Source organism: Kosmotoga olearia TBF 19.5.1 (assembly GCF_000023325.1).
Taxonomy (GTDB): Bacteria; Thermotogota; Thermotogae; order Petrotogales; family Kosmotogaceae; genus Kosmotoga; species Kosmotoga olearia.
Map to the genome: position 1 here is coordinate 1,614,803 of NC_012785.1, position 57,671 is coordinate 1,672,473.

Here is a 57,671-nt window from a genome sequence, read left to right on the forward strand (position 1 = left end):
GGTAGAAAAAAGGTCTTTGAGAGAATACCAGGCTCTTGTGGGTGATGCGGTATGAGCTACGAAAACGTACACAGCCTGTTGAAAGAACTGAAACTGGAAGGAATCTCCAGGGTACTGGATTCTTCTCTTCAAAACTGGAGTAAAGGGGATAAAGACGTTCTCGAATTGATTGAAGAACTACTAATAGCCCAGAAGAAAGAAAACGAGAACAAGAAATACATAACGGCTCTCAGATACAGCGGATTACCTTTCCACAAAACCCTGGAAGAATTCGATTTCAGTTTCCAACCCAGTATAGACAGAAAACAGATAATGGAATTGAAGACCCTGAGATTCATGTACGAAAAAGAGAACGTGGTATTCCTTGGACCTCCTGGAGTAGGGAAAACACACCTGGCGGTAGGTCTTGGAATGGAAGCCCTAAGGGAAGGAAAGAAAATATACTTTGTTAACGCAATAACATTGGTGGATCGATTAAAGAAAGCTTTTATTGAAAGACATCTGGAAAAAACCATTAGATTCTACAAATCCCTTGACCTCCTAATAATAGACGAACTGGGATACCTGCCACTGGATACAGAAGGAGCGAAGCTATTCTTTGAACTAGTAAGCCAGAAATACGAACAAGGAAGCATAATCCTGACATCCAACAGAAGCTTTACCGAATGGGACAAGATATTCGAAGACGAAGTATTAGCAACAGCGGTATTAGATAGACTCTTACATCATTGTACAATTGTCAACATTCGTGGAAAAAGCTACAGACTGAAAGAAAAACAGAAAACGGGGCTTGTTGGTATACAGACGACGATTGATAGAAGTGACAAACTACGCAAATCTGATCGATGAAACTACGCAATTTTGTTCGATGTTTTTATGCTTTTTTGGTCGATGTTGACATATGGAAACCGCAAGTCGTGCACTGGAGATAAGCCTGAAGAGCGAACGTTGCACTGCTGAAACAATATTCCTCTCATACCGACGGTTGATCCAGGAAGAACCATCACCCTTTGAAACAGGGAACGAAGTACCGAGATTACGAGCGTACGCAACCGATTTTAAGGAATACGATGCCCTGGTGGGTGAAAGGAAATGAAAGAACTCATCGCTCAATACTGCAAAGAACTGAGATTGGGAAAAAGTATAGTGGAAAACTACCAAAAGATACAGGCAGAAACCAACGAGGAATTCCTGGTGAAACTACTGAAGCTGGAGATTGAAAACAGACGGGTATCACGTAAAAATCGTTATCTAAAACAGGCGAATTTCGAGGTAATGAAAACCTTTAAAGGCTACAGTTTTGAAAACGTACAGATACCCAAGAGTATAACGCTGGAAGAACTACAAGAAGGGAGGTTTCTGGAAAAGAAAGAGAACCTAATACTGTACGGTCCTGTAGGAACAGGAAAAACACACATGGCAACAGCCATAGGTATCGCAGCTTGTAACCGGGAAAAGAAAGTCAGATTTTACAGAACGGCCACACTGGTAAATGAACTTGTGGAAGCAAAAAGCAACGGAACATTGAAGAGGTTCTTGAAGACACTCAGAAAGACAGATTTGCTCATATGCGACGAATGGGGTTACATACCTTTAGACCGAGAAGGAGCGCAACTCTTGTTTCAAGTGATTGCGGAAAGATATGAGAGGAACAGCGTAATAATCACAACGAACCTTGAGTTCAGCAAATGGAATGGGATATTCTACGATGAGAAACTCACCAGTGCCATAATAGACAGATTGATTCACCATTGCCATTTGTTGGTGTTTACAGGCAAGAGTTACCGATTGGAACATTCGAGTATTAAGACTTAATTTTTTTACCCCGGGTGCTGGTTTTTTATTTTTCCAAACGCTGGATTTTTATATTGCCAAAAACACTCATATGTACTTTTCTTCCATATTCCCAGCCTTTTGTCGTCTTTGTCCAACTGGATTGGGGGTCTTTGTATTTCCCTGTCCTTCTTCGTCTTTGTGCTGTATGGGCTTTACAAGTCTTGGTCACGAAAGGAATCCACCACCAACTCAATCCTTTCAAGTCCTTCTATATCCAAAAAGAGGTTTACAACATCTTTGTTTATCCTGTGAAGAGGCAATTCTCTTACTCTCCTGGATATAGTCTGGAATGGTGGTATGTTTTTCAAGTCCAAGAGTTCCATGTATTTGGGATTCTTTTCTAAAAAGTTCTTTGCCCCACGATATGAGACATCGCATAGCTTCAATAAAATGGAAAGTTTCAAGATGCTCTTGTCAGAATAAGCCTTTCTTCTACCTCTGCCTTGTTTGTTAACGAAGTTAGAAGGCAAAAGCTTGTCTAACTGCTCAATAATCTTTACAATATCGCTTTTTGTGAGTTCTTGTGGTACCATTTATTTGGGCCTCCTTTCTTGTTTTGGGCTATTTCAATGGTACCACCATTGGAACTTGGGAGGCCCGCTTTTTTTCGTGACACCCTATTTTTGAATGATATTGTTAGTGTGTAGCTATATTAGATCAATCTGGATTTCTTTTGTTCTACTGTACTGAGTATTTTACGTTTACTGAGCATAATTTTCTTTATTTGGTCTTCTTTATCACTTTTTCTTTGGTTTCCTTTTCTGACTGTAAAAAGTGAGGTCCACAAGGGACCTCACCAGATCATTATTAGTCTTTACTGTTGGAAGGTGGTGCTCTTCTCCTATCTTACATCTCCTTATATCAGTAACCCAGAGATCTCGGGTCAAGCGCATCTCTCAGGGCGTCACCAAGCAGGTTGAACGCCATAACAACGATAAAGATGAAGATACCGGGTACGAGAAGCCACGGCGCTTCCGTCATAACCTTTATATTCTGAGCCTGACTCAGCATCAATCCCCAGCTGGCAGAAGGTTCCATGATCCCGAGCCCAAGGAAGCTGAGTCCAGCCTCACCGAGTATGTATCCGGGTATAGACAGGGTTGCAGATACGATGATGTAGGTTGCGGTATTCGGAATGATGTGTTTCCAGATGATCCGGCTTGATGGATATCCCATTGCGATTGCTGCCTGAACGAATTCCCTTTCTTTTAACGAAAGTACCATACCACGTATGACCCTGGACATACCGGGCCAACCAAGGAAACTGAGGATGACAACGATGAGCAGATAGGTTATGTGTGAGGGGAGATTGGTCGGCAGTATGGCTCTAAGGGATATCAACAGGTAGAATCCAGGGATTGACATCAATATTTCCGTCATTCTCATGAGACTTTCATCAACCCATCCACCGTAGTATCCTGCAACTCCACCTATGAACAAACCGAGCGTGAAGGTTATCATGATAGCCAAGAGACCGATAGACATGGAGATTCTCGAGCCGAATAGAATTCTCGAGAATACGTCTCGTCCGAATTTATCTCCACCGAAGAAATAGATTCTCGCCGGGTCATCAACTCCTATTAAATGGATATCCATGGGGATGAGCCAGAGGAGTTTGTATTCCCAGGAGCGAACGAAAAACTTTAGTGGGAATTTCCTCATTTCGAAGTCCACTACTTTTGGGGTGACTACCACATCGAAAAGCTCAGGATCTATGTCCAGTTCGGCGAGAAATTCCTTTGCCAGTTCAAAATCCCCGCCTTCGACATCTATTATTTCATTAACCAGACTTATGGCTTCTGTTACCACGTCTCTTACTTCATCCTTTTTTACAGCATAGATCCTGTGAAGCCTTTTCTCAGTGACAACCTTTACGGGATCACCGATATTTCTGAGGGTTCTATATTTGTTTGGAGCCAGGGCGTTGAGAACATCTTCGCTGGTGTTTTCCTGGAACAAAGGTTCTTTCAGCATACCGATTTCCGATAGTTTGACTATTTCCAGGGTCTTATAGTCTGGATTCCCTAATATTGCTTTCTTACCTTTGGCGTCTTCAGCATATCTAATGGTCTCCACCACAAGATATATAGATCTAACGTCATCATTTCCAATTGTGAAGACCTTCTTTTCACCTGTTGATTCATCAATCGCAGTAATACTTTGCAGAGATGACCCCTCTGCAAAGGTTGTTTTGTACGTCACTGGATCCCTTTCGAGAACGTAGGGATAAACATAGGGGCGGGTGAATTTCCCATCTTCATCCTTCCAGTGGATGTTGGAAGGGGGAGAATAGGACAAGCCCTGCCATTGTTCATACGGGTCGTGCGGAGAAAGGAAATCTGCGAATATGGCAACCAGGTACATGATTATGAGAACCCAAAGTGAGATCATACCAAGCTTATGGCGCCTTAGGACTCTCCAGGCGAGTTGCCAGCGGTTCATGTATTCAACTTCGAACAAATCATCTTTTTTTACATCTTCTGTTTTTATAACTGCTTTTTGTTTTTTCAAGGCCACATCACTCCTGACTATCTCAATCTGAATCTGATTCTTGGATCTACCCAGGCAAGGAGAAGGTCTGCAACCAGGTTACCAGCTATCAGCAACAGCGAACTGAGTAATAGAGAAGCCATGACCATGAAAAGGTCCTGAGCAGTCAAGGCTTCTATAACTAACCTACCCATTCCAGGCCAGCCAAAAACGGTTTCTGTAAGGACAGCACCACCAAGCAACCCTGCGAGTGCGTATCCAAACATAGTGACTATCGGGTTTATAGCGTTTCTAACCGCATGTTTGTAGATGACATTATCCTCAGGCATACCCTTGGCTCTGGCGAAGAGAACGTAGTCCTGCCGCAGCTGGTCGAGAAGCTGTCCCCTCATCTGTCTCATTAATCCAGCAAGTCCAGAGGTTCCAAGGGTTACAACCGGACCGATAACGTGCCATAGATAATCGAGAATCTTTTGCCACCATGTGAACTGGTCGTAATTATTGGATATGATCCCACCGATCGGGAACCAACCGGTCTTTGCGGACATGTACAACCATAGAAGAGCGAAGAAGAAATTAGGGATCGAAATACCAATGAACGCCAGGAATGAAAAGAGCTGATCATTGAAGGAATATTGATGGAGCGCTGAATAAATCCCAAGAGGAATGGCAATTCCCCATATAAATATCATCGTCGAGATACTTAAGAGGAGTGTTGCGCCCAATCTTCTCCAGATGATACTAAAAACGGGAACATGATACACGAATGAATAACCGAAATTGCCTTTTAAAACCTGTCCTAACCATTTGAAGTATTGAACGATGATTGGTTTATCAAAACCAAACTGTTTTTCAAGAAGTTTTACCTGCTCCGCACTTATAGAAGGATTGAGCCTGTAGTTATCGAGAAAGTCACCAGGCGCTAAAGAGATTATTATGAACGAAAGGATGGAAACACCTAACAAAACCGGTACAGCGAGTATAAGTCTTCTAAGTATATATCTGAGCACCTTCTTCCCTCCTTAAACCAGTAAAGACAATGAAAGCGGGAGGGATGACCCTCCCGCAAACACGAGGTCACCCCCGTGGATTATTCCCCTTCTTTCCAGATACCGTAAACCTTCCAGAGCATGCCAGCTGCTGGGTTGGGTTCAGGATTGGCGAGATGTATGTTGCCCTTAAGAGCGTAGAGGTAGTTCTGTGCAACGGTGTAAACCAGTGGCATATGCTCTGCACAGATCATCTGGAATTCGGCAAAGAGGTTGTATCTTTCCTGTTCGTCAACCGCGGATGTCTGGATCCTGAAGATTTCGTCGATTCTCTTTTCCCAGTCGGGGCTCCACCATATCTCTTCCGGAACTGTGTCGGGTCTGAGTTCAGGTGAGTAGTTCCAGAAGTGCAGACCACCGTCGAGTCTCCAGACGTTCCATCCGGATCCTGGATCGACAGAGCCGGTGAGACCAATGATGATAGCTTCATAGTCGGGTGTGAGGAGTTTCTGAACGAGTGTGTTGAACTGTATCGGGGTGAAGTTGATCTTCATACCGAGTTTCTTGGCGCTGTCAACGAGGATGTTACCGATGGCTTCACGGACGTTGTTACCGGCATTGGTCATGAGGTTGAATTCAACAACGTTGCCATCTTTGTCGACAAGTTCACCGTTTGCATTCCAGCTGAATCCACCCTTCTTGAGTTCGAGCCTTGCCCTGATGATGGAGTACTTGTAGGCGAACTTCTCGATTTCGGGATAGTAGAATCCGCTGGATGGGCTAACAGGTCCGTAAAGTGGTGAACCGAGACCATTGTAGAGGGTTTCGATCAGAGTGCCTCTGTCGAGCATGTAAACAAAGGCTTTTCTGAAGTGTTCATTTCTGAACCATTCTCTCTTAACAGGATCTTTGGTAACCCAGTTGAAGGCGATGAACTGGGAACCGAGTGCGGGTCCACCAACACCGACAACCCAGCCTTTTTCCTCGGCCTGTTCCTTGATTCTGGGGAAGTTTTCAGCTGTTGGACCGTAAAGGTCGATTTCGCCAGCCTCGAACTTCAACAGCTCGGTGTTGAGGTCGGGAACTATGAGATAAACAACCTTGTCAAGGTAAGGCAGTCTTACGCCATTTTTGTCGAATCTGTAGTAGTTGGGGTTCCTTTCGAGGACGACCCTTACACCTTCGGTGTACTCAACGGGCAGGAATGGCCCCATACCGACGATCTTATCGATATCGGCAACGGTCCAGGCTTCGGAGAATTTACCGTTCTCGACGGCTTCTTCGAGAACGTGTTTGGGAAGAATGCCGGTGTAACCGACCCATTTGAATCCCCAGACGTTCGGGACGCTCCATGTAAAGGAAATCGTGTAGTCATCAACGATTTCAACCACAGGGAGCTGGTCATTGGCGTCCATGGCTCCACCAGGTCCATTGGCAGTCATGCCCTCGACGAGAGCGACCTTTGTGAAGGTCCAGTAAACGTCTTCGATGGTGAAAGGTTCACCATCTGACCATACGATTCCCTTCCTGATCTGGAAGAAAACCGTCTTACCGTCGTCGGAGAACCACCATTTGGTCGCGAGAGCCGGTACGGTGGGCATCCCTTTGTTATCAGAGTTGAACAGAGAATCGCTGAAATAGTCAATGATGTCTGAGGAGCTTGTTTCCTGAGACCAGAATGGATTCAGAGTCTTGGGACCGGAAGTTGTAGAAAGATAGAGAGTGCCCCCGGGTTTCCCGTTAAAGTCCTCAATAGCGTACTCTGGCTCGACGGCGACAATCATTGCGGCAACAAGGAACACCGCCAAGAGTACAAACAGTTTCTTCATGCTTTTTCCCCTCCTTCTTTAGAAGATGTGGAATAGAGATGACACGCAACATAATGGTTATCTGAAACCTTGAATAGTGGTGGGTATTCTTTTGAACAGATTTCCATCTTATATTTACATCTTGGGTGGAAGAAACAGCCGCTTGGCCTATTAATGGGACTCGGTACCTGTCCACCTATCAGTTCTTTCCTGTTCCTTTTTTTCCTTGGATCCGGAATCGGAGCAGCTGCTAGCAAAGCTTTCGTATATGGGTGCAAAGGATTGTCGAATACCTCTTCACTACCACCCTTTTCCACGATTTTTCCCAGATACATGACAGCAACTTCGTCGCTTATGAACCTGACCAGAGCCAGGTCATGGGAAATGAATACATAACCTGCGTTCAGTTTTTCCTGAAGTTCTTTTAATAGTTTAACAATCTGGGCCTGGACGGAAACATCCAGAGCTGATGTTGGTTCATCAAGAACTATCAATTCTGGATTGACACTGACAGCCCTCGCAATGGCGATTCTTTGCCTTTGCCCACCACTGAACTGGTGCGGATATCTATCGATATGATAAGGTTTCAAACCAACCTGGGTGAGAAGGTTTTTAACTATCTCAATAGCTTCGTCGATATTTTGAGCTATTCCATGGAACAAAAGCGGTTCCGAGAGCATTTGTCCCACGGTCATTCTTGGGTTCAAGGAGGACATTGGATCCTGGAAAACGATCTGGGCTTTTCTTCTTATCTCGAGAAGTTTTTCTTTGCGATTAGCCGAAAGGATTTTAAGAACCTCTTTTGGATTTTCATTGGCTTTTTTATAGACGTCGTATATATGTTTTTCATGGGGTTGCAGATTCTTTCCACCATTGGAGAATTCTGGTCTTGAAAGGTATTTTTCTTTCAAATACTCCATGGCTTTTCTGGGTTTCATGAAATAGAAGGTGGTATCCTCACCATCGATGATAATTTCCCCGTCAGTCAGGTCGTGAAGCCTGAGGATAGTTTTTCCTATGGTTGTCTTACCGCAACCGGATTCACCAACAAGACCAATGGTTTTTCCTCTGTCAAGATCAAACGAGACATCATCTACCGCTTTAACATAACCAACCACCCTGTCAATGAGAAAACCCTGTTTTATGGGGAAGTATTTTTTTAAGTTCCTCACTTCTAACAATTTCATTTAATTTCCTCCTTGACAACAGATACTTTATTAACAACAGGATTGAAACATCTAACAAAATGACCGCTTTCCACTTCCTCCAAAGGTGGCAGTTCTTTCCTGCATTTTTCTGTAGCGCGTTCACAACGCGGCAGGAATGGACAAAGTTTAGGAGGATTCATCATTACAGGTGGCTGGCCGGGTATTGGTGCCAATTCTTCCTGTTTTATATCGAGTCTGGGAATACAATGCAAGAGAGCGTGCGTGTACGGGCTCATGGGTTTTTCGAATATCGTTTCTGAAGGTGCAATTTCCATCTGGTAACTTCCGTACATGACGGAAACCTTTGTGGCAATCTCCGCAATTACCGCAAGGTCGTGGGTAATAAATATCATACCACTTTTGTATTGCTGTTGAAGATTTTTCATCAACTCGAGTATCTGTGTCTGAACGGTAACATCCAGAGCAGTTGTTGGCTCATCGGCAATAAGTATTTCTGGATTACAGGATAACGCGATAGCGATGACGACTCTCTGCCTCTGTCCGCCGGAAAGCTGGAAGGGATAATCATCGATCCTTTCTTCAGGTTTAGGAATACCCACCTGTTCCAAAAGACGGATCGCTCTTTCCCTTGCTTCTTCTTCGGAAACCCCTTCATGATGAACGATGGTTTCTATCATCTGGTCACCAATGGTGTACATCGGATCCAGTGAAGTCATAGGGTCCTGGAAGATCATACCGATATGCTTTCCGCGAATCCTGGAAAAATCCTCTTTTTTTAGTTTGGCTAAGTCCATGTATTCGGGATTCCCGTCCTTTGAAAATTCATCAGTGTAGAATAAGATTTCGCCTCCGGCAATGTACCCCGGCTTATCGATAAGACCAGCGATACTCTTTACAGTAACACTCTTACCGGAACCGGTTTCTCCGACGATTCCAAGGACTTCATTGCGGTACAGGTCGAAAGAAACATCTTGAACAGCTTTAACTGTCCCTTCGGCCATGTCAAAGTATGTCCTCAGATTCTTGACTGAGAGTATTGGTTTGTCACCCAATGGGATCACCTCATTACAGATTTTGGTTTGAAAAGAATTCCCCCGGAACAATTTACAGTATAATTATTACATAGAAAGGCATCAAATATCAAGTGGTGGGGGCGAGATGAGTGAAACAAAGGATTCTGATGACGTTTGATAAAAAGGATTTTTCTTTGTTATGCTTCGAAAAAGGGACATTGTATGTCGATGGTGAAGGTGGACAACTGGGGGATAGGGGGAAAATAGATGGTAATAAAATCCTTCAGGTTAAGAGAGTAGATGGATATCCTTGTGCCGTGATAGAGAAGAAAAATAATTACAGTACTGGTGAATTTGTTGAATTAGAATTGGATTTAGAGAGAAGGGTCGATATTGCTCAACAGCATACCGCACAACACCTGTTATCTGCAGTTGCACTTCGTGAACTTGATGCTGAAACAGTTGGGTTTCAAATGGGCGAAGAGTTTTCCACAATAGATCTCACCATCGGTTTGCTGGAGGATAAGATGAAACGTTTACTCGAAGATGTTTCTAACGATTGCATTTTGAAACTTCTTCCAGTGACGGTAAAAGAGGTAGATCCTTCGGAGATCTTTCGATACAACCTTAGAAAATCTGTGAGTGATAAGATACTGGAAAAGGCTGAAAAAATCAGGCTGGTGAAGATTGAGGGAATTGACGTAAGTCCATGTGGCGGATTTCATGTGAAGAATACAGGCGAGGTCGGGTTGCTTAAAATCCTTAAGGTAGAAAAGGTAAAAGGAAATCTTACGAGAGTATATTTTGTTGCCGGAAAGAGGGCTATCAGGGTTTTTCAAAATGAACATTCAATTCTAGGATCTCTTGGAAAACTTCTGACTTGTGGTTATCATGAACTGGTATCACGGACTCAATCAATTCTTGAAGATCTGAAAATTATGAACAACAGGATAAAAGGATATGTAGAGAGGATCGCTAAAGAAACAGCTAATAATTTATCAGAGAATAGTTCAGAACTTTTACTTTATGAAGACGATGAAGAGATACTTTCAATGATTCCACGTTTTCTCGATAAAGAGTGTTATATTTTCTTTGGTAAAGCAGGTGAAAAGATTATCTTAGCCTCAAAGGGTTACGACCTTACAATTCTTGTCAAAGAGTTAAAAAGCCGGTTTGATATAAAAGGCGGAGCTGGTAAAACCAGAGGGCAGTTTGTCTATTCGAAAGAGCTTGATGAGCTTATTGAATTTACCCTTCACTGGATGAAAGGAGAGAAATCATGAATCCGAAGATACCACCACATAGCAACGAAGCAGAGGAGGCAGTTATAGGTAGCATACTCATAGACCCTGATGTCATTCCAGATGTTATGGAGATCCTCAGGAGCAATGATTTTTATTCCATCAAACATCGCACCGTGTTTGCCGCAATAGAGGATCTCTTTGATCATGGAAATCCTGTGGATGTCGTCTCTATCATTGAAAAATTAAGGAGTCAGGGTTCTCTAGAAGATATTGGTGGAGAGGTTGAAATTATGAAGCTTGCCGATATCGTACCCACCGCAGCGAACGTTGTATATTATGCAAAGATAGTGAAGGAAAAGGCGTTGATGCGCGCCTTGATAAATGCTGGAAGTAAGATTGTAGAGGAAGCGTATCAAGCGGAGGATGTGGATCAGCTACTTGATGATGCTGAAAAGCGAATATTCAGGATAACGGAAAGTCATACATCCCGGACCTATGAAAACCTTGGAAAGGTTATGCATTCGGTTTTTGAGGATCTGGAAAAACTTAAAAATACAGCGGGAACGATAGAAGCTGGAGGCTTGATAACGGGGATTCCTACGGGATTCAGACAGCTTGACAAAATGACAACAGGTTTTCATCAATCTGATTTGATAATTATTGCGGCGAGGCCTTCGATGGGAAAAACCGCTTTTGCGTTGAATATCACGAAAAATATGGCGTTGAAGCACGACATTCCCGTGGCTTTCTTCTGTCTTGAAATGACAAAGGAGCAGCTCGCCCAGAGGCTCCTGTGTTCGGAAGCCAGCGTCGATCTTCACAAGGTGAGGACGGGTTTTCTCAGCAAGCAGGAGTGGGAGCTCCTTACGAATGCTGCGTCGCGTTTGTATAAATCAAAGATAGTGGTAGATGATGAACCATCCCTCGATCCCAGAACTCTAAGGGCCAAGGCAAGGAGAATTAAATCGGAATACGGCGTACAGGTTATCTTTATAGATTATCTTCAGCTTATGCACCTGAAGGGCCGTTCTGAAAACAGGCAACAGGAAATTTCAGAAATCTCCCGTTCTTTAAAGCTTCTGGCAAGAGAGCTCAATGTGGCGGTTGTTGCATTGTCGCAGCTTTCCCGTGCTGTCGAGCAGCGTGAAAATAAGAGACCGCGATTGAGCGATCTTCGAGAATCGGGGGCCATCGAGCAGGATGCAGATATGGTTATGTTTCTCTATCGTGATGACTATTACAAGAGCAAATCTGAGGTTCAGGATCAACCGCATGAGTCGGAGGTTATAATAGGAAAACAGAGAAATGGTCCTATAGGTACGGTGAAGCTGATATTCAATCCGAAAGTCGCGACATTTTTCGATGAAGTACCGAGTGAGTTTGTTGAGTGAGACGAGAGTCGCTACGCGGCTGAAGTGCTGGGCTACGCCCAGGAGGCTCACGACGTTGACGCTTGCGAGGCTGAGGCTTGCGGACGCTGATAAAAAAACGAGATTCGAGATCCGGGATCCGAGAACCGGTAGCCGCTGTGCGGCGGAAGTGCTGAGCTGCGCTCAGGAGGCTTGCAGACGCTGTGTTCGGCTTCGCCGGGGCTATGTGTGACTTTGTCACGGCCATGCGCAACTACGTTGCGGCCATAAAAATTGAGATCAGGTAACCGAGATCCGAGAGGAAGTGCGGTTCGCTAACGCGAACGAAGTGAATGTGGCTACGCCACAGAAGTGAGGTTGACTGTGTCAACGAAGCGAATGCATTTTGGTACTGATGATTTCCCGGATCTCGGGTTTTATTCAGCGTATGCAAGCCTCAATCTCGTGAGCGTCAGCCTCAGCAAGCGTCAGGAGCGAAGCTCCGCGCATTAATCAGTGAAACTCATTTCCAGCATCATTTGCGTCGGCAAATCCAAGCGTCAATGGTATTAGCCGTTCTCGGATCTCGGATCTCGAATTTCGACTCTCGGTTCTCGTCATTTAGAGAGGAGGTTACACAATGATTCACGCAAAGGATCTTACCAAGCGTTTTGGTGATCTTGTCGCTGTTGATCATGTTTCGCTGGATATTCCGGCCGGGCAGATATATGGTTTTCTTGGCCCTAATGGGGCTGGTAAAACGACAACGATAAAAATGTTAACAGGTATTTTGAGACCAACCGAGGGAAAGATTCGGATTCTAGGAATGGATATGGATAAAGATGAACTTGAAATAAAGAGACAGATAGGGGTTGTACCAGATGAACCGAAGATGTACGATAACCTTAAAGGATTCGAATTTGCGAGATTCATAATGGAGATATATCGTGTCCCAAAAGAAGAGACGGAAAGAAGATTTTACGAAATTTGCAAGGCCTTCAGCATCGACTACCTTGACAAATTTATAAGCGATTATTCTCATGGAATGAAACAAAAGCTCATGATGGCGGTAACTTTGATGAGACAACCCCGGGTCATCTTTCTCGATGAACCGACTGTGGGACTCGATGCCAGAAGTGCGAAGATTCTGAAACTGTGGCTCAAGAAGATGGCACAGACGGGTGCAACGATATTCTTGACCACTCACGTTCTTGAGGTTGCGGAAAAAATGTGTGACAGGATTGGAATAATAGACAAAGGCAGGTTGATAGCGCAAGGTACTCTGGAAGAGTTGAGAGAACTCTCCGGCGATAAAAAGTCAAGTCTGGAAGACCTTTTCCTGGAACTCACCGGTGGTAACGAATTCAAAGATATAATCGATCAGCTCGGAGAGTGATATGAAATGAACGATCTCTTGTTGCTTTTGAAATACAGGTTTCGAAACACCGGTTTCAGTAAGAATCGTGGAAAAAGGTCCGGAAAATTATGGGGCATCTGGTTCAACTTTATCATTCTTATAATGGCATTTGGTGTACCGCTTTTTCCTGTGGCACTGACAACTTTCGAAAAACTCTCAGCGTTTTCTGTTGCCTCTGGATTTAATATGGCCGATGTCTATTTTTCAGTTCTTTCTCTCGTGATGCTTACGATGGCAGCGATGAATTTTATTCCTTACCTATTGTACAGCTTTTACGATTGGGAAGAACTGCATTTTCTAATGGGATTACCGATCAGGCGCAGCACCATATTCTTTTATAAATGTACGGAAGCCTTCATAGGCACTTTTATGTCATTTGCCATTTATCTTCCAATTGCTGCAGCCTATGGATATTCCCGGAGAACAGCTGGTCTTGTTCTCGCAATTCCGGCTGCATTTCTGGGATTTGCCTTTGTGTTAGGGATTTCTCTCTTTATTTCGGCTCTGCTTACTTCAAGGATATCCAGAGCCATGGCAAAACGTATGAACGGGATCGTGATTCTTCTCAACGCGGGTGTTTTTCTTTTATTGTTGAATCTTCTCTCGGGAGAGGCTTTGAACGGAGAAACACTGTATAAGATGATAAATCTTGGACTCAATAGATTCCTTCCTTCAACATGGCTTATGAAAGCCACCAAAGGCGGGTTATTGGAATGGGTTTTCCTGTTTCTTTTTACTTTATGGTTATTCAGAATAGCAACGAGGATCTCTTCAGCGAATTTTTATGAACCATCGCATTCTAAGGTCAACAGCCAAAGAGCAGCTAAAGCACGAAAAATAGGGTTGTTGAAAAAAGAATGGCTCATTATGATGCGCAGTGAACACGCCGCTTTTTTTCTTCTATATCCGGTTGCTTTTTCTGCTATTATGCTGGTAACAACAAAGAACTTTTTGAGTGCCACTCTTTTCATGGTTATGATAGCTGCCTTTTATTCTTCACAGATGGTGATAATAAGCCTATCTTCCGAATTTCAAGCCTGGCCTTTGCCTTTTATACTGCCGGTGAACTTCAAAAAGGTCGTTAGAAGCAAGATATTCATCGTTTCCGGGATGTTCAGCGTACTTTACTCCATTATCGTTATTTTCTCGATTTTCTATATACAGCTTTCTATATTATTACTGTTCACGATTGTGGCTGCGATGACGACCTTTTACATCTCTTCCGCTCTTGGTGCAACGCTTTATATGACCTCGGGAGCATATCGATCCGGTGCACATAAAAGAAGGCTTGGCTTTTCTGCCACGCTTCTTCTTGAAATCTTAACCTTTGTTACCGGGGCTGGTAATATCATAGTTCTGGCGTTGTATATGCAATCACGCACAGACGCCATGATGAAAGAAACACTTTTGAGGTTTTTGAAAAGCGAGCTTTTGCTGAATACGCTTGGAGTTTCAATTCCTTTGGTTGTTTCTGTTATTGGTATAATTTGGGTTACAAGGTGTATTAATAAAGAATTGGATAAGCTTAAAGAAGGGAAGTGAGTAAAATGCAGGTTTCGCTTGAACAGTTACTTTCTGCTTTGATAGCAAAGGTCGATGCCCTTGAAGCAAGTGTGGATGATTTAAGGGTTCGAACAAATATCACGCTCAGGCTTCTTAAAAATCTCGGAAAAGAAGAAATAGATAGAGATACCGTGAAGAAGGCTGTGGAAGAGGAATTCAGAGTTTCAAAAGAAGCGGGGCTTATAGAAGATTCTGCAGATGTGGTGAAAATGATAGAGTCTTTTGCGGATGATATCTACAAATGGCTTACCGGTGACGTTAGAGAACTCAGAGAGAAGATGGATGAGTACAAAAGGAAACTTGAGGAAGCACTCATGTCCCAAAGCAAGGTAATCGATGTTGCTCCCGCTGACTTCGTCAAAAAGCTTAAGCCAAAAGGACCGAAAGATCCTGATGGTGGAGGGAAAATACTCTTTTAGAGAAATGAGGGGGCTTGGAAGGCCCCTTTTTTTGTTGATTAATCTTCCACGCTTTTTTTGAGTATTTCGTATCTATTGACGAAGTCTTTCATCCTCGAGTAGATCTGTTCATATTTCTGACGATTAGGATTATTTTCTGGAATTTTCTCAATCCTTTCTTTGCGGAAGTTTTTAAGCTGTTCTCGGTTCCATTGGTATGCTTCTTCATAAAGTGAGAGTATCTTTCTTTTTAGTCTTAACGCTTCGTTTCCTTTCATTTCCTGAGATAGTATAAGTAAAAGATCGAACGTGTTATCAGGAATACTCCAACGAGTTTCCTTCATATATCTACAAACGTAGAGTTCTTTTTCTACAATTTTGAGGATCTTATCTAAAGAGTCTTTGGGTCCATAGAGTAGAACTAGTTCTCTCGCATAATCACTGTAAATGTATTCCCAGTTATTAAAATATCTCCATGCACCGGGAATAAGTGAGATAGTCCTATCATAGATGTATTCAAATTCATCACGTAATTTCAAAGGAAGGTTTTTGATCCTCTCGATCAGTTCGTAAAGCTTTTTCCTGTCTTCTTTATTCAGGTAAGGTATCAGTTTTTTCAGTTCGGCGGTGACATCTTTTGCCTGAGTGAAAGCGTCAAAATATGTTCTGGCGGTATTTCGCATCACCTGGGCATCAGGTCCAAGCTGCATTGATAGTATGTAGTAATCGATAGCGTCCCACTTTGCCTGGAAAGAATACAAAATGCTGAAATTGATCTCGTTAAGTAATCGGGATAGATCAGCCCGGGTTAAAGCTTTGTTAAAGAGAATCGGGAATTCTTCGAGGAAAAGATGTCTCTGGGATCTTTTAAGCAAAGGTTGAACAATTTCTCTTGGTTTTTTGTATCCAGTCAAATATTCTGTATTCAAATCTTTGCCTGTAAAAGCGTCCTCTATCAGTTTTAGTTGAGCTTCGCGTGGTGAGTTCATCAATCTCAGTACGAAATCCTCTGTTCTATCTGAGGTTTTGAGGAAATCACCCATGAAGGCAGCTGATAGGTTGAATCCTCTGGAGAAGAACAGAGAGGAATCCAGGTTGGAGATCCCGCTATAATATCCTCTGATTGCTGCGTGTTGAGCCATCATCAAAGTGTCTGCGGCGGTTTTGAGCTTGTCTTTTATCCTATTTTGTTTGGTTGAGAATTCACTTTTGTGGCTTTCGGTAGCTATGAGATATAACAGGGTATCAGGAGCTTTGGGGTACGTTTCTTTGAGTGAATCGAGTTTTTGATTAATGTAGGTATCCGTTGCGAGATAGCTGAATTCCCCATCAAAGTTTTCGAGACTGTTTAAATCTCTTTTTATCTTTACAACTGAGTTCCTGAGATCAGGAATTTGGGCAGTGGCAGATATGTAGGTTTTATATCCTATGTAACCTCTGGTGAAGAAGGCTTCTGTGAGGTAGTTGCGTGACATCAGAACAGCCGCTATCAGGGAGATGACGATCATTAGCATTCCCGTCCATCTGTTGATAGAAATCTTTTTCAGTTGAAAACTGTTAGACCTAAATACCGGTGATAGCGCTGCTCCAGCAACCGTCACAGCCAGCAAAGCGTTCGGCATAAAGTGAGCCGGAAAGGATACCACGCTGTGCAAAACGATTACGCTGAAAGAACCAGCGAGTACGGAAAAGAGTAAGAGGAGGTCAAAATCCTTCAAACGAAAGATGATTCTGAAGTAATAAAGTACCAGTGAACCAAGTGCAAGTAGAACAAGAGAAAGGCCGATCAATCCGGTTTCTGCCAGTTGCTGAAAATATTCTCCGTGTGCCCTGATACTGTTTAATCCGGCGATGTACATATATCGGGGTTCTTCGTTGAGCACTCTTCCCATGTTCTCTGAAGAGAAATACTTGTAGCTCCCGAACCCCGTGCCCAGAATCTTTGAATTCTCCCATTGTTTTATGGCTGTTTTCCATAAAAATGTTCGAAAATCCGCAGCGCTTTTATTTGCGCTAGATGAGAGCCTTTCGGAGATACTAAAAGTGCCACGTGTAAATATCGAATCGGTCGAATAGCCATAAATAAGGAAAATAGTGATAACCAAAAGCACAACCAGTGAAAGGGGCCTTATCTTCGGCTTTACTTTTTTTTGCATTCCGGCGAGTACCCCTAGAAGAACCACCAGAAAGGCACCGATGAGCGAATAGTAAACACCCCTGGTTTGTCCGGCCAGCACAACGCTCAGAAATAATGCATAGGTGATGGTATAAAAAAGTACTCTCGCTCGTTCGTTTCTCCAGAGTCTTCGTGTTATTATCGCCAGATACAAGACGATTGGCAGCAGCATTCCCATAAGGTCAGTGGTGAAGTTGACGTTTCCAACCACTGAAGAGATATTCCCGCGCATCAGCGGTTGGCCCAATATGCCCCAGAAAATCGAGTTGCCGGTGTAAAAACCCAAAAGGGCATCAACAGCTATGATAACACCAAAAAGCACGAATATCTGAAGCAGCCACAAAATACCATTAACGGATTTTTCAGAGATATGTATTGAAAACAGGATAAGGACCAGGAGACTCAGTGAAAAACCCAGAGAGGTTGCAAAAGCTTCTGGAATGGTCCTTAAAAGCAAAAAACTCGATAGAATCCCATAAACAGCATACACGACCGCAAAAAAATGGGGAATAGATAAGGAAATACTTTGAGGTTGCTTAGAGAGCCGCATTCCTTTTGCGACGAAGAGGGCGGCTAAGAATACCGAGGCATAGAAAAACTTTGGAAGAGCCATATCCCAGGTTATGCCTTTAACAGCAAAAAGTGAAGATCCCGCGATGAAGAGCAAATAAAATAGCTTTTCCCCTTTTTTCATCAAATCACCCCCGACAGTTTAGGGTTATGAGATTTGCAGTGCCTACTTTGGGTCGCAGGGGGTGGCTGTAACGATGAAACGTCTCGTCCTGGGACCATCAAATTCGCAGAAGAAAACGCCCTGCCAGGTGCCAAGGAGCAGTTTTTTGGATTCAAAGGGTATAGAAAGAGAAGCCCCAACAAGGCTTGCTTTTATATGAGCATCAGAATTACCTTCCAGATGTTTGTAATTTCCTCGATAAGGAACGAGTTTTTTGAGGTAAGTAAGGATATCTCTTACCACCGACGGATCGGCGTGTTCATTTATTGTAACGCCAGCAGTAGTATGGGGTATGAAGACGAGAAGCACCCCGTTTGTTATATCTATTTCATGGAGGTATTCCTGGAGATATTGAGTAATCTCCACAAAACATTCCCTTTCAGGTGTTCTTATCGTATAAACTTTGCTCTTCACCATAGTCATCAATGGAAAACAACGTTGGTAATTATAACAACATACCCGTTGTGTTCTTCGAGCTGAACCTTTACATTCTCTTCTTTAACCTTGAATCTTTCGGCGACATAGATTTTTATTTGTTCTATCATATCTCTTTCGTTGTTTTTCAACAATTCGGCGGGAATGACCTCCTGTACGGGGACAGAATGACGCCTGCTGGCCACAATGGCTTGCAATCTATCTTTAGCTTCTTTTCTGCTTCCAAATTCCTTCTTTTTCTTTCTTCTGAACAGTCCAAAGAACATCCCTCTCAACCCCTTTTCAACTACGACCAAAGATTCGCTTTAACAGATCAAGAAATCCGAGACTCTGCTGACTGTGAAGATCCTTTTCTATGGAGATTAGTTCGCCTTTCATTCGTAGGGCGATGTTTTCAAAAACCTTTGCTATGCCTTCTCCCTGATTTCCGTTCAACACAACGGGAATTCCGCGGTTTGTAGCGACGATTACATCTTCGCTGTCTGGAATTATCCCGAGCAGATCAATGGCAAGGTTCTCCTGAATGTCCTCCTTGGTCAGCATATCTCCACGTTTCACCATCTGCACCTTGAAACGATTTATTACCAGCTTTATTCGGTCTTCCGTCATGCCAGCATTTTCAAGGAGACCGATTACTCTGTCTGCATCAGTAATGGCAGGGAGTTCAGGGGTGGTAACGATTATGGCATTTTCCGCCGGTGCTACGGCATTCCTGAAGCCACGCTCAATACCTGCTGGAGAGTCTATGATTATGTAATCAAACTTTCCGTAAAGCTCTCCAACTATCCTTTTCATATCTTCTGGAGACAACATTTCTTTTGTGGCTATCTGTGAAGCGGCAAGAAGGTACAAACTTTTCATTTGTTTGTGCCTGACGAGGGCTTCTGAGGCTTTAACTTTTCCGTTGACCACGTCAAGAATTGTATGCACAACTCTGTTTTCAAGCCCAAGGGTTATGTCCAGGTTCTTTAACCCTATGTCCGCGTCTATGAGGCACACCTTGTCCCCTTTTGCTGCTAACGCACAGCCTATATTGGCTGTGATGGTGGTCTTTCCGACCCCACCCTTTCCTGACGTAACGACATAAACTTTGGCCATGGGTACCTACCTCCAGAGAATAACTCTTTAATAGAATTATACATCATTTGTAGCAAGGTAAATCAAAATTCGCTAACACTGCTTACAATATAGCTTCTAAACTTTAGATAGTTTGATTCGTGCATACTTGTTAGAGCCGGATGATCGAAAGGTTGCCCGGCTGAAAACAGTAGTTTGCCAATCTTTTTTGAATCTTTGAATGCTTCCGTTATCTTTTCGAGCCATTCGGATTCGCGAATGAGCTGTGTACAAGAGGATGTTGCAAGGATTCCTCCATCTTTCAACGAACGAATAGCTCTCAGGTTGAGTTCTTTATAGGCTCTTAGCGCGTTGTGCTTTGCGGTTGCTGATTTCAACATCGCTGGCGGGTCGATGACTATCAACTCGAATTCCCCTATCTTCACATTTCTTATAAAATCAAAGGAATTTGCGTTTATCGTTCGAATTTTTTCTTTGAAGCTGTTTATCCTTGCTATCTCTTCAGCAACCGCTAATGCGCGTTCAGAATAATCAACGAGGATCGCTTCCCGTGCTCCACCTTTCAATAAATGGAATGCGAAGTTACCGGTGTATGAGAAAAGATCGAGAACCCTTCTGTCTGTGGAAAACTCTGACAGATTTTCAGCGTTGAATCTCTGATCGAGAAAAAACCCTGTTTTTTGTCCGTGTAGATCGGCAAGGAAGGTGATTTCATGTAGCTTAAAGGGTATTAAATTTGGCCCGTTTCCATAAAGCCATCCAGAATAGGGTTCTATTCCTTCTTTGGCAATGAAGCTGCCCTCAGATTTTTCGTAGATCCCTTTTGGATTAAAGAGTTCAATCAGGACGTTCACTATGGTTTCTTTGAATTTACTCATACCGAGGGTGGAGATCTGAACAACGAAAAAATCGGCGAATTTATCCACTATAAGCCCGGGCAATCCATCAGCTTCACTGTAAATCAATCTGAAAGCTCCCTTTTCTTTGAGCCAGCGGGTTCTGAGTGAATAAGCCCTTTGTATCTTGTCTTTGAAAAACTTTCTGTCTATGTTTACATTCTTCCTGGTCAAAAGCCTGACGCGTATCAGAGAATTCCTGTTGTAATAACCTTTACCCACAAATTGACCGGAGTAAGTGAATACTTTGACCAGAGAACCGTTTTCACATGAAGGCTCTTCTGCTATCTCGTTTTCGTATATCCAGGGATGGCCGAAGGCAATTCGTCTTTTTATTTCTTTTTTTAGTTTTACTCTGTATTCTGGCACTTTCTCACCTTTTTATAGAGGTTTCTATAAAACTCGACATCGAACTCACCCGGGGTTCTTGCATTGTGTGGAGCTCTGGCAGCTTTTTCCGCCCAGCTTTCCAGTTCATCGTCTGAGAGTTCTATCTTATATTCGTTTACCCCGAAAGAGTTCAAGAAAGCTTCGAGTTCGTTCAGCGACTCAAAGGGGTCAATGGCATTTTTGACTCTATCCGGATCTGATTCTTCGACTTTTCGAAGCACTTCTACCAGAAAAACGGCATTCGCTATGCCGTGTTTTATCCCTCTTTTACTGGATAAAGGGTATCCTGCGGCGTGAACCACTGTTGTCCCTGTGTGAGCTATTACTATTCCTGCAAGCATCGCGGCATATTGCAATAAAGACCTTACAGGGATATCTTCCGGGGTGATTGTTGCATTTTTCAGATTGTTTTTGATGAGTTCATTTGTGACCCTGGAATGGTTTTTAACGATAGGGTTAACGGCGTTGTTCAACAGTTCGCCTTCAATAGAATGGGACAGGGCATCTAGAGCGGTAGCTATGGTAGTTTCTTCGGTCATTGTTATCGTGTAGCGGGGGTCGAGGAAGGAATACATCGGGAAGGCATGAGGTGTGGCAAAGCCTTTCTTATTGCCTTCGTCGTCCGTTAGAACAGAATACTGGGTGACTTCACTTCCTGTACCAGAGGTTGTAGGGATTGCGACAACAGGCAGTGAGAAAAGATAACTCTCGCGATCGTAAAGATCTTCCACTTTAAGATCAGGATCGGTACCCATTATGGCCATAGCTTTCCCGGCATCTAATGGGCTTCCGCCACCAATGGCGATGACAAAATCACAATTTTCTTTTCTCAGAAGTTCGGTGCCCTTTCTCACCGTTTCAAAGGACGGGTTTTCTTCCACCCTATCAAAATGTATGTAAGGGATCTTCAATTCAGTCAAAACCTTTATAATGTCGTGCAACGCTCCTGATAACCTTGCAGAACGCCTTCCGGTAACTATGAGAGCTTTTGCTCCGCATTCCTGCACCACTTTTCCATGTTTCTCAACAACTGTTTCACCGAAAAAAACATGTGTTGGTAAATAATAATGCCACATCGAACTCACCTCCCCCGGTTCAATCCAGGATTTTATTTATGAGTTTTATTGATCTGTCAACGGTTTCATCTAATTTCTCTAGATAGGTAGCCCTTAACTTATCAAAATCATACCTCAAAGCGCCGTTTATTGCGAGGACGATACTCTCAAGACTGTTGTTAAAACTAAAACAATAATCATTTACCAGAGAACTCACAAAACGGTTGGTTTTTCTGTTCTTTTTCCAGACAAAGGGTGTTCCCTGCACTGTGGCCAGTATGGCTCCGTGGAGCCTTTCGGTCACAACGATTGAGGCTTTAGACAGTAGCTCCATAACCCCATCTATATTCTGAGGTGGCCTTATAATCTCCATTCCGTTGTTAACAGCATAATCTTCAAGTTCCATCTGCTTTTGCGAATCGTGGCTATTGTGAAATCCCACCGCACATAGCTTTCTGTACCCGAGATATTTTAGCGCTTCAACAACCTCTGAAGCAGAGGTTCCTGATTTCAAGACTGTGAATGCCAGTTCAGGATCTTTCTCGTGATTGGGAGTTATCAGTTTTTTCTTTAAAAGGTAGTAAGGCCCGTAATCGGTTCCCATCTGATAATTCTTTGAAAATCTTCTTGCGTAACGGTAAGAGACCTTATCGCGAATCACGCCATAGCTTCTCTCATTGCCTAAGATTTTTTTCAGGTGTTTTCTATTGCGCTGCTTGTGAATAGGGCCAAACCCCTGTGATAAAAACGCAAGCGAATTTTTTCTTTTTAAGGTACGCTTCGCAATGAAATGATAATAGAGAAAACTTCTGGTACTCGTTTCATCCTGAAAAAGATTACCCCCCCCAAATATAGTACAGCAGGAGCGGTGAAAATAACGTTCCAGGGTATAAGGGTTATACCTTGGAATCACCTTGATTTTCAATTCTTTCGGAAAGCTTTTTCTTAACTTTTCTATATTTTTCGGTGCCGGAATATAGATTTCATTTTTGACATTAGCCTCTTTCAGGATCATCAGGGTAGAAAGTAATAAAAGATCATCACCAAGGTTGTCATGACCGTAATAACCCATCAGAATTATCCCGCTTCGTTCTAAAGTATTCACGCTCAACCCTCCAAGAGTTAACGTCAATATTTTAACATAGAGAAAGAAGACCGTATGCTGTGCTAAAATTTATTTGACAGCAAAAAAAGGAGGAGATACGATGGATAGACAGGAGTTTATCAGCAAACTGGTAACCAGGAACGATACAAAAATAGTTTTGCTCGTTATGGATGGTGTTGGAGATTTACCTGTGAACGGTAGGACACCTCTTCAGGCTGCTCGTACACCAAATCTCGATGCGCTGGCGAAGAAATCTGAACTTGGACAGGCCGTTCCGGTAATTCCAGGTGTTACACCAGGGAGTGGACCGGGACATCTCGGACTTTTTGGATATGATCCGATAAAGTATCAGATTGGAAGGGGCATTCTTGAAGCACTTGGTTCTGACGTCGAAGTTGGTGAAAAGGATCTTGTGGCACGTGCTAACTTTGCTACCATCGATGGGGATACCGTTGTTGATAGAAGAGCGGGAAGGCCGGCAACGGAAGAAAGTGCAAAGGTTGTAGAAAAACTTGCGGAAGAAATAAAGAAAATAGAGGATATAGAGATATCGCTTTATCCCGGTAAGGAACACAGATTTGTTGTTAAGTTCACTGGTGAGGGGCTGGATGAAAGGATTTGCGATGCGGACCCACAAAAGACGGGACTTCCAATAGTGTGGGCTGAAGCCCTCGTACCGGAAGCAGAAAAAACCGCCAGAGTTGTCAATGAATTTCTCAGGAGGGTAAAGGAGATTTTGAAGGATGAAGAAAAAATGAATTTTGCTCTTTTGAGAGGATTCTCAAAGTACCCGCAGATCCCCAATTTTGAGGAGGTTTACAAGTTAAGGGCTGCTGCTATAGCTACATACCCAATGTACAGAGGGCTGGCAAAACTTGTCGGCATGAACGTTGTTGCGACAGGTACAACGATTAAAGATGAGGTAGAAACCCTCAAAGAGATCTGGAACGATTATGATTTCTTCTTCTTTCATGTAAAGAAGACAGATTCTTACGGTGAAGACGGTAACTTTGAATCGAAGGTTCACGTTATTGAAGAGGTTGATGATCTGCTTCCAGAAATTCTGGCTCTGAATCCTGATGTTCTTGTTGTAACGGGTGACCATTCGACACCCGTACCCATGAAAGCACACAGCTGGCATCCCGTTCCATTTATGGTTTATTCCGGATACGTTCGTGCGGGTGCCAGTGAAAAGTTCGATGAGTTTGAGTGTGCGCGTGGGGTTATCGGTACCATATATGCGGTTGATGAGATTCCATTGATGCTTGCCCATGCCATGAGACTTGAAAAATACGGAGCGTAAGGGAGGAGGTATCCTCCCTTGCCTCTTTTTTTCCTTTTTCTTTCACTTGCTTTTGGGGTATCTTCTGGAATTTCGATGCATTTTACGCTCTGGAGTACCACAGCGCTCTTTTTTCTTTTTGTAGCTTTTCTTTTTATTACCCGAAAAAATAGGCTGGTTGTTTTTATTTCCGTGTTTTGGTTATTTGGTATACTTCTTGGATACAGTACTTTCCCGGTTTTAGAGAATTCGCAGGTTGAATACGTTGGAATCGTGGAGAAGGTTGAATGGGAGAGAAGTGTCGTAGCCTCTTCTGGATATATGCTCGAAGAAGGTTCATGGAAGAAACTTCGCATACCTGTAAAAATAAAATTGCCGAAGTTGAGAAATTATCAAAAAGCACCGGAAGACAGGCAGGTTATCTGGGTTGCCGGAGAGCTTCGTAAGGTCAATAGGTATCCTTTCTATGAAATCACCGCTGAGATTTTCGGAGTTGCACCTTCGTTTGGGCCTGTGGATAGACTTGCCGGTAACACCAGAGAATACTTTGAACGCAGACTAACAGGGGCAGGGATTAATTCGGCGATTCCTTTCGCTTTGTTTCTTGGGAATAAGAGCAAGCTCTCCTATGGTCTAAGGAAGGCTATAAATGATCTCGGTCTCTCGCATATTTTTGCCGTCTCGGGAATGCATGTGGGAATTTTTTATCTTATAACGGAAATGCTTCTTGCAGTGTTTTTGTTGCCAAAAAGGTTTAGGCTACTTACCGTTGTGCTCCTGCTTTTACTTTATATATTGTCAACAGGACCATCGATTTCAGCGACAAGGGCATTCCTTGTTTTCGCACTGTACAGTTTTTTTGCCTGTTTGGATTATCCTCAACATCCCTTGAACATTCTCGGATTTGCTGGTATTCTGATGCTGGTTCATTCTCCAATAATAATAGCTTCGGTCGCTTTTCAACTTAGTTTTGTAGCTACCGCCGGGATTCTCATTTTGCTTCCCATACTTATGGCAGGGAATTCGGGGCTCTTTAAGGGGATGGTATCGGTAAGCATTGCCGCACAAATAGCAGTATTTCCTTTGACTGTGGTGACTTTTGAAGCTGTACCTCTTTTGACTATTCCATTAACAATCGTCATGGTACCTTTTTTTGTTTTCCCAATATTCGTCGGTCTGATTTTGACCATCGTTTTTTCATCACTAAAAATAATCCCCCTTGCAATCATAACAGCAAAGGGGGTAAATTTTCTGTCTTTGTTTTTTGAAAAAGGGCTTCACAAAATTTCAGAGCTTGGACTGATAGTAACTGTACCTTTTCCGTGGTCTTATTTTGTGGCGTTGTTAGTCTCTTATTCTTTGTTTGCAATACTCTTCTGGCATTCAGAGCAAAGCCCGTAAAACTTAAGTTGGTGGTCGGTTATTTTGAAACCGGTTTTTTCCTCTATGAGATTCTCAAGACCATCGAGAAGATCTTCCGGAAATTCGATAACCTTACCGCAGCTGTTACATACCAGGTGGTGGTGATGATGTTCACCTTTATCGACGAGCTCGTAACGAACCACACCATCACGAAAAACGATTTTTCTGAGAAGGCCTACCTCCGTTAAAAGTTCCACCGTTCTGTAAACCGTAGCCTTACTTATTCGAAGCCTTCTTTCAAGCACCTTTCTGTAGACTTCCTCGGCGCTCATATGTTCTTCTCCGGATTCCATGAAAGCTTTCAATATCAACTCTCTTTGGGCGGTCATTCTTTGTTTTCTCTTGCGCAACTCACTTCTAAGAATGTCTTGCTTCACTTTCAAAACCTCCCTGCCAAAACTGTTGGTGAATAAGGATCATCAGATTCATTTTACATGAGTTCATTTACAGAGAGTAGGTAATATGTTACAAAATATCTACATCAAAGGTTTGATGTCAACCTTCCAGCCGGTTAATTTTGCTGCAAGCCTGGCATTTTGACCACCTTTTCCAATTGCGAGTGAGAGCTGTGTGGGAGAAACATAGACAACGGCCTCACGGTTTGCGGAACTGACTATTTTAACCTCCACGGCTGTGGCTGGAGCTATTGCATTACCGACGAATTCTGCCGGATCGTCGCTCCATTTTAATATGTCAACCTTCTCAGGCCTTATTTCGCGCAGAACCTCTGCGATTCTGACCCCGCCTTCACCAATGCAGGCTCCTATGGGATCTACTTTGGGATTGGTAGATGCAACGGCAACCTTTGTCCTGATACCTTCTTCCCTTGCGACGGCTTTAACCACCACATCACCGCTCTCGATTTCTGGAACCTGGAGTTTTAACAACTCCACTACGAACTCTGTCCCTTTTCTGGTAACGAGAATCTTTGGACCTTTCGTTGTTCTGACGACATCTACTACGAATACCTTTATAAAACTGCCTGCCCTGAGCCTCTCGCCGGGAATCATTTCGCGGGTAGGAAGCCTTGATTCAAGTTTTCCTATTCTTATGTCAGCCCAGTTTTCGGTTACTCTGAGTATTTCTGCTGTGGTGACGGAACCTTTAAGTGCAGAATACGTCTGGAAAAGATTTTCCTTCTCCATTTCCCGAATTTTCTGAATCAAAACCTGTCTGGCCGTTTGAGCGGCTATTCTCTTGAATTTCTTTATATTGAGCTTTCTGTAGACATAACCATCGATCTCAGCATCAGAATCTATCTTCTTAGCTTCTGAAAGAGTGATCTCACGATAAGGGTTCTCAACTTCGTCAACAACCTTTAATTTTTCATATATGGCGATATCACCGGTGAGACGGTCTATCCTAACTTCAACCTCATTTTCGGTGCCAAAGTTTTTTCTATAAGCGCTCTGGAGTGCTTTTTCAAGAATACTGATAACTTCGTCTTTTTTAATATTTTTTTCTTCTTCAAGTTGTTCCAGCGCTTCCAGAAGATTGAGATTCATCTTCTGCACCTCCCAAGATTACCGTTCAAGTCTCAAATTTGCTTTCTTTATCATTCTGTATTCAACTTCAAATGTCCTGTTGCTGTCAGCCTCGATTATGGTCACGAGGTCTTCATTGGCATTAATTAGCTGGCCTACAAGCACAGAACGGTTTTCCAGAGGTTCTTTTAACACGATCTTTACGGATTTACCGGTGAATCTCATGAAATCCCCGGGTTTTCTGAGTTCCCTTTCAGCACCTGGTGATTCAATCACCAGATTGTAAGAAGAGCTTATTATTTCGGTTTCGTCAAGCTTCTTTTCGAATGCGCGAGAGAAATTTTCGCAATCTGAGATCGAAATATAACCGTCTTCTTTATCTATCGCAACTGTCAGAACCGCTCTTCTTCTTCCCTTACCAAAGGTCAGTTTGTATATCTCGTATCCCAACTCTTCTGCCACTTCTTCAGCTAGCTTCCTCAATTTTTCCGTTAGCTCATACATCCCATCCACCACTTCCATACTAATAAAAATAGAGGGCACAAACAGCCCTCTCCCTTAGGGAGTATTCACTAATTTAATTATATACATTTCCTGGTTATCAGTCAAGCGAAATGTATCTGAATTTATAGATAGTTGTTAGAGCTTATCCTCCGGCTGCTTTTCCCGGGATAATCCGCAGCTAACACGGTGTGATGGTTTTCCTTTCTGGTGTATAATTTATTTGAAGGAGGTGGTACGATGAAACAACTGATGGTGACGCTTCTGGTTATTGTGATGGTTGTTATAGGCTTTGGTAACTATCTCTATATAAACCCTATTGGACCAACGCTCGTTCCAATAGCACGTTTGATACATGATTCTCCAGACGGAAAGACGATCGCTGAAGGCTTTTCCATTGAGTTCTGGAAAACCGTTGATCAGGCTTTAGCACTCGTGATAAGTGGAAAAGCCGATTTTGCTCTTCTTCCCGTCACTATCGGTGCAAAACTTGCTGCAGAGGGTGTTCCGATAAAACTCGCGGCAGTTTCCATGTGGGGCGGTTTTTATTTTGTTTCCCGTAATGAGCCTATTGAAGGTGTTGAAGATCTATTGGGAAAGGCTGTTTACACGCTTCATGCCCCCGGACAAACGGCGGATGTTATACTGCGTGGTGTACTTGAAAAACTGGGGTATGAGGTGAATAAGGACATTAGGATCGTTTATGTGGCGGGACCAGAAGCGTTGCAATTATTCGCTGCCGGAAAAGCCGATATACTTTTGCTTCCTGAACCTTTCGCTTCTTTAGCCCAGGCCAAGGTGAAGGGGTCTATTAAATCCATGAGTATCGATGAATTGTGGAGAATTCTGAGCCCTGGAAATGGTCCGATACCGAGTTCCGGGATCTTTGTTAGAAAAGATGTGGACCCAACCGTTGTTGATCTATTCCTTCTTCTTTATAAACAATCTTTGACCCTTTCTCTTCAGGATCTGGAGCTCACCGCGTCGATTGTTTCCGAAGCGATGGGTGGATTTCCCGTTCCAATATTGAAGAAGTCCTTTTCAGGAATAGACTACGAATTCAAAGCAGCTTCTGAAATAAAAGATGAAGTGGTTTCCTATCTGGAAACGTTAAGAGAACTTGATGAATCTTTAGTTGGTGATTTAAATTTTGACGAGTTTTTCTATGAGAAATAGTCAACTTGGCCTGTTTGCAGCTATATTGATAATTCTTGGGATCTGGGAGCTTGCATACCTCGCGGTAGGCAATTCCCTTTTGCTTCCAGGACCAATTACAACCTTCAAAAGGCTGGGAGAACTGTGCACGAACCTTGAGTTTTATCTCACGGTTTTCACAACCTTTTCAAAGGCAGTTCTTGGTTTGGCTCTAGCTCTTATCGCTGGCGTGCTCGCTGGTTTTTCCATGGGGCTCTCCAGGACGATATATACGCTTTTTAGGCCCCTGGTGATTGTCATGCAGTCTGTTCCAATCGTATCGTGGCTGGCTTTAGCGGTGTTGTGGTGGGGTATTGGTTTCAGGTCACCTGTGTACATAGTTTTTCTCACACTTTTTCCGATTATCACATTGAATATTGTTGAGGGTGTACGTAACGTAGATGTCAAGCTCGTTGAAATGGCAAAGGTTTTTTCGGTCAGTAAATCACGTATTTTTAAGGACATTTATTTCGGGTCGACCTTACCGTTTATAGCTTCGTCTTTGAGAATAAGTGTTGGTGTTATGTGGAAATCCGTTGCTGTGGCTGAATTTATGGTAGGAACTACCGGTATAGGAAGGAAAATATTCGACGCTAAATCGTACCTTGAAACCACTGATGTCTTTGCTTATACCCTTGTTCTGGTGATTCTCGGGATATTGAGCGAGAAGATGCTCGATCAGTTTGCGAAAAGGACTTTTAGGTATGTTGATAAAAGCTGAAGGTGTATCAAAGTCTTTCGGGAATAATCAAGTGATTCAGAATTTGTACCTCTCCGTTACTGAGGGGGAATTTTTATCCGTACTAGGGAGCTCGGGATGCGGTAAAACGACCCTCTTGAGGTTACTGGCCGGGATTCTAAAGCCTGATTCCGGGAGGATTGCAACGAATCGCTCGAGGATAGGTTTTGTTTTTCAGGATGATAGGCTGATTCCGTGGAAAAATGTTTTGTACAATGTTTCTCTGGTGTCTTCCGAAGAAAGAGCGAAAAAGATGTTGAAAAGGGTTGAGCTTGCAGATGCGCTGTACAAGTATCCCGGCGAATTGAGCGGTGGAATGGCAAAGAGGGTTAATCTTGCGCGTGCCCTGAGCTATAATCCTGAAATTTTGTTTCTGGATGAACCTTTTTCTTCTTTAGATGTGGTAACCAGGGAAAAGATGATGGAATTAATTGCCTCGCTCTGGAAGGAAGTGAATTTAACAATAATCATGGTTACCCACGACCCGCTTGAAGCTGCTGAGCTGTCCACCAGGGTTGTGGTATCTTCGAAGGGGTTCAAAAGGCTTCAAGAATTTGAACTCGGGGATCCAGGTGGAAGAACCTTTGAAGAAAATGCCAGAATTTCAAAGAAACTGCTCGATTCGCTAAGGAAAGTGTCGGATTTTGTTCAATAAAACGTCTAATAAACGCAACCCCGTTGTTGTAGCATTGCAACGCTGAAGATTTGAAAAGAGGGAGAAAGACAATGGTGAAAGTGACGGAACTTTTAATAGACTTGAATTCCTTTGAATCGAGAAAAGAGATCGATGTGGCTTTTGATAATCCTTTTGCTGAAATCAAATGTAGCACGCAGATAGTGGTGCATGCAGTTCTTTATAAGACCAGGGATTCAGTTGTACTGACTGGTGATATCCAAACAGTGGTGATTGACAAGTGCGCACGGTGCTTGAAGGATGTCGAAGTACCAATAAATGGAACACTTGAAGCGGTATATATACCTTTTAATAAGTACATAAAAGAAATAAAAGATGGCCCGGTAGATAATCTTGAAAACACTTTGCCGTTAAAAGAGGAAGTATTAGACTTGTCAGATCGAGTCATTGAGGCTATAATAGTGGAGATACCGCAGAAGGTTCTTTGTGTGGAAGACTGTAGAGGGCTCTGCCCAGTTTGTGGAGTTGATTTGAACGAAAATCCGGATCATTTCTGTGAAGGTAAGGAAGAACCGAGTGATAAGTGGCACTCGCTTCTTGGTGAATTGAAAAAGAATATTGTTGATAATAATTCTGACTGGGAGGGATAAAAGTGGCTGTACCCAAGCAAAAGCGTTCGCGCTCCAGGACACATCATAAGCGTGTGAAGATCTATAGGCCTATAAAGGTCGCTGTTTCTGTTTGCCCGAATTGTGGCGAACCAAAGGAACCTCATAGAGTTTGTCTGCACTGCGGATACTATGGAGGCAAACAAATACTTGAAATAGGTGAATGAATATGTCAGGGATAAAAATAGCCCTGGATGTATATGGTGGAGATCTGGCGCCCGATGTAAACATCGATGGCGCCATTTTAGCTTTGAAGGGGCTGAAAGATCTTGAGATTACGCTGGTAGGCAAAAAAGATGAGATTAATAGATTGTTGGAGAAAAGAGGTTTTGCCAGCGAACGCTTGAGTATCTATGATGCTCCGGACGTTTTTGGAATGGCCGAAAAACCATCCCAATTGTTGAGAAAGAGGAATTCATCACTTTTCAAAACTGCTGAACTTGTCAAGAAGAACGAAGTCGATGCCATGGTATCCGCTGGAAACACCGGTGGGGTTCTTGTGGCCGGCCTTTTTGTTGTGGGCAGGATTAAGGGAATCGAGAGAGGGGCCATTGCTGTTCCCATATCCAGCAAAAGAGGTTTTACTGTGCTCCTGGATTGTGGCGCGAATCTTGAGGTTCGACCGGGGCATCTGAGAGATTTTGCTAAGATGGGGTTCGAATATGCAAGAATTCTCGGGAAGGAGTCCCCACTGGTAGGGTTATTGAACGTTGGTGAGGAAGAGGAAAAGGGCACGGAGTTAGTAAAAGAAGCCTTTGGAATGATAAAAGAAGCTTTAGGTGAAACCTTCGTTGGAAACGTTGAAGGAAGAGACATCCTTTATGGTAATGTGGATGTTGTGGTAACCGATGGGTTTAAGGGAAATGTTGCTATGAAGACCATAGAAGGAACCGCCAAATTCATAGGGGATCTTCTTAAGATGCATATAAAACAGGCTGGAATATTGGGGCTGCTTGGAGGATTGCTTCTGAAGGGGGCTTTCAATAATTTGAAGAAGAGCCTGGATCCGAGGATCTATGGGGGAGCATTTATTCTCGGGGTCAAGGGTGTTGTGGTAAAAGCACACGGGAATTCTGATGCGCTGGCGATTTCAAATGCCATAAAAGTGGCTTGTAACGGTGTCAAAGGCAGACTCGTGGAGAAGTTGGAAGCACGATTTGGGAGTGAATAGGTGTGTGCGGGATAGTTGGGATAGTTGGTAGAGAGTTCTACCTGGAGCAACTCATGAAGGGGCTTAAGAAACTCGAATACAGAGGATACGATTCTTCAGGTGTGGCTTATGTTGAAAACGGGGAACTTATTATAAGGAAAGCCGTTGGAAGGATAGCTGCTCTTGAGGAGAAACTTGGAAAGGAAAACAAAAATAAGATACCTATTGGGATAGCACATACGCGCTGGGCCACACACGGGATCCCATCTGATGTAAACGCTCATCCACATATAGACTGCTCCGGCAAACTTGCTGTGGTTCATAATGGGATTATAGAAAATCATACGGAATTAAAAGCAAGGCTTCAGAGAAAAGGGCACGTTTTCAAATCTGATACGGATACGGAGGTTATTGCACACCTTATAGAGGAGCATTTTAATGGGTCTCTCCTTGATGCCGTCAGACATGCGCTTGTGGACCTTGAGGGTGCTTATGCCATAGCGGTGGTTCATGTGGACGTTCCGGATAGAATTGTTGCCGCACGAAAGGGAAGTCCTCTTGTTGTTGGTGCGAATGGCGATGGTGCATACCTCGCATCCGATGTTACTCCATTGCTACATTACATACGGGATGTTTATTTCATAGAGGATGGAGATGTGGCACTTCTGAGTGCAGGCGAGGTCAAAATTTTCAGGACTGATGGCACACGTGTTTCCAGACCTTTAACTCATATAAATTGGACGGAGGATGCTGCGGAGAAAGGCGGATATCCTCATTTTATGTTGAAAGAGATCTTTGAAGAACCACAGGTTATCAGAAATGCCATAACCGGAAGAGTAAAGAACGGGAAAACAATTATAGCGGAACTGGAATCGATAGCCGATAAACTCAAAACCACCCGTAATGTGCAGGTAGTTGCCTGTGGCACCAGTTATCATGCCGGGCTCGTTTTCAAGAGATTTCTTGAAGAATATGCGGCGTTGAATGTTGAGATCGATGTGGCTTCAGAGTTCAGATATAGAAAGATAAAATTCGATGAAGATACCATCGTTGTCGCTATATCCCAATCGGGAGAAACAGCTGATACCCTTGAAGGGATTAGAATCGCAAAGGCTAGAGGTGCTACGATAATCGCGGTGACGAATGTTGTTGGTTCAACGATTTCTCGTGAAAGTCATGCTGTTGTTTATCTCAACGCGGGACCTGAAATAGGCGTCGCCGCAACGAAAACCTATGTTTCTCAATTGACAGTTTTGTTATTGATAGCCAGTTATATCGCCCAGCTCCGAGGTTTCGGGGATAAAAAGCTGATGCAGATAGTAAATGAAATCGAAGGTATGCCAACGATATTTGAAAGCATTCTCGCTACTTCAAATGACCTGACCCGGGAACTGGCGAAGGAGTACTTCGATTACATTCATTTCATGTACATAGGGCGTGGATACGGTTATCCGAGTGCACTTGAAGGCGCGTTGAAACTCAAAGAGATAAGTTACATCCATGCATCAGCTTATCAGGCTGGTGAGCTGAAACACGGGCCTATCGCGCTTTTAGATAGGAAGTTTCCGGTGTTTGCAATTGTTCCTGATGATTCGTTGAAAACTAAAACCCTTTCAAACATAATGGAGACCCGTGCGCGCGACGCCAAAGTGGTAGCGATTTGTACTGAAGGCGACCAGGCGGTTGCGCGTATAGTTAATAGCAGAATTGAGGTTCCGAAGGTATCAGAGCCGTTGTATCCGCTTGTTATGTCGCCCTATCTACAGTTGTTTGCTTATCATGTTGCTGTTATGCGCGGCCATGATCCGGATAAGCCGAGGAATCTCGCGAAAAGCGTAACCGTTGAATAAAAAACATAACCCAACAAATCGGGAGGTGACCTTTTGGACGGGAATATAAGAGAGATTGTAAAGATTCTTTATGACAAGGAGGCAGCGGATATCGTTCTTTTGGACGTTTCTGAAGTCTCTAACCTTACGAGTTATTTTGTAATAGCGACCGCTAACTCCGATCCGCATATGGAAGCGTTGAGAGATGGAATACTCGATTTCTTAGAAAAACATAACGTTCCTGTAATTTATTACGATAAGGGTAAAGGCTATGATTGGATGGTAATAGATTGTGGTTATTTTATCGTGCACATCTTTAGCAATAGAGGAAGGGAATTTTACGCACTTGAAGATCTCTGGTTGAATGCTAAACGGTATGATGTTGAAGAAATAATCTCTTTGTGAGTTTCAATTCACACGACCGATAATTGGCTGGTCTCGGTGCCTAAGGGTCGATCAGCCGGGGTCGGAGGGAGAAAACCAAAAGTGGAGGTGTTTTTGTGGCAGTTGTAACGATGAAACAGCTTCTGGAAGCAGGTGTCCATTTTGGGCACAGGACCAGAAGATGGAATCCGAAGATGAAACCCTACATCTATGGCGAGAGAAAGGGCATTTATATCATTGACTTGCAGAAAACCCTGAAGCTTCTCGACCAGACTTATGACTACGTTAGAGAAAGAGCCCGTGAAGGGGCTACGTTTATGTTTGTTGGAACCAAGCGCCAGGCTCAGCAGATCATCGAGAATGAAGCCAAACGTTGTGGTGCGGCGTACGTAAACAACCGCTGGCTCGGTGGGCTTCTCACCAATTTCACAACCATAAGAAAGAGAATAGAGGTTTTGAAGCAGTACGAAGAGATGGAAATTAGCGGAGAACTTGATGCACTTCCCAAAAAGGAGCAAAGCAGGATCAGGAAGAAGTTAGAAAAACTGAGAAAGAATCTTAATGGTGTCAAAGATATGGAACGAATTCCTGACGTTATCTATGTTGTTGACCCGAAAAAAGAGGAAATCGCTGTCGCTGAGGCCAACAAGCTTGGGATAACAGTAATCGGGATAGCTGATACCAACTGCGACCCGGATGTTCTTGATTATCTGGTGCCAGGCAACGATGACGCTATCAGGGCTATTCAGCTTATCACCCGAACCATAGCCGATGCGATTCTTGAAGGCCGGGAAGGTATGAACCTCTCAGAGGAAGCTGCCGAGGTTGTCGAAGAGACAAAAGAAGAACCAGAAGAAAAAAGCGTTGAAGAAGAAAAGGTCGTTGAGGTCGAGGTTTCGGAGGCTTCCGATGATGAAACGCAAAATAGCAAAGAAGAACTCTGAGGATTTCTGAAGATGGTAAAAGCGACGGCGTGGATGCCGTCGCTTTTTTGTAACGGTTGAAAAAACACATAGAGGTGATATCACGATGAAAATAGCTTTCAGAACCTTTGGATGCCAAATGAATGTGAACGATACGGAAACTATGGCCGGCATTCTCAAATCGAATGGGTATGTGATTGTCGATAATGAAGAAGAAGCTGATGTTGTTATCGTTAACACCTGTGCGGTTAGAGAGAAGGCCGAGAAAAAACTTTATGGAAAACTTGGAAGACTGAGATCCCTGAAGAAGAAAAACAGGAACCTGATAATCGGCGTTTCCGGTTGTGTGGCCGAGAAAGAAAAAGAGGCCCTTTTGAAGCGCGAAGAGGTGAACTTTGTCTTCGGGACTCGAAGTATATCAAGGGTTAATGAATTTTTGGAGAGAGCTATTAAGGGAGAGCGCTTTGTCGAGTTATCGGATTTCATAGACGAAATTAATTCAAGCACCCCACGATTAAGAACTAGTCGTCATCATGCTTGGGTGACGATAATCTATGGCTGCAACAAATTTTGTTCGTATTGTATCGTTCCTTATACTAGAGGGAGAGAAAAAAGCAGGTCCATGGAAGACATACTCAATGAAGTCAAAAGGCTCGCCTCAAAGGGCTATAGAGAGGTAACATATCTAGGGCAAAATGTGGATTCTTACGGCAAAGATCTTGCTGATGGCAGCACCCTTGCGAAGTTGATAAGAGAGACCCTCAAGATAGAGCAGATAGAAAGAATCTGGTATCTGACATCTTACCCGAAAGATTTCAGCGACGAGTTGATCGATGTTATAGCAACCTCCAAACGTGTCTCGCGTTCTATTCATTTACCAATACAATCCGGGAGTAATAGAATACTGAAAGCAATGAATAGAGGTTACACACGTGAAGAGTATCTAGATCTTATCCGCAGGATCAGGACAAAGGTACCCGATGCTTCAATAAGCACCGATATCATTGTCGGCTTTCCGGGCGAAAGTGAAGACGATTATCTCCAGACCAAATCGCTGCTTGAAGAGGTTATTTTCGAAAGGGTTAACCTGGCAATCTATTCCCCACGGGAGGGAACGATATCAGCGAAGTATATGAAAGATGACGTTCCTCATGAAATTAAGGTGAGAAGACTTCAGGAGCTTCTGGAGCTTCAAAAATGTTTGAATAGAAAAATCAATTCGGAGTATATCGGGAAAACAGTCGAAATAATCGTCGAAGCCAAACACAAAGATGGGATGCTTTATGGTAGAACGATCAACAACAAAATCGTTTTCTTCCACGGTTCTGAAGAGTTGATAGGTTCAAAAGCGAAAATAACCATTGAAAAGACAACAGCCGGCCCTCTTTATGGCCAGCTTGTTGAAAATGAGCTCATAACTAAAAAATAACAAAAGTAAATAGATTTATCCGTTCATGAGATCGTGGTATTTCTTATCGATCTCAGCTTTTTTGTTTTGTACCACAGCAAGTTTTTCCCTGCAGAGCATTAAAAGTTCCATTCCCCTTTCATAGAGCTCAATGGCGTCTTCTATATCTATCTCATCACGCATTGAGTCAAAAAGGTCGGAGATTTTTTCAACCAGAAGCATGGCTTCTGAGAAGCGAAGTTCTTTCATTTCTTCTTCCGTGAGGGTTTCCAGAAAATCTTTGAATCCTTTCAGGTCAAGTTCATTTATATCCTGCGGAAGCATGTTATTTTCACTCCTTTACTAAATTTTTTTTCTTTGTGGTGATCTTTTCGAGGATTTCGGAACGCAGAGAACCATCTGAAAGTCTTATAAGAACCTCATCGCCTATTTTAACATCTTCAATGGATACGATAGCCTTTCCTTCTTCGTCCATTACAATGGCGCCGCCTTTTACTAAAGCGTATATTGGGTTTATTGATCGAATCTCGGCTATGTATCGCTGCAATCTTTCGCGTTGCCAGCGGTAAAAGCTTTTGGCATTGCTGCTGAAGTATCCGGTGAGTTTCTTGAAATCCCTGCTTTTTTCCATCAAAAACCTCTCGAGATCGATGATTTCCGGTGTGATCCTTTCTTCGAAGTTTTTAATCCTGCTTGATAGTTCGTTTTCATGGCGTCTGAATTCTTTTAAATTGAGCCAGAACCATTTTGTTTTTTCGTTCATGATATTCGCGGAATTTGAAATTAAATTCTTACGTGAACGGTTCAAAGCTTCTTTCATATTGTCTGTCAGAAAATCTATCCTGTTCAACCTACGAACAAAGGATAGAAGTTTTTGGTGGTCGAATTTTATCATTCTCTCGATACTGTAAGCACTAAGAATCCTTGAACGGGACTGGATATTGCTAACAAAAGAAGATAAGAGTTCCGAAAAAACTGAATCCAGCTTTTCTTCCAGTTCAGATAGGGAGTGAATATAATCCCGGTTGATCTGCGATATCTCTCTTCCGACCGCTGTCGGGGTTTCAAAGGACATACTTGCGACATAGTCGAGCAGGGTTTTATCTTCAGAATGACCGATCCCTACAATTACCGGGAGTTTTGAGGAAGCGACGGCTCTTGCTAGTGATTCGTCATCGAGATAAAGTAACCCTCCCTGAGCGCCACCGCCCCTGACGATGACGATCAGTTGATGGGCCCTATTGTTGGCCTTACCAAGAGCTGAAACGAGTTCTTTTGCTGCGCTTGCCCCCTCAATTGAAATTGGGTAATATGTAAAATCAGGGATTAAAGGGGAATCCTGGAGCATTCTTAGAAAATCGGAAAGCCCCCGGGTGTTTGGCGAAGCCAGGATGGCTATGTCAAGTATGGGTTCGCCAAGTTCAAGGAGAGAGGACAGTTGTTTTACCGGATAGAGCCCTTCGGATCTCAGTTTCTCGAGGATCTTTTGCCTGCGTTTTTCGATGGCACCTTTTCCGTAGGGTTCAATCTTGATGACTTCCACAACGTACCGATTTTGAGTAACACGAAAAACGAGCTTTCCAATGACACTGTAAAGCTCACCCTCCATTTCTTTATAACTTTCAATGCCAAGTTCATCGAGGATACTCTCCGGGTAATCTATCTGACATGGGATCTGGTACGTAAAGCTTCCGCTTCTGTATCCTTTAACAGTTTCCACCACTTCTATGTTCAAAACATTTCTTCTGTTTACTCTTGCATCGCGTACTTCCCCAAAAAACTCAACGGGTTCAGAGAAGTACTCCTCTGAAAAATCCCGTATCCATCTCATTAATTCAGAGACGCCCTTAAATCTCTTCATGTCATCGAACCTCCAAAACAATGTTATCACATAAGGAGGTTGAGTGATGTAAAATATCCTTAGAAGAAGATATGGAGGTGTTTGGTGTGTTCAGGATTATGCAAAAATCAAAGATACATAGGGCTACTGTTACAGACAAGAACCTCAATTATGAGGGAAGCATAACCATAGATTACCGGCTTATGAAATTGGCGGATATAAGGGAAAACGAGCTGGTGCAGGTCGTTAATATAAACAACGGTGAAAGATTTGAAACCTATGTCATTAAGGGTGAAGAAGGGTCTGGCGTTATCGCGTTAAATGGTGCTGCTGCCAGATTGGCGGAGATCGGTGACAGGGTTATTATAATTTCTTACGCTATTTATAACGATGATGAGTATAAACCTCCGAAGATTGTGAAGGTTACTGAGAAAAACGAACCGATCGAGAAGTAACATGAGTATCCTCGGGATAGTTGTTGAATACAATCCTTTCCACAATGGGCATCTTTTCCATTTGAAAAAGGCGAAAGAGCTCATAAACCCAGACCTGACAATTGCCGTTATGAGCGGCAACTTTGTTCAGCGTGGGGAACCAGCTATAATGGACAACTATTCCCGGGCTGAAATCGCATTAAAGGCTGGCATTGACATTGTGGTACAGCTTCCTGTTGTTTATTCCGTTCAGGATGCAGGTGGGTTTGCCCTAGGTTCTGTATGGACGTTGTCCCTTTTAGGTGTTACTGACATCGTTTTTGGCAGCGAAACGGGAAACATGAAACTTCTAGATGTTCTTTCCGATATTTTGATAGAAGAACCAACCGTATACGTGAAGTTGTTGAAGCAGCATCTGAAAACAGGTTTGTCTTTTCCAAATGCGAGGAAGGCAGCACTAAAGGACTATCTAAAGCTTCATCTTAGTGATTTTGCCGAAAGTATCCAAGAGATAGAAAGATCTAACAATATCCTGGGGCTCGAATATTTGCGTGCTATCAAACAGATCAGAAGTGATATTACGCCGCACAGCATAGTGAGAACGGGTGCTGATTACAACGACCCTTACTTTAAAGGCAGGTTTTCGAGCGCTACTGCCATCAGGAAGTTAATCATAACCGGGCAGTGGGAGAAGGTCAAACAAGCTGTTCCGGATTATTCTTACGCCATTATAAAAAGAGAGTGTGCATTGAAGAAATGCCCCGTACACCTTGAAAAAATGGGACGATTCATTCTTGGCCTGTTGAGACGGCTGGATAGGGAAGATTTCAAGAATTACTACGGGTTTACTGAAGGGCTTGATGCAAGGTTCGTTCGTTGTTCTAGACAATGTGGAGAAATATCCGAATTTCTTGAATGTGTGAAGGCCAAACGCTTTACCTTTACAAGGTTGAAGAGGCTGTTGATGAACGTGATTCTCAAACTTTCCCCGAAGCTGATAGAGCAGTCAAACAAACAGGGGCCACAGTATATTAGAGTACTTGGATTCAATGAAAATGGAAGATCGCACCTTTCAAGAATAAAGAAAAAACTGAAAGTTCCATTATTGACTACCCCATCCACATGGAAGCGGGTTATGTATAAAGCGATATCCGGTGATTTTGAGATAGACCAGGATCTTTTCCAGTTACAGATGAAGAGAGACATAATGGCAGCGGATATTTATTCTCTCTTTTTTGATGATGTTAAGGTTATAAAAGCCTCGAATGAAATGAAAAGAAGGATAATCTATATCAGGGGTTGATATTATCTTTGTAAAAGTGGCCATATCGGGTTCCCCTCTTCTCGATACTTTCACCTATCATACTGATTTCCCATTAACTCCGGGAGAAAGAGTTGTTGTTGATTTCGCAAATAGAAGTGTTGTGGCTTACGTGGTCGAGATCACAGATGAGCTTCCGGAATTCGCCACAAAACCCGTTCTTCAAAAACTCGATGAGAAGCCCTTTCTAACTTCTAAAGACGTAGAATTGGCATTGAGGATAAGTGAGCGGTTTCTTTGTCCTGTTGGTAAGATCTTCGATCTTTTCTTTCCGCCAGGGAAGGTTATGAATGTAAAAAGTTTCGTCGTTCCGCAGTCTCAGGAGCTTCCCATAAAGGACATAATACCGTTGACCGCGGCAAGGGAAAAATTTGGTGCTGTTACTATTGAAAACTGGAAAAAATCAAGGAAAATAAGGATAGTACACAGTTACGAGCAAAAAAAGACAAGAGTCCAAAAGAAGAAGTTCGTTAGGTTGCGTCTGTCTATTAAAGACTTAGAGAAAATAAAACTAACGGATCTTCAAAGGAAGGTCGTAGAGCATCTGTTTTCCTTTGATGTTATTGAGGTTCGCGAACTGATTAAGAATCTTGACTTAAAGAGCATCTCACCCATTCAAACGTTGGAGAAGAAAGGCATTTTAGAGGTCTTTGAAGATGAGACTTACGAATTCAGTGACTGGACAATAGCTCCGATAGATGAATTAACCTCCGAACAAAGAAGGGTTTTAAATTCCATTGTGTACGATTTTAAAGGTGTTCATCTCATATATGGGCTTACGGGAACGGGAAAAACAGAAGTTTATTTCAAAGCAATGGAAAAGGTGTTAACTGAAGGTGCTCAGGTGCTTTATCTCGTTCCTGAAGTATCTCTGACACCGCAGCTTTTGGCCAGAGTTAAGGGAACATTTCCCGGTCGGGAGGTAAGGGTATACCACAGTTATCTCAGTAAGGCTAAACGGCAGGGTATCTGGCTGGACGCTCACGAAGGTAACGTCGATATAATAATCGGTACGCGTAGCTCTATCTGGATACCTATGAGAAAGCTTGGACTGATAATTGTCGACGAGGAGCACGATGCCAGCTTCTATCAGCAGAGTTCGCCTCATTACGATGCCGTTGAAGTGGCTGTGGAAAAGGGGAAGCTTCACAACATCCCTATTATACTCGGTTCTGCAACCCCGAGAGTTACCCATTATTTTAGGGCCATCGAAGGCGAATACAAGCTGCATAAGCTCAAGCACAGACCGGTTGGTAAATTACCATCACTTGAATTGATAGATATGAGAAAATCTAAAGGCTTTTATGTACTTTCTAAAAAAGCTCTGGAAGAGATAAAAGAACTTCTCAAAGATGAGAAGCAGATTTTTGTTTTCGTTCATCGGAAAGGCTTTTCAAATTACGTGGTGTGTACCAATTGCGGAACGGTTATAAAATGCCCAAATTGTGATATATCACTGACGTATCACCGCCACGGGAATATTCTCAAATGCCATTATTGTGGGTTTACTACCCCACCTTTCTCAAACTGCCCCAATTGTGGAAGTGCGGCATTATCAGCACGTGGTTTCGGAACCGAAAGGGTAGAGTATGAACTTAGGAATTTCTTTCCTTCGGTGAAGATTATAAGACTCGACAAAGAGACGATAGAGAGTCCTTCGGATTATGAGAAAGCGCTTCGGATGATAGAACAGGAAGATGCTCAGGTGGTTGTTGGTACCAAGATGATCGCGAAGGGACTCGATTTTCCAAAGGTGGGTTGTGTCATTGTAGTTGATTCAGACAGACTTATAAATCTTCCCAGGTACGATGCCACTGAAAACGCTTTTCAGTTGATTACACAGGCATCTGGAAGATCCGGCAGGGGTACCTTTGGGAAGACGCTCATACAATCTTTCAATCCAGATCATCCCGTCATACAAAACGCTGTAGAAAACGACTTTGAAAGGTTCTTTGAAACAGAAATAAAAACAAGGGAACTTTTGAAATATCCACCATTCTCGTATTTTGTAGAAATGATAGTCGAGCATGTAGACGAGAAACGGTGCCAGAAAAAAGCGGAAGAAATCGCTGAACTTATTGGAAAAGAATTTTCTGAACAATTCTTCGAGATACATGGGCCTGTAGTACCGGTGATAAAGAAGTTCAAAGGACGCTTCAGAATGAAGATATTCCTTAAACTGAAACCTGAGGCATCAATGAAGGAACTCAGGGAATTGATAAAAAAACATTCCGCCCAGATCGACCTTGTCGTCGATGGTATAGGCGGAATGCTCTAGAGAAAACCAGACTTCTATTATCTTTTCAGTTCTCCAGGGAAGAAACAGGCGACCTTGTGGCCGTTTCCGACATCCTTCAATGGCGGTTCTTCCTTCGAACAAACTTCTTTTGCTATTGGACAGCGTGGGTGGAAACGGCAGCCACTGGGTGGATTTATAGGACTGGGGACATCGCCTTTGAGAATGATTCTCTTGCTCTTTTTCTCTGGATCGGGGATCGGTATTGCTGACATCAATGCTACAGTGTAAGGGTGCAAAGGATTTTCAAAGAGCTCTTTTTTGTCGGCGATCTCGACGATCTTTCCAAGGTACATAACAGCAACCCTTTTACTGACATGTTTAACAACAGCGAGATCGTGGGCGATGAACAGATACGTCAAACCAAATTCTTTCTGCAAATCATTAAGCAGATTCAATATCTGAGCCTGTATTGAGACGTCAAGAGCGGAAACGGCCTCGTCTGCTACGATGAGCTTCGGATTGAGTATCAAGGCTCTAGCAATACCTATTCTTTGCCTTTGTCCTCCGCTGAATTCGTGAGGGAATCTTCCCATATGATCTGCTGAAAGCCCTACTTTTTTCAATATATCGGCAACTTTGTCCATGACTTCTGAGCGTGTCGCAAGGTGGTGAATGAGAGCGCCTTCGGCTATGATGTTCTTGACTCTCATCCTGGGATTGAGTGAAGAAAATGGATCCTGAAAGATCATCTGGGCCTGGCGTCTGAATTTTTTTCGTTTCGCTTCCCTGGCACTCATCATGTCACGAATGAAGGCCGAAGCGGATCCGTTGTGAACCTCGAAAAAAAGTTTAGCCATCTTGCGATCAAAGTCGTCTTCAATACTCTTGATAGCGGACTCAACTGAACCCGCGGCGTTTTTAAGGTCAAGAAAACGTTCCACATACATGCGTTTGAGATATGCCCTTGCTTTCATTATCGGAAGAAAATAATGGGTAGTATCCTCATCGTTCAGGATAATTCTTCCGGATGTGGGTTCGTAGAGCCTTAGAACGGTCATACCCGCTGTCGTCTTACCACATCCAGATTCGCCGACGAGCCCGAGGGTTTCCCGTTCATAAACCTCGAAACTAACATCATCAACAGCCTTAACCTGAGCAACCACACGTCGGAAAACACCCGCTTTTACCGGGAAATATTTGACTAGATTATCTATCCTGAGCAACGGTTTGGGGGTGTTTTTTGGGTTTGTCTGGTTATTCATGCACCTTCACCTGCCCTTGCCACTTTGATCATTTCTTCGAGTTTATCTACGTGCCAGCAAGCTACTTTGTGACTGGATTCAATCTCTTCCAGTGGTGGTTCTTCTGTTCTACATTTTTCAGTAGCCAGTGCACAGCGGGTATGGAATCTACATCCTTTGGGGAAATCCAGAGGATCCGGAACCACACCAGGAATATTGTAGAGAACCTCTTTATCTTCATCGAGTCTCGGTATTGCGTTCATTAATCCCCATGTATATGGGTGCTTTGGATCTTTGAAGAGGGTGCGGATATCAGCGTATTCGACGACCTTTCCGGCGTACATAACAACGACTCTATCTGCCATTTCTGCGATAACACCGAGGTCATGGGTTATCATGATTATGGACATACCGTATTCTTTTTGCAGCTCTAGCATTAGCTCCAGTATCTGGGCTTGTATTGTAACATCAAGGGCGGTTGTTGGTTCATCGGCGAAAAGGATCGTAGGATTACAGGAAAGCGCCATGGCTATCATTGCCCTCTGTCTCATTCCACCAGACAGTTCATGGGGATATTCATCAACGCGTTTTTCCGGTTCGGGAATACCAACTTTTTTCAACATTTCGATGGCCATTTCTCTGGCCTTTTCCTTGTCGACGTCCTGGTGGAGTAGAATGGCTTCCATTATCTGGTCACCAACCGTGTACACAGGGTTCAAAGCGGTCATGGGTTCCTGGAAGATCATGGCCATATCGTTACCCCTGATCTTCCTCATTTCCTCTTCTGAAAGGTTCAGGAGGTTTTTGCCCTTAAAGTAGATCTCCCCACCGGCGATTTCGCCCTTTTCATCCAGTAGCCTCATTATTGAAAGGGATGTGACGCTTTTACCGCAACCTGATTCGCCGACGATACCGAGTGTTTCACCCTGATACACCTCAAAACTGACTCCGTCAACGGCTTTAACGATACCGTCATCTGTATGGAAATAGGTTCTTAGATTTTTCACTTCGAGAACAGGTTTTTTCTCCACTTTTGAACCCCCTTAACTTCTCAATCTCGGGTCGAAGATGTCTCTCAAAGCATCGCCAACAAGGTTCCACGCGAGAACGAATAAGACCATGGCGATACCGGGGAACACAATTGCAAACCATGATTGGTCTAACATGGTCATCCAGTTTCTGGAATAACTCAGTATGGTACCCCAATCTGCGTAGCCAGGTTCAGCACCAACACCAAGGAAGCTGAGTGCAGCGGCAGTAATAACGTATGATCCCATTCTCATTGACATCTGAACGACGACCGGAAAAATAGTATTCGGGAGAATATGTTTAACGATAATCAGCCAATCCTTTTGGCCGAGAGCGCGTGCGGCAAGGACATATTGTTCTTCACGTGCCTGAAGGATGTTACCCCTTATGAGCCTGGCGGTGGCCATCCAACCAAAAGCGACAAGTGCTACCATCACTTTATCCAGACCTTTTCCGAGTATAGTTGTCAGAACCATTGCGGCAACCAGGAAGGGGATTGACATGAATATATCAACGATTCTCATCAATATTTCATCAACCCAGCCTCCAAAATATGCTGAAATCGAACCAACGAAGATACCGATAAGGGTTGCCAGACCGGCAACGGTGAGGCCGAGTCTAAAAGCAGTGCGCGTTCCCCAGACGACTCCATAGAAAATATCTCTTCCACCGATCACCCCGAAGGGATGTTCGGAACTTGGTGCGATGGGTCGCGATGTCCACGCAACCCGGGGCATCTGGTAATTATCACCTGTTGGATTGGTCCCAGCGATTTTGGGAGCGAAGATAGCCACGATTATGAAGAATATGAGCAGAGATGCGCCAAGAACGGCTGTCCCGTTGGTCCAGAATTTCTTCATCATCTTTTGAAAATCACTTTTTCTCTTTCTTTCAGACATCAGCACAACCCCCTCACTGTAACCTGATTCTGGGATCGATGATTGCGTAGCTTACGTCGACGATTAAGTTACCGATGACTAGCAAGAATGAGAAGAACAACGCACCACCGATGATAGACCAGTAATCCAATTGAGTAGCTGCATCAGCGAGGAAGCGGCCGATTCCGGATCTGCTGTAAACTGACTCTATGATAACAGTTCCGGAAAGTAATCCTATGACTGTACCTCCCGCGACGGTAACAACGGGAATGAGGGCGTTTCTTTTGGCGTGCTTGTTTATGACTATTTTTTCTGGAACCCCCTTTGCCCTTGCAGTTCTTATGTAATCCTTTCTCAGTACCTCAAGCATACTGGAACGGGTTATTCTCAACAGATACGCCCACCAGAGATATGCCAGGGTGATCACCGGAAGGATCATATGCCTCAGAGCATCCAAAAAGACGTCAAAACGCCCATTGAGCAGTGCATCAAAGGTTGGCATATGGGTTATTGTGTGCCATTCGGCGCTTCGCATAACAAGGTCATATTCCGGGCTTACCATGCCTGGTGGGAACCACCCCAGTTTCGCATAGAAAATCCACAGTAGCAGCAACCCGAAAACAAAATCCGGGAGAGACCAACCTATAAGGGCGAATACCCTTATAAATTGGTCTATGAATTTGTTGTGGTTTACTGCTGAAATCACCCCCAGAGAGATTGCTACAAGGACTACCGGAATAAAGGCGTATATAGCCAGTTCAAAGGTGTAAGTGAATCTTTCAGCTATCGCTTTTGCAACCGGTTCTTTCCCGACAAGGGAATAGCCCATATCGCCTCTTACAACATTCCAGAGCCATTTAGCGTACATTACAGGCATTGGCTGATCGAGCCCGTATTTGCGGATTAACCTCTGGGCGGCATCAGGGGTTTTTAAGGCTTCTGGGCTCTTAACGTAAGATGCGAGAAGACGTTCGGGGCCCAGGGCCCAGATCATCGCGAAAATGATGAGTGTTACACCAATTAGAATCAAAGGAAGCAAAAGCAACCTTCTTATGATGTACGCGGTCACCTGTGTATCACTCCTTCGGCATAAAAAAATTTGAGATTTAAGAAACTAATTAAATTATACATGAGGAAAGAAAAAGATAAAAGAGGCCAGGGTTAACAAACCCTGGCCTCTAAAGTGAAATTACTTGAAGATTTGCTTATTATTCTTCCTTGGAGAGTTCGTAGTAATTGGCACCAGATCTCAACGGATGTGGATACCAGCCTTTGACCCAGGTTCTCTCTACGTGGAATCCGAGAGGCATGTAGAGAGGAACACCAACAGCATTTTCGATAACGATCTTCTGAACTTTTATGTAGAGTTCTTCACGTTTCTTCGGATCGATCTCCTTAACAGCCTGGAATATGAGAGGATCCAGGTATTTTTCAGCGAATTCAAGGAAGGGTTTACCCTGTCTGGAAGCGTAAACACCCTTCGTGGAGTAGTAGGTCGCTATGAAGTTGTGTGGATCAGGATAGTCGGCAAGCCATCCGATTATGAATGCAGGCATGTAACCCGCTCTCTGAGCCTTCAGGTAGGTCGGCCACTGGACACCCTGAACCTCAATCTTGAACTTAGGATTGATGGATTCGATGAAGAATTTCAGCATTTCAGCGGCTGTTTGTCTGGCTTCGTTACCGGTGTTGTAAAGAAGTGTGAGTTTGAACCCTTTCTTCCAGAGTTCTCCGTTGAAGGCTTTCTTGAATTCTTCAGTGGCTTTTTGCAAGTTGAACTCGGGCACCGGAAGCGTAGGATCGAATCCTAAGTAGCCTTCGGGGAGGTCGGTCGGAACAAGCTTACCGAGTCCATTGAGAACCTCGTTTATGAATACTTCACCATTGTAACAGTATGCAAATGCCTTTCTAACATGCACATCGCTGAAGAAGTTAAGCGGTATACCATTTCCGTCGAGTTTTCCGCTTCCGACGTATTCACTGCCTTCCCTGACTTCCCAGTTAAAGTGGAGGGAAGCGATGACGGATGTTGGGTATCCTTCAATAACCCTGACACCGGGGAGATTTATAACCTGATCCCTGTATTGTGCAGGGACATAGACCATATCAGCGTCTCCAGCCTCAAGCATGGCTTTTCTGGTGGAGTATTCGTCGATACCCCAGATGATGACTGTCTTTAGCTTGGCGGGACCTCTCCAGTATTCGTCATATCTTTCGAGGATAACCTTCTGTTGTGCACGATCCCATTCGACGAGCTTGAATGGACCGGAACCGGCTTCAGCAGAATGCAGTGGGGTTTCTTCAGGCTGGAGGTCATGCCATTTCCACCAACCGTCGGCATTTCCGTCCCAGGTACCGTTGGCCTTTGCCCATTCAGAATCAAGAACGGCGCTCCAACCGGCATAGTGGGAGATTATCCACATGAACGGTGCAAATGGAGCGTGAAGTGTAAATATAACGTTATCGCCTTCGACCTCAACCAGAGGATCGATGACTTCGTTGTAGAAAGCGATGAGCTTTGCCTTTGCCTCTTCAGAGGTTGGTTCTCTATTCTCATCTACAGCCTCGGAGTAGGGCATGCCAGCGTAAGCCTCGAACCAGTCTTCGAGACACTGGTAATCCCCACCGGAAAGGGCCTCGATGATCATCCACATTGGTCCTCCAGCAGGATCAAAGAGGATACCTCTTTCAAAACTGTACTCGACATCGTAAGGTGTGAGTTCTCTACCTGTGTGGAACTTGATGCCTTTTCTTATCGGGAATATGTACTTTGTACCGCCATCCTGAATGAGACCGTTTTCGATAGACGGTACTTCCGTGGCGATCATGGGTTCAAATTCAGTAACTGAGTCACCTTTGTACTTTATAAGGTTATCATAAACGTTAAGGATGACTCCTCCGCCAGCGGTTTCATAACAATAATGTGGATCGAGCGTTTCAGGCTCACCGATGGTCAGTGTAATGAATGTGTCGGGATTCTTGACTTCGGCGAGACCGACGATCGCAACCAAAAGAACTGCGAGTGTAAGCAAAAATGCTTTCCTCACAACAACACCCCCTTATACAAAGTTGATTGACACCATAGGTATTATATCGCATTGTCCTTCAAATTCAAAACTTCATGATGATGATCATCTTGCTCTTTACGTCGTGCGGTTGAAAGGCTCAAAAACCTCAGGATCCTTTTTCGTAAGGAATACCATCGGCTGCAGGCGGGCGGGTCTTACCGATGAATCCGCCTACCACAATGAGCGTAACCACAAAGGGAATCATGTTGAAAAGAGGTTTCACAGTCGCGGAAACGGAAACGATTGAACTACTCTGAAGCTGGAGGTTCATGGCTTCAGCAGCACCGAAGAGAAGAGAAGCTCCGAGTGCTCCCAGAGGATTCCAGTTTCCGAGAATCATCGCCGCCAGAGCTATAAAACCACGACCACGAACCATGTTTTCGCCAAAGCTTCCAACATCTCCAATAGATAGGAAAGCTCCACCCAAACTTGCAAACAGACCGCTCATCAAAACACCAAAATATCTTATGCCGTACACGTTTATACCCAGAGTATCCGCTGCTTCGGGATTCTCACCAACGGCTCTCATCCTCAATCCAAGAGGAGTACGGTACATGATGAACCAGCTAACAAAAACGGAGAGCAAAGCAATGTAAACAAAGGGGCTGAGTTCACCAAAGATTTCACCGAGGAAGGTTCCCTTTTTGAAAAAGGGAATGGAAAATTCACTTATTTTAGCTACCGGGTCAGTTCGTCCTTCATGTCCAAAAATAGGTTTCATTAGGAATGAGGTTAATCCCTGGGCGATTATTATCAGAGCGGTTGCACTGACTATCTGGTTTGCTGCCCAGCGAATACTGGCCCACGCATGCAACCACGCAAAGCCAAGGCCAACAATTGCAGCTGCGAGAACGCCTATCCAGGGCAGCGTAACACCAAAAGCCTGTTGTATAACATAGGTTACCGTTATGGAAGTAAAGGCTCCCATTAACATGATACCTTCAAGTGCTATGTTGGTAACGCCGGTTGATTCGCTGTAAACCCCTCCCAGAGAAGCAAATATCAATGGGGTAGCAGACAATAACGTAAGCTTGTAGAAAAGTGGATTTATCAGAATCGCGAATATAGCTTCAAGCCAACTCATGCCGCCTCACTCCTTTTCTTTCTCCAGTAAATAATCGTAGCCACGATTCGTTCAGCTGCCACGAGGAAGATAACGATACCCTGGATGATGATGACAATATCGTCCGGGATTTGAGCGTTAATCTGCATCGCATTTGATCCGGTTCTAAGAGCTGCGATGAGGAGAGCGGCGAATATGATTCCAATGGGATTGTTTCTTCCTATCAGAGCTATGGTAATACCATCAAAACCTCTCCCACCGGTTAACTCCCCAACAAATCTGTGAGGAGGAACTCCGAGGATATCTACTATACCGGCCATTCCAGCGAGGGCACCACTTATGGCCATCGTGAGTATAATATTTTTCCTGATACTTATTCCACCGTATTCTGCGGCATATGGATTAAACCCAACGCCTTTTAACTCGTAACCCATCGTGGTTTTTTCGAGAATTATATACATGACTATTGCCGCTACTACCGCTATGAAAATCCCTATACTCAGCTCTGTTGCTTGCACCTTGAGAATAACAGGCAGTTTTGCGGAATCAGCTATCTCAGGGCTTTTTGGGGTTCCAGATCCGACAGCCAGCGGGCCAACCGCCATGAAAGAAGCGAGATTGGCAGCTATCCAGTTAAGCATAATGGTGGAGATAACCTCATGGGCACCGGTGTAGGCTTTCAAAAAACCTGCTATTGACGCCCAAATCGCGCCTGCGAACATTCCAGCGATTATGGATAGCGGTATCGCTAAAACAGGAGGTACCGCTCCTACATTCATTGCCACTATTGAACCCAGAAGTGCACCTATGGCCATCTGACCTTCGGCACCGATGTTGAAAACGCCGGCTCTAAAACCAAATCCCACGGCAAGACCGGTGAGCACCAATGGTGTCATTTTAACGATAGTGTTAGCGAGCTGCTCACTGCCACCGAAAGCACCTTTTAACATGATTCCGTATGCTGTTATAGGATTTTTGCCGATTGCGTAGATAATTATGGACGCTATAAGAAGTGCAATAATAACAGCAACAGTGGGAACTAAAAAAGCGTATATTTTACCCTGTCGGTTCATTTAGCATCACCCCGTACTAAGACTTCGGCTTTTCTTTGACCTGCCATCATTAAACCGATTTCCTCCCTGGTGATTTCGTCTGGAAGGACCTCGCCCATTATTTCTCCTTCATACATTACCAGTATTCTGTCAGAAAGAGAGAATATTTCATCGAGTTCCATGGATACGAGTAATATACCGATGCCTTTATCTCTCATAGATATTATTGTTTTGTGAATGAACTCAATAGCACCAATATCGAGTCCTCTGGTTGGTTGAGCTATAATGATAGCTTTCGGGGATATGGGTACAGTATCGAGTTCACGAGCCACGATTACTTTTTGCTGGTTTCCACCCGAGAGATTTCCGGCAAGCATATTGATGTTTCTTGGCCTGACGTCAAATCTTTCAACCAATTCTTCGCTATATTTTTTGATCACCTTGTGATCTAAGAAACCGTTCTTTGAAAAGGGTTCATTCTGATGTTTTCCGAGAATCATGTTGTAAAAGACAGGATAATCCGTAATCAATCCGCGTTTTAGCCTGTCTTCTGGAATATGGGTTAATGCAGATTCTCGAATTTCGAGAGGCGAACTGTGAGTAATATCCTTTCCTAATAGGGTTATCTGCCCCTTTTCTGGTTTTCTTAAGCCGGTTATCGCTTCAACAAGCTCACTCTGTCCGTTACCGGCCACACCAGCTATTCCAACAACTTCGCCCTCACGAACTTCGAGAGATACGCCTCTAACCGCATCCAGCCCTCTGTTATCTTTAACCCAGAGGTCTTCAACTTTGAGAACCACATTGCCGGGTTTGTGGGGGCCTTTTTCAACTCTGAGGAGTACATCTCTACCAACCATCATTCTTGCGATCTCTCTAGGGTTAGTTTTTTCTGTATCAACATTACCCGTGACCTTTCCTAACCTCATGACCGTGACCCTGTCCGTTATCGCCATGACCTCATTCAGTTTGTGGGTAATAAAAATAATGGTTTTGCCGCTTTCTTTCAAGCGTCTCATTACGTTAAAGAGCTCCTCGGTTTCCTGAGGCGTTAAAACCGCTGTTGGTTCGTCGAATATCAAGATATCAGCACCGCGGTACAGGATCTTGAGGATCTCCACGCGTTGTTGCATACCAACCGGTATGTCTTCTATCTTGGCATCTACGTCAACAGCTAAACCGTATCGTTCAGAAAGCTCTTTTACTTCTCTGCGGCTGCGTTCTCTGTCGAAAACAAGCCCAAAGCTTTTTGGTTCACTTCCTAAAACAACATTTTCTGCAACTGTCTGATTATCCACCAGCATAAAATGCTGGTGAACCATGCCGATTCCAGTAGCAATGGCGTCTTTAGGTCCCTTAAAGTGTTTTTTGGTACCGTTTATGTAGATTTCTCCTTCATCTGGAATCAAGAGACCGTAGAGTTGCTTCATCAACGTAGACTTACCTGCTCCATTTTCTCCAACGAGTGCGTGTATTTCACCTTTTTTTACGTAGAGGTCAACATGATCATTTGCCAGAACAGAGGGAAATTTTTTTACTATTCCCTTCATGACGACAGCGTATTCCGAGAAATCTTGAGCTTGCATTTTTGCTTCAGCGCTCACGTACTCACCTCCATCGCTAACGATACCAAAACTCGGGAGATTACTCTCCCGAGCTTTGGCAAGGTAACGATTCAGAACAAGGGGGTGCGCTAAACGCACCCCTGATTAAACCTTACCTCAATCACGGAAGAGTAATAGCGGGAACTTCAAAGGCATCAAGAGCTTCCTGGGTATCTGGAACAACCAGAATACCTTTCTTTATCTCTTCCTTGAGGAAATCAAGTTCCTTCAAGACCTGAGGTGGAACGAGGTGCTTCGTGTATGTCATCGGACTTATACCCACACCTTCATCCTTGATGCCAAGAATGTGGAGACCGGGTGTGAATGTACCGAGTGCAACGCTGAGGACCGCCTGATAAGCGGCAACATCGACTCTCTTCATTGAACTTGTCAGGACTCTTCCAGGGGCCATGTAATCCTGGTCAGCGTCAACACCGATAGCGAAGTAACCTTCACCTTTTTCTGCGGCAGCTTCAATGACGCCGTTTCCACATGCACCGGAAGCGTGGAAAACAATATCTGCGCCTTCTGCAAACTGTGCAAGAGCGAGGTCTTTACCTTTCTTAGGATCGTTGAAGTCCATGGTGTAGCCTCTGAGGATTTCTATTGTTTTACCGTGGAGTTCTTCGTAGACCCTTATACCGGCTTCGTACCCGTAGCGGAATCTTTCAACGGGTGGTATCGGAATTCCACCAATGAAACCTACGATATTTGTTTTGGTCATTGCAGCGGCGAGATATCCAACGAGGAAAGCACCTTCCTGTTCTTTGAAGATGTAACAAGCAACGTTATCGGCTTCTACACCCTCCGGCGGAACGATGTCTATACCTATAAAGTAGGTATCCGGGAACTGGGGTGCTACCTTGAAGAGAGCGTCGGTCATCATGAATCCAACAGCAAAGACGATATCCGCTTCTTTAGCTGCATTGGAGAGATTGGAAATGTAGTCAGCCATTTCATGTGATTGAACAACTTCAGCTTCGATGCCAAGGAATTCGGCAGCTTGCTGGATACCGGCCCATGTACCATCGTTAAAGGACTTATCACCAAGACCTCCTACGTCAGTAACCATGATGACTTTCATGGCAAAAACTGGTAGTGCAACAAGCAAAACTAACGAGAGAACAAGCAGAGTTCTCATTTTCATACTCTTTCCCTCCCCTTCATGTAAGATGAAATAACGGTAAAGATTGACAGTACAATTATACCGACAAAGACGATTAAAAACCAAACGTTCAGTCCAGTGCTTACGTTCACGTTCAAGGCGGGAGAGCCCGAATGCACGAAGATATTCAGCGTATCGGAGTTTGTAACGGAAATAATCAGCCCAGTAAGCAATATTATAGAACCTATGAGTATGCTTATTGCGCGTCTGGAAATGGTTGCTATGGATACGAGTAACATGAGTCCAAGAATTAACGCCATAAAGCTTGAAACTCTGTAAGGTCTGATGATAGCTGGCATGGGTTCTGATGATAATTCATCGGATATTGCTTTCTCTATATTATCCAGTGCAACTGCATACTCGGGTTTTGCCGATAGCTTAGTTTGCAGGAAGTTTTCGAAATCAACTCTGAGTTTTTCCCCACCAAAGGTGACTATTTCTTCCGACATCTTGCCTATGGTTTTTAGTTCGGAGAGATAGCGGGAATAATTTCTTCTGCTGGATCGTGTGAAATTCTTAAGTCCTTTCTGGAGATCTTCGAAGGCCTGTATGTATTGAGGATTATTCTCAATTGAGAAATATTCATCGAAAGAAGGCAGGTTAACCCTCAAACGATCTCCTTCAGCAGAAAAGGTGCCCCGCTTTCTTTTGCCATACTGTTTAATTGGTTAGGTAACACCACCCTTATCATTCGTTTCAGATCAGTTAATTCGCTGGATATGAGAGAAGTGAACTTTCTGATCTCAATATTGAGCAAGGAATCTGGAGATTCATAAAGGTCGGATTTCAGGATTTCGTAATAAGGTGAGTCGTAGAATTCCGGGAAATTATCCATCCTGATTTCCGGTACTTCGCTGTAAAGCCTTATGACAGGTAGGATAAACGTCAGGACTACGGCGATTAGCATGATCACATCGAGAAGATTTCTTTTCTTCGGTTTTAATAATCTTGATATCAGAATGATGGTGGCAAAAGTCAGGACAGGAAACACTGTTATCGCGTAGATGGATAGATCAAAGATATCGTAATTGAAATTAGAGAAGAAAACAAGATATCCCATTTCAAGGATTAATAGAATATCCAGAATGAACTTTTTCCACGAAGGAAGGAAGAACCATATAAGGAGTGCCAGGCCTGCGTAAACCAGAAGGCGCAGCCAGCTTAAATGGATTTCCTTTAGCGTATTTTTCACAAAAACCGCTGAGTACTCGTTTTTTAATTCCCCAAGAGCCTTCATCAATGGAGCAACGAGTTCACTCACAGCACGGTGAATATCGGCTTCTACGAGTTTGACTGGCGAAAAATCTTTACCATCAATTATTCTCTTACCAAATGTCAGGTTCAATATCAACCTGCTTCTAAGCCCCGGAGTGGAATCGATAATTTCTACGATTTTCTTGTAGTTATCATCCTGTAAGGGTATGGGATTTGTAAATCCGGGGACAGTTTTTGTACTGATGGGAAGTTCCTGAGGATAGAAAGGAGCTTCATCTATGATTGATAAGGACCTGAGGATCCAGAGTTCAAAGAGATTCTTTGCTGATTCTTTCAAAGATTGCTCTAAATCCTTCGGGAGCAGCCTGAGAGCCACTGAAGCGCGTTCTTCGAGTTCAGAAAGCAACTGCTGGGAAACATTGTATTCCTTCTTAGAAATCTCCTCAATTTGTTGAGCGAGCGTGGCTATGATTTGATCGTTAATGAGGGAGGCTATCTCTTTTTGTGCGAGATCGTCGATTGTTATATCCAGACTGTACACGCCTTTGTAAGTCATGGGTTCCGGAAGTTTCCCTTTCGGAAATCCAGAAGGCTCAACATCGATCAATCCAAGAGAATACAATATCCAGCTCTTAAATACGTTGTTTGCAACCTTCCTGACGCTACTTGTATATTCATTGAAAGCAGCGGAATATGCAGGCATTTCATTGAGCACACCGAGCTGGTATCCTTTCCCCGTTAGATGGGAATAAACCCATGCTAGAAAGGCACTGTAGGCTATTTTGTCTTCGTAGCTTTCAAAGTAACGGTCATCGAGGGCTTTCATGTGGACGGTTAATAAGTCGCCCATTGTGGTAGCGCTTTCCTTTTTTTCCACGCTACCAACTATCTGAAGTTTGTAAAGCCTGTAAAGAGCAAGATCCTCAAGATCGACTTTTAGTTGAATAATTTTTGGAGACTGAGCATTTTCTGATTCATACTCGGTGATGTAGTTCTTAAAGAACTGAATTGTTTTGTCCTGATCTAACGCAAAGAAAAGAGTCGAGAGAAGGAGTAGTAAAACTACGAGAAAAGTGGGACGTTTTGTCACAACTTCACCTCCGGAAACTTCTAAAATTAATTTTTATCAATTTTCAGCATATTCTCGATGGCATTTATTATGACTTTCAATCCAACTGTATTATGAGCACCGTCTGGCAAAACTATATCACAAAAATATTTCTGAGGTTCTATAAAACTTTTAAAAGCGGGAGCAACGAATTGCCTATACTGAGTAATTATACTATCAATAGATCTTCCACGCTCCCGGGTATCCCTCTCTATACGCCTTATCAATCTTTCGTCAGCGGGGGCGTCGATGTACACCGAAAAGTCGAATAGATTTCTTAAATTCTTGCTGTACAACACAAGGATTCCTTCAACAATTACAAGATGGCCAGGTTTGAAAGAGCGGGAAATCCCGGATTCTCTTCTGTAAGTAACCATGTTATATACGGGTACCTCTATGCTTTCTCCTTTTTTCAGGGTTTTGAGGTGTTCTATAAAAAGTTCAAAGTCGAAAGCTTTAGGGGTATCAAAATTGTAATTTCGTGGATCCACACCGGGTTCAAGGTTTTTGTAATAATCATCCATTGAAAGAATATCTGCGCAATCGCTGAAATGTTCCTTTATTTTCATTGCTACAGAGGTTTTTCCAGCTCCGCTCCCACCTACGAGAGCGACGAGAATCGGGCGTTTCATCACCATTCTCCCTTCTGTAACATATTTACATGAAACGCGAGAGATCTAAAAACGACCGATATATCGATCTCTTCAACCCGGACATTTTTGGGGACACTTATCTTGGTCGGTGCAAAATTAACTATACCTAGAATCCCGGCGTCAACAAGTGCATCAGCAACTTTCTGTGCCTCAGAAGCGGGTACGGTTATAACTCCAATGGTTATATTTCTCTTTTTGATGACTTCCGGCATGCTCTGGATATCATCGATTATTATGCCGCTTGCCAGTACCGAACCGATTTTCTTTGGATCATTATCAAAAACGGCTTTGACAAAAAAACCGCTTTTGGTTAATCCCGGATAATTAGCAATGGCAACACCCAGATTACCTGCTCCGACGATACAGGTGTCCCATTCCTTCTTTATTCCCAGTATCTCACCGATACCTTCCAAGAGTTTTTTAGTGTCGTATCCTACCCCACGTTTCCCGAACTCTCCAAAATAAGAGAGATCTTTTCTGACCTGACTTGCTTTTATTCCAAGGAGTTCACCTATCTCTTTCGAAGAAATGCTATTTTTTTCCTGTAAAAGTTGTTTTTCAAGGCACCTGTAATAAATTGCGAGTCTTTTTATAGTAGGGCGAGGGATTTTTTCTTCTGGCACAAAATTCCCTCCTCAAAAAATTTTATACGGTGTTGGTGAAGATACGTGTTTGTGAAATTATATCACGAAATGTGCAGTTGTCACTGTGGCTTTGAATTTTTTTCAGGTAACACCTCTCTAACCATGATATAATTTTTTCATGCGAAGTAAGCTATTTTTATTGTTTTTTCTCGTATTTTTGGGGATATGTTTAACTTTACTTTTCTTTGAATTGATATCTGAGGTTCGAAGTTTGAAGAACTCTATCAACGCCTTTGAAATCTACGGCAGCACGAGCCCTTTAACCGTAAACGTTGGAGATAAAATTCGGATAATAGAGACAAAAAAGAAGGTTAGAATAGAGTTATCGAAAGAAAAAGAAATCGAAATCCTTCAAC

The 57,671-nt window shown here is 43.5% G+C and carries 56 protein-coding genes and 1 pseudogene (2 of these 57 running past the window's edge); 25 read left to right on the forward strand and 32 right to left on the reverse strand.

Annotated elements, in window-relative coordinates; all coding sequences use genetic code 11:
• The 4 genes and pseudogenes from istA to istB (KOLE_RS07595) all read left to right on the forward strand — a co-directional run.
• Positions 1-55 carry the 3' end of an IS21 family transposase gene (gene istA, locus KOLE_RS07580; protein ID WP_015868842.1) on the forward strand. 1,049 nt of this gene lie to the left of the window's left edge, so 55 of the gene's 1,104 nt are visible here — the last part of the coding sequence; its start codon lies off the left edge, out of view; the stop codon is at positions 53-55.
• Positions 52-849: an IS21-like element ISKol10 family helper ATPase IstB gene (gene istB / locus KOLE_RS07585; RefSeq protein WP_015868765.1), complete on the forward strand. Its 798-nt coding sequence runs from the start codon at positions 52-54 to the stop codon at positions 847-849. The genes istA and istB (KOLE_RS07585) overlap by 4 nt, the downstream gene beginning before the upstream one ends.
• A gap of 52 nt (positions 850-901) precedes the next feature.
• Positions 902-1,096, forward strand: a pseudogene (locus KOLE_RS07590) (IS21 family transposase); the annotation flags it as partial.
• Positions 1,093-1,815: an IS21-like element ISKol3 family helper ATPase IstB gene (istB, locus tag KOLE_RS07595; RefSeq protein ID WP_015868843.1), complete on the forward strand. Its 723-nt coding sequence runs from the start codon at positions 1,093-1,095 to the stop codon at positions 1,813-1,815. The pseudogene KOLE_RS07590 and the gene istB (KOLE_RS07595), both read left to right, overlap by 4 nt.
• A 25-nt stretch (positions 1,816-1,840) precedes the next feature.
• On the opposite strand, the gene KOLE_RS11595 is transcribed toward istB (KOLE_RS07595), so the two are convergent.
• The 7 genes from KOLE_RS11595 to KOLE_RS07625 form a co-directional block, all read right to left on the reverse strand.
• Positions 1,841-2,005 (reverse strand): hypothetical protein, encoded by a 165-nt coding sequence (locus KOLE_RS11595; protein WP_158303017.1) that lies wholly within the window; start codon positions 2,003-2,005, stop codon positions 1,841-1,843.
• The gene (locus KOLE_RS07600; RefSeq protein WP_012744961.1) at positions 1,989-2,369 is read right to left on the reverse strand and encodes a hypothetical protein; all 381 of its coding nucleotides are present in this window, start codon (positions 2,367-2,369) and stop codon (positions 1,989-1,991) included. The genes KOLE_RS11595 and KOLE_RS07600 overlap by 17 nt, the downstream gene beginning before the upstream one ends.
• 328 nt (positions 2,370-2,697) lie before the next feature.
• On the reverse strand, positions 2,698-4,347 hold the full coding sequence (locus tag KOLE_RS07605) for an ABC transporter permease (RefSeq protein ID WP_015868844.1): 1,650 nt from the start codon (positions 4,345-4,347) through the stop codon (positions 2,698-2,700).
• A gap of 17 nt (positions 4,348-4,364) precedes the next feature.
• The gene (locus KOLE_RS07610) at positions 4,365-5,336 is read right to left on the reverse strand and encodes an ABC transporter permease (protein ID WP_015868845.1); all 972 of its coding nucleotides are present in this window, start codon (positions 5,334-5,336) and stop codon (positions 4,365-4,367) included.
• 80 nt (positions 5,337-5,416) lie between these two features.
• On the reverse strand, positions 5,417-7,099 hold the full coding sequence (locus tag KOLE_RS07615; protein WP_237697521.1) for an ABC transporter substrate-binding protein: 1,683 nt from the start codon (positions 7,097-7,099) through the stop codon (positions 5,417-5,419).
• Positions 7,100-7,140: 41 nt separating this feature from the next.
• Positions 7,141-8,310 (reverse strand): ABC transporter ATP-binding protein, encoded by a 1,170-nt coding sequence (locus KOLE_RS07620; protein ID WP_015868847.1) that lies wholly within the window; start codon positions 8,308-8,310, stop codon positions 7,141-7,143.
• Complete coding sequence (locus KOLE_RS07625; protein WP_049753304.1) at positions 8,307-9,293, reverse strand: ABC transporter ATP-binding protein; 987 nt, start codon at positions 9,291-9,293, stop codon at positions 8,307-8,309. The genes KOLE_RS07620 and KOLE_RS07625 overlap by 4 nt, the downstream gene beginning before the upstream one ends.
• Before the next feature lie 161 nt (positions 9,294-9,454).
• On the opposite strand from KOLE_RS07625, the gene KOLE_RS07630 reads away from it, so the two are divergent.
• The 5 genes from KOLE_RS07630 to KOLE_RS07650 all read left to right on the forward strand — a co-directional run bounded on the left by KOLE_RS07630 (position 9,455) and on the right by KOLE_RS07650 (position 15,297).
• The gene (locus tag KOLE_RS07630; RefSeq protein WP_015868849.1) at positions 9,455-10,588 is read left to right on the forward strand and encodes an alanyl-tRNA editing protein; all 1,134 of its coding nucleotides are present in this window, start codon (positions 9,455-9,457) and stop codon (positions 10,586-10,588) included.
• Positions 10,585-11,940, forward strand: coding sequence for a replicative DNA helicase (dnaB, locus tag KOLE_RS07635; RefSeq protein WP_015868850.1), 1,356 nt, complete (start codon positions 10,585-10,587; stop codon positions 11,938-11,940). The genes KOLE_RS07630 and dnaB overlap by 4 nt, the downstream gene beginning before the upstream one ends.
• Positions 11,941-12,538: 598 nt before the next feature.
• The gene (locus KOLE_RS07640; protein ID WP_015868851.1) at positions 12,539-13,294 is read left to right on the forward strand and encodes an ABC transporter ATP-binding protein; all 756 of its coding nucleotides are present in this window, start codon (positions 12,539-12,541) and stop codon (positions 13,292-13,294) included.
• Between the two features lie 6 nt (positions 13,295-13,300).
• Positions 13,301-14,857: a hypothetical protein gene (locus tag KOLE_RS07645; RefSeq protein ID WP_015868852.1), complete on the forward strand. Its 1,557-nt coding sequence runs from the start codon at positions 13,301-13,303 to the stop codon at positions 14,855-14,857.
• 5 nt (positions 14,858-14,862) lie between these two features.
• Positions 14,863-15,297 carry a hypothetical protein gene (locus KOLE_RS07650; RefSeq protein WP_015868853.1) on the forward strand — a complete coding sequence of 145 codons (435 nt, stop codon included), beginning with the start codon at positions 14,863-14,865 and terminating at the stop codon, positions 15,295-15,297.
• A 38-nt stretch (positions 15,298-15,335) separates the two neighbouring features.
• Here the strand turns inward: KOLE_RS07650 and KOLE_RS07655 are convergent, their stop codons facing one another.
• From KOLE_RS07655 to KOLE_RS07685, 7 genes are all read right to left on the reverse strand, one after another.
• A complete protein-coding gene (locus tag KOLE_RS07655; RefSeq protein WP_015868854.1) occupies positions 15,336-18,146 on the reverse strand; it encodes an O-antigen ligase family protein in 2,811 nt (936 codons plus the stop codon).
• Between the two features lie 42 nt (positions 18,147-18,188).
• A complete protein-coding gene (locus KOLE_RS07660; protein WP_015868855.1) occupies positions 18,189-18,608 on the reverse strand; it encodes a secondary thiamine-phosphate synthase enzyme YjbQ in 420 nt (139 codons plus the stop codon).
• Positions 18,608-18,886 carry a cell division topological specificity factor MinE gene (locus KOLE_RS07665; protein WP_015868856.1) on the reverse strand — a complete coding sequence of 93 codons (279 nt, stop codon included), beginning with the start codon at positions 18,884-18,886 and terminating at the stop codon, positions 18,608-18,610. The genes KOLE_RS07660 and KOLE_RS07665 overlap by 1 nt, the downstream gene beginning before the upstream one ends.
• 16 nt (positions 18,887-18,902) lie before the next feature.
• The gene (minD, locus tag KOLE_RS07670; RefSeq protein WP_015868857.1) at positions 18,903-19,718 is read right to left on the reverse strand and encodes a septum site-determining protein MinD; all 816 of its coding nucleotides are present in this window, start codon (positions 19,716-19,718) and stop codon (positions 18,903-18,905) included.
• A gap of 62 nt (positions 19,719-19,780) precedes the next feature.
• Positions 19,781-20,962: a class I SAM-dependent rRNA methyltransferase gene (locus KOLE_RS07675; protein ID WP_015868858.1), complete on the reverse strand. Its 1,182-nt coding sequence runs from the start codon at positions 20,960-20,962 to the stop codon at positions 19,781-19,783.
• Entirely contained in the window at positions 20,944-22,059 is a 1,116-nt protein-coding gene (locus tag KOLE_RS07680) for an iron-containing alcohol dehydrogenase family protein (protein ID WP_015868859.1), read from the reverse strand. The genes KOLE_RS07675 and KOLE_RS07680 overlap by 19 nt, the downstream gene beginning before the upstream one ends.
• A 19-nt stretch (positions 22,060-22,078) precedes the next feature.
• Positions 22,079-23,143 carry a polysaccharide pyruvyl transferase family protein gene (locus KOLE_RS07685; protein ID WP_015868860.1) on the reverse strand — a complete coding sequence of 355 codons (1,065 nt, stop codon included), beginning with the start codon at positions 23,141-23,143 and terminating at the stop codon, positions 22,079-22,081.
• A gap of 100 nt (positions 23,144-23,243) precedes the next feature.
• On the opposite strand from KOLE_RS07685, the gene KOLE_RS07690 reads away from it, so the two are divergent.
• Positions 23,244-24,446, forward strand: a complete 1,203-nt coding sequence (locus tag KOLE_RS07690; RefSeq protein ID WP_015868861.1) for a 2,3-bisphosphoglycerate-independent phosphoglycerate mutase — start codon at positions 23,244-23,246, stop codon at positions 24,444-24,446.
• 18 nt (positions 24,447-24,464) lie between these two features.
• Positions 24,465-25,826, forward strand: a complete 1,362-nt coding sequence (locus KOLE_RS07695; protein ID WP_015868862.1) for a ComEC/Rec2 family competence protein — start codon at positions 24,465-24,467, stop codon at positions 25,824-25,826.
• Here the strand turns inward: KOLE_RS07695 and KOLE_RS07700 are convergent.
• From KOLE_RS07700 to KOLE_RS07710, 3 genes are all read right to left on the reverse strand, one after another.
• The gene (locus KOLE_RS07700; RefSeq protein WP_015868863.1) at positions 25,778-26,224 is read right to left on the reverse strand and encodes a Fur family transcriptional regulator; all 447 of its coding nucleotides are present in this window, start codon (positions 26,222-26,224) and stop codon (positions 25,778-25,780) included. The two genes, KOLE_RS07695 and KOLE_RS07700, sit on opposite strands and share 49 nt — an antisense overlap.
• A gap of 99 nt (positions 26,225-26,323) precedes the next feature.
• Positions 26,324-27,352, reverse strand: a complete 1,029-nt coding sequence (gene nusA / locus KOLE_RS07705) for a transcription termination factor NusA (protein WP_015868864.1) — start codon at positions 27,350-27,352, stop codon at positions 26,324-26,326.
• Between the two features lie 18 nt (positions 27,353-27,370).
• Complete coding sequence (locus tag KOLE_RS07710; RefSeq protein WP_015868865.1) at positions 27,371-27,874, reverse strand: ribosome maturation factor RimP; 504 nt, start codon at positions 27,872-27,874, stop codon at positions 27,371-27,373.
• A 198-nt stretch (positions 27,875-28,072) separates the two neighbouring features.
• On the opposite strand from KOLE_RS07710, the gene KOLE_RS07715 reads away from it, so the two are divergent.
• The 10 genes from KOLE_RS07715 (at position 28,073) to miaB (ending at position 36,782) form a co-directional block, all read left to right on the forward strand.
• Positions 28,073-29,008: an ABC transporter substrate-binding protein gene (locus KOLE_RS07715; RefSeq protein WP_015868866.1), complete on the forward strand. Its 936-nt coding sequence runs from the start codon at positions 28,073-28,075 to the stop codon at positions 29,006-29,008.
• On the forward strand, positions 28,998-29,747 hold the full coding sequence (locus KOLE_RS07720) for an ABC transporter permease (protein WP_015868867.1): 750 nt from the start codon (positions 28,998-29,000) through the stop codon (positions 29,745-29,747). The genes KOLE_RS07715 and KOLE_RS07720 overlap by 11 nt, the downstream gene beginning before the upstream one ends.
• A complete protein-coding gene (locus KOLE_RS07725; RefSeq protein WP_015868868.1) occupies positions 29,731-30,420 on the forward strand; it encodes an ABC transporter ATP-binding protein in 690 nt (229 codons plus the stop codon). Before KOLE_RS07720 ends, KOLE_RS07725 begins: the two co-directional genes overlap by 17 nt.
• A gap of 71 nt (positions 30,421-30,491) precedes the next feature.
• Positions 30,492-31,049 (forward strand): YceD family protein, encoded by a 558-nt coding sequence (locus KOLE_RS07730; RefSeq protein ID WP_015868869.1) that lies wholly within the window; start codon positions 30,492-30,494, stop codon positions 31,047-31,049.
• 2 nt (positions 31,050-31,051) lie between these two features.
• Positions 31,052-31,234 carry a 50S ribosomal protein L32 gene (gene rpmF / locus KOLE_RS07735; RefSeq protein WP_015868870.1) on the forward strand — a complete coding sequence of 61 codons (183 nt, stop codon included), beginning with the start codon at positions 31,052-31,054 and terminating at the stop codon, positions 31,232-31,234.
• An 11-nt stretch (positions 31,235-31,245) separates the two neighbouring features.
• Complete coding sequence (gene plsX / locus KOLE_RS07740) at positions 31,246-32,238, forward strand: phosphate acyltransferase PlsX (protein ID WP_193334264.1); 993 nt, start codon at positions 31,246-31,248, stop codon at positions 32,236-32,238.
• A 2-nt stretch (positions 32,239-32,240) separates the two neighbouring features.
• Entirely contained in the window at positions 32,241-34,067 is a 1,827-nt protein-coding gene (gene glmS / locus KOLE_RS07745; protein ID WP_015868872.1) for a glutamine--fructose-6-phosphate transaminase (isomerizing), read from the forward strand.
• Positions 34,068-34,100: 33 nt separating this feature from the next.
• On the forward strand, positions 34,101-34,451 hold the full coding sequence (gene rsfS / locus KOLE_RS07750) for a ribosome silencing factor (protein ID WP_015868873.1): 351 nt from the start codon (positions 34,101-34,103) through the stop codon (positions 34,449-34,451).
• Between the two features lie 95 nt (positions 34,452-34,546).
• Positions 34,547-35,374 (forward strand): 30S ribosomal protein S2, encoded by an 828-nt coding sequence (gene rpsB, locus KOLE_RS07755; RefSeq protein ID WP_015868874.1) that lies wholly within the window; start codon positions 34,547-34,549, stop codon positions 35,372-35,374.
• Positions 35,375-35,459: 85 nt separating this feature from the next.
• Positions 35,460-36,782 carry a tRNA (N6-isopentenyl adenosine(37)-C2)-methylthiotransferase MiaB gene (miaB, locus tag KOLE_RS07760; protein WP_015868875.1) on the forward strand — a complete coding sequence of 441 codons (1,323 nt, stop codon included), beginning with the start codon at positions 35,460-35,462 and terminating at the stop codon, positions 36,780-36,782.
• 15 nt (positions 36,783-36,797) lie between these two features.
• Here miaB and KOLE_RS07765 read toward each other — a convergent pair whose 3' ends face one another.
• Together KOLE_RS07765 and xseA are read right to left on the reverse strand one after the other, a co-directional pair.
• A complete protein-coding gene (locus KOLE_RS07765) occupies positions 36,798-37,085 on the reverse strand; it encodes an exodeoxyribonuclease VII small subunit (RefSeq protein ID WP_015868876.1) in 288 nt (95 codons plus the stop codon).
• Between the two features lie 7 nt (positions 37,086-37,092).
• Positions 37,093-38,622 carry an exodeoxyribonuclease VII large subunit gene (xseA, locus tag KOLE_RS07770; RefSeq protein ID WP_015868877.1) on the reverse strand — a complete coding sequence of 510 codons (1,530 nt, stop codon included), beginning with the start codon at positions 38,620-38,622 and terminating at the stop codon, positions 37,093-37,095.
• Positions 38,623-38,708: 86 nt separating this feature from the next.
• Between xseA and panD the strand changes: the two genes are divergently transcribed.
• The 3 genes from panD to priA are packed head-to-tail and all read left to right on the forward strand — an operon-like array spanning position 38,709 to position 42,634.
• The gene (gene panD / locus KOLE_RS07775; protein ID WP_015868878.1) at positions 38,709-39,056 is read left to right on the forward strand and encodes an aspartate 1-decarboxylase; all 348 of its coding nucleotides are present in this window, start codon (positions 38,709-38,711) and stop codon (positions 39,054-39,056) included.
• 1 nt (position 39,057) lies between these two features.
• A complete protein-coding gene (locus KOLE_RS07780) occupies positions 39,058-40,338 on the forward strand; it encodes a nucleotidyltransferase (protein WP_015868879.1) in 1,281 nt (426 codons plus the stop codon).
• Positions 40,339-40,354: 16 nt separating this feature from the next.
• Positions 40,355-42,634, forward strand: coding sequence for a replication restart helicase PriA (priA, locus tag KOLE_RS07785; protein WP_015868880.1), 2,280 nt, complete (start codon positions 40,355-40,357; stop codon positions 42,632-42,634).
• A 17-nt stretch (positions 42,635-42,651) separates the two neighbouring features.
• On the opposite strand, the gene KOLE_RS07790 is transcribed toward priA, so the two are convergent.
• From KOLE_RS07790 to KOLE_RS07850, 13 genes are all read right to left on the reverse strand, one after another.
• Positions 42,652-43,857, reverse strand: a complete 1,206-nt coding sequence (locus tag KOLE_RS07790; RefSeq protein ID WP_015868881.1) for an ABC transporter ATP-binding protein — start codon at positions 43,855-43,857, stop codon at positions 42,652-42,654.
• Positions 43,854-44,867: an ABC transporter ATP-binding protein gene (locus KOLE_RS07795; RefSeq protein WP_015868882.1), complete on the reverse strand. Its 1,014-nt coding sequence runs from the start codon at positions 44,865-44,867 to the stop codon at positions 43,854-43,856. Before KOLE_RS07795 ends, KOLE_RS07790 begins: the two co-directional genes overlap by 4 nt.
• 12 nt (positions 44,868-44,879) lie before the next feature.
• Positions 44,880-45,764 (reverse strand): ABC transporter permease, encoded by an 885-nt coding sequence (locus KOLE_RS07800; protein ID WP_015868883.1) that lies wholly within the window; start codon positions 45,762-45,764, stop codon positions 44,880-44,882.
• A gap of 13 nt (positions 45,765-45,777) precedes the next feature.
• Positions 45,778-46,812 carry an ABC transporter permease gene (locus KOLE_RS07805; RefSeq protein WP_015868884.1) on the reverse strand — a complete coding sequence of 345 codons (1,035 nt, stop codon included), beginning with the start codon at positions 46,810-46,812 and terminating at the stop codon, positions 45,778-45,780.
• 139 nt (positions 46,813-46,951) lie between these two features.
• Positions 46,952-48,790 (reverse strand): ABC transporter substrate-binding protein, encoded by a 1,839-nt coding sequence (locus tag KOLE_RS07810; protein WP_015868885.1) that lies wholly within the window; start codon positions 48,788-48,790, stop codon positions 46,952-46,954.
• Between the two features lie 127 nt (positions 48,791-48,917).
• Positions 48,918-49,895 carry an ABC transporter permease gene (locus tag KOLE_RS07815; RefSeq protein WP_015868886.1) on the reverse strand — a complete coding sequence of 326 codons (978 nt, stop codon included), beginning with the start codon at positions 49,893-49,895 and terminating at the stop codon, positions 48,918-48,920.
• Entirely contained in the window at positions 49,892-50,947 is a 1,056-nt protein-coding gene (locus KOLE_RS07820) for an ABC transporter permease (protein WP_015868887.1), read from the reverse strand. The genes KOLE_RS07815 and KOLE_RS07820 overlap by 4 nt, the downstream gene beginning before the upstream one ends.
• Positions 50,944-52,512 carry an ABC transporter ATP-binding protein gene (locus tag KOLE_RS07825; RefSeq protein WP_041288990.1) on the reverse strand — a complete coding sequence of 523 codons (1,569 nt, stop codon included), beginning with the start codon at positions 52,510-52,512 and terminating at the stop codon, positions 50,944-50,946. The genes KOLE_RS07820 and KOLE_RS07825 overlap by 4 nt, the downstream gene beginning before the upstream one ends.
• Before the next feature lie 139 nt (positions 52,513-52,651).
• Positions 52,652-53,671: a BMP family lipoprotein gene (locus KOLE_RS07830; RefSeq protein WP_041288991.1), complete on the reverse strand. Its 1,020-nt coding sequence runs from the start codon at positions 53,669-53,671 to the stop codon at positions 52,652-52,654.
• A 2-nt stretch (positions 53,672-53,673) separates the two neighbouring features.
• Entirely contained in the window at positions 53,674-54,306 is a 633-nt protein-coding gene (locus KOLE_RS07835; protein WP_015868890.1) for a hypothetical protein, read from the reverse strand.
• A complete protein-coding gene (locus tag KOLE_RS07840) occupies positions 54,303-56,000 on the reverse strand; it encodes a hypothetical protein (protein ID WP_015868891.1) in 1,698 nt (565 codons plus the stop codon). The genes KOLE_RS07835 and KOLE_RS07840 overlap by 4 nt, the downstream gene beginning before the upstream one ends.
• Positions 56,001-56,026: 26 nt before the next feature.
• Positions 56,027-56,650 carry a uridine kinase gene (udk, locus tag KOLE_RS07845; protein WP_015868892.1) on the reverse strand — a complete coding sequence of 208 codons (624 nt, stop codon included), beginning with the start codon at positions 56,648-56,650 and terminating at the stop codon, positions 56,027-56,029.
• Positions 56,650-57,294, reverse strand: a complete 645-nt coding sequence (locus tag KOLE_RS07850; RefSeq protein WP_015868893.1) for a redox-sensing transcriptional repressor Rex — start codon at positions 57,292-57,294, stop codon at positions 56,650-56,652. Before KOLE_RS07850 ends, udk begins: the two co-directional genes overlap by 1 nt.
• A gap of 232 nt (positions 57,295-57,526) precedes the next feature.
• On the opposite strand from KOLE_RS07850, the gene KOLE_RS07855 reads away from it, so the two are divergent.
• Positions 57,527-57,671 carry the 5' portion of a hypothetical protein gene (locus KOLE_RS07855; RefSeq protein ID WP_015868894.1) on the forward strand. 95 nt of this gene lie beyond the right edge of the window, so only the first 145 of its 240 coding nucleotides appear in the window; it begins with the start codon at positions 57,527-57,529; the stop codon falls past the right edge of the window.

Coding starts and splice junctions, on each gene's coding strand:
- istB (WP_015868765.1), top strand. CDS start 52: ATGAGCTACGAAAACGTACACAGCCTGTTGAAAGAACTGAAACTGGAA.
- istB (WP_015868843.1), top strand. CDS start 1,093: ATGAAAGAACTCATCGCTCAATACTGCAAAGAACTGAGATTGGGAAAA.
- KOLE_RS07600 (WP_012744961.1), bottom strand. CDS start 2,369: ATGGTACCACAAGAACTCACAAAAAGCGATATTGTAAAGATTATTGAG.
- KOLE_RS07615 (WP_237697521.1), bottom strand. CDS start 7,099: ATGATTGTCGCCGTCGAGCCAGAGTACGCTATTGAGGACTTTAACGGG.
- KOLE_RS07620 (WP_015868847.1), bottom strand. CDS start 8,310: ATGAAATTGTTAGAAGTGAGGAACTTAAAAAAATACTTCCCCATAAAA.
- KOLE_RS07625 (WP_049753304.1), bottom strand. CDS start 9,293: ATGGCCGAAGGGACAGTTAAAGCTGTTCAAGATGTTTCTTTCGACCTG.
- dnaB (WP_015868850.1), top strand. CDS start 10,585: ATGAATCCGAAGATACCACCACATAGCAACGAAGCAGAGGAGGCAGTT.
- KOLE_RS07640 (WP_015868851.1), top strand. CDS start 12,539: ATGATTCACGCAAAGGATCTTACCAAGCGTTTTGGTGATCTTGTCGCT.
- KOLE_RS07645 (WP_015868852.1), top strand. CDS start 13,301: ATGAACGATCTCTTGTTGCTTTTGAAATACAGGTTTCGAAACACCGGT.
- KOLE_RS07650 (WP_015868853.1), top strand. CDS start 14,863: ATGCAGGTTTCGCTTGAACAGTTACTTTCTGCTTTGATAGCAAAGGTC.
- KOLE_RS07655 (WP_015868854.1), bottom strand. CDS start 18,146: ATGAAAAAAGGGGAAAAGCTATTTTATTTGCTCTTCATCGCGGGATCT.
- KOLE_RS07660 (WP_015868855.1), bottom strand. CDS start 18,608: ATGACTATGGTGAAGAGCAAAGTTTATACGATAAGAACACCTGAAAGG.
- KOLE_RS07665 (WP_015868856.1), bottom strand. CDS start 18,886: ATGTTCTTTGGACTGTTCAGAAGAAAGAAAAAGAAGGAATTTGGAAGC.
- minD (WP_015868857.1), bottom strand. CDS start 19,718: ATGGCCAAAGTTTATGTCGTTACGTCAGGAAAGGGTGGGGTCGGAAAG.
- KOLE_RS07680 (WP_015868859.1), bottom strand. CDS start 22,059: ATGTGGCATTATTATTTACCAACACATGTTTTTTTCGGTGAAACAGTT.
- KOLE_RS07690 (WP_015868861.1), top strand. CDS start 23,244: ATGGATAGACAGGAGTTTATCAGCAAACTGGTAACCAGGAACGATACA.
- nusA (WP_015868864.1), bottom strand. CDS start 27,352: ATGAATCTCAATCTTCTGGAAGCGCTGGAACAACTTGAAGAAGAAAAA.
- KOLE_RS07715 (WP_015868866.1), top strand. CDS start 28,073: ATGAAACAACTGATGGTGACGCTTCTGGTTATTGTGATGGTTGTTATA.
- KOLE_RS07720 (WP_015868867.1), top strand. CDS start 28,998: ATGAGAAATAGTCAACTTGGCCTGTTTGCAGCTATATTGATAATTCTT.
- KOLE_RS07725 (WP_015868868.1), top strand. CDS start 29,731: ATGTTGATAAAAGCTGAAGGTGTATCAAAGTCTTTCGGGAATAATCAA.
- KOLE_RS07730 (WP_015868869.1), top strand. CDS start 30,492: ATGGTGAAAGTGACGGAACTTTTAATAGACTTGAATTCCTTTGAATCG.
- miaB (WP_015868875.1), top strand. CDS start 35,460: ATGAAAATAGCTTTCAGAACCTTTGGATGCCAAATGAATGTGAACGAT.
- KOLE_RS07765 (WP_015868876.1), bottom strand. CDS start 37,085: ATGCTTCCGCAGGATATAAATGAACTTGACCTGAAAGGATTCAAAGAT.
- xseA (WP_015868877.1), bottom strand. CDS start 38,622: ATGAAGAGATTTAAGGGCGTCTCTGAATTAATGAGATGGATACGGGAT.
- KOLE_RS07780 (WP_015868879.1), top strand. CDS start 39,058: ATGAGTATCCTCGGGATAGTTGTTGAATACAATCCTTTCCACAATGGG.
- KOLE_RS07790 (WP_015868881.1), bottom strand. CDS start 43,857: ATGAATAACCAGACAAACCCAAAAAACACCCCCAAACCGTTGCTCAGG.
- KOLE_RS07800 (WP_015868883.1), bottom strand. CDS start 45,764: ATGTCTGAAAGAAAGAGAAAAAGTGATTTTCAAAAGATGATGAAGAAA.
- KOLE_RS07815 (WP_015868886.1), bottom strand. CDS start 49,895: ATGAGTTGGCTTGAAGCTATATTCGCGATTCTGATAAATCCACTTTTC.
- KOLE_RS07820 (WP_015868887.1), bottom strand. CDS start 50,947: ATGAACCGACAGGGTAAAATATACGCTTTTTTAGTTCCCACTGTTGCT.
- KOLE_RS07825 (WP_041288990.1), bottom strand. CDS start 52,512: ATGCAAGCTCAAGATTTCTCGGAATACGCTGTCGTCATGAAGGGAATA.
- KOLE_RS07830 (WP_041288991.1), bottom strand. CDS start 53,671: ATGAGAACTCTGCTTGTTCTCTCGTTAGTTTTGCTTGTTGCACTACCA.
- udk (WP_015868892.1), bottom strand. CDS start 56,650: ATGAAACGCCCGATTCTCGTCGCTCTCGTAGGTGGGAGCGGAGCTGGA.